Raw genomic sequence first — 57,296 nt, 5'->3', positions numbered from 1 at the left:
CCCCAATCCCCAATCCCGGCTACTAAGCCACCTCAAGCTGCGCATCGACCAATTGCCGGCCTGCGCGGAATCCCTGCGCTATGGCTTCCTGGTAGGTCTCCCATCCCTGTTCCCGGCCACCGATGCGTGGCTGGCGTTTGCCGCCCAGTGCATACACGTCGACCCACAGCGTCCACCTGGCGCCCGGGGACGCCTGCTCGGTGCGTACGCGAATCTCGTGCTCGCGGTATGTGGTGGTTTCAAAGCGGCTTTGCCTGCTCATACGACAGCCTCGTTCCATTCGTCATCAACTTAGAAGCCACGGCTAGAACGTCACGTGAGTCAGGCAGAAACATCGGCTTCATGTTGCGCCGCTGTCTGGCTTCGTCGCCGGGGCGTGAATGTCGCCTGCGCCATCCCCGGCGCGCCCGTGCTTCGGCGACATCCACCCGGGCAAGCATAGCTCGCGGCATGCCCCACAACGCAACAGCCCCGCACATGCGGGGCTGTTGTGTGATCACTGCACCGATACGGCTAGCGGATCAATCGATGTCCAGGAACGAACGCAGCTGTTCCGAACGGCTCGGGTGACGCAGCTTGCGCAACGCCTTGGCCTCTATCTGACGGATCCGCTCGCGGGTGACGTCGAACTGCTTGCCGACTTCTTCCAGCGTGTGATCGGTATTCATGTCGATACCGAAGCGCATCCGCAGCACCTTGGCCTCGCGCGGGGTCAGGCCAGCCAACACGTCCCGCACCGTCTCGGAGAGATTGATGTTGGTGGTGTTGTCGATCGGGGACTCCACATTGGTGTCCTCGATGAAGTCGCCCAGATGCGAATCCTCGTCGTCGCCGATCGGGGTTTCCATCGAGATCGGCTCCTTGGCGATCTTCATCACCTTGCGGATCTTGTCCTCGGGCATGTCCATTTCCTTGGCCAGCTCCTCCGGCGTGGCCTCGCGGCCGAACTGCTGGAGCATCTGGCGGGAAATGCGGTTCAACTTGTTGATCGTTTCGATCATGTGCACCGGGATACGGATGGTGCGCGCCTGATCGGCGATCGAACGGGTGATGGCCTGACGGATCCACCACGTTGCATACGTCGAGAACTTGTAACCGCGACGGTATTCGAACTTGTCCACGGCCTTCATCAGGCCGATGTTGCCTTCCTGGATCAGGTCGAGGAACTGCAGGCCGCGGTTGGTGTACTTCTTGGCGATGGAGATGACCAGGCGCAGGTTGGCCTCGACCATTTCCTTCTTGGCCTTGCGCGCCTTGGCTTCGCCATAGGCCATCGCACGGCTGATTTCCTTGATCTCGCCCAGGGTCAGATAGCTGGCCTTCTCCATCTCGATCGAGCCTTGCTGCTCGGAGACGATCTGGTCCTTGACGTCGCGCAGCGCCGACGACCACTTCTGCTTGCGCTTGAGTGCGTCTTCCACCCATTCCAGGTTGGTCTGGTTGCCTTCCCAGGAGCGGATGAAGTCCTTGCGCGGCATGCGCGCCACGGTGGTGGCCAGGTGCAGCACCTTGCGCTCGTGGTCCTTGATGCCGTTGACCACGCCACGCAGCTGGGTGACCAGCGCGTCGGTCAGCGGCAGCGGCAGCTTGAGCGTGGTGAAGATGGCGGCCATGTCCTCGCGCGCCTTGACCACCAGCTTGTGCTCGGCGCCGTTCTTGGCATAGATCTTCTTGAACTTGGCGTATTCGTTGGCCAGGTTTTCCATGCGCGTGGCCACTTCCACCGGGTCCGGACCGGTCGGGCCGGCCTCTTCTTCGGCAGCGTCGTCATCGCCGTCTTCGTCGTCGTCCTCATCGACCGCGTCTTCGTCCACGGCGACCGGGCCGGCGGCGGCCAGTGCGGCAGCGGCGGCGTCGGCTTCTTCGATCAGGTCGTTGAAGCCCACCACGATCTCGGCCAGACGCTTCTTGCCTTCCTTGTGCGCTTCATAATCGGCCAGCAGCATCTCGGTCGACAGCGGGAACACGCCCAGCGCTGCCTGGACCTGGCTCAGGCCTTCTTCGATGCGCTTGGCGATGGCGATTTCGCCTTCGCGGGTCAGCAGCTCGACCGTGCCCATTTCGCGCATGTACATGCGCACCGGGTCGGTGGTACGACCACCTTCGGTGTCGAGCGCGGTCAGCGCGGCGGCAGCTTCTTCGGCGGCGGTGTCGTCAACCTCGCGGTTGCCGGTGTTGCCATCGTTGAGCAACAGGGTTTCAGCATCGGGCGCAACTTCATGGACATCGATGCCCATGCCGTTGATCATGCTGATGATGTCTTCGATCTGCTCCGGGTCGACCAGGTCGTCGGGCAGATGGTCATTGACTTCGGCGTAGGTCAGATAGCCCTGTTCCAGGCCCTTGCTGATCAGTAGCTTGATGTCGGATTGCTGGGCAGGACGTTCGTTGGCCATGAGTGCTCGCGCCACCGGCTTTGAGATTGGAAAGAGAACCTAGCATTATACCAGCGTGAAGCCCGGTCTGCCGGAATCAAGACGGGACCGCTGGTGGACGTGGGTTTCTAGGGTCTGAGAAGGAAGGTCACCGGGCCGTCATTGACCAGGTCGACAACCATATGGGCACCGAATCGCCCGGTTTCCACCCCGCCGCGATGCTTTTGCCGGCAGATCGCCACCAATTGATTGAACGCCCGTTCAGCCTCCAGCGGCGGCGCGGCGGTACTGAAGCCCGGCCGGTTGCCGGAGCTGGTGTCGGCCGCGAGCGTGAACTGGCTGACCAGCAGCAGTCCGCCACCGGTATCGGTCAGCGAGCGATTCATCTTGCCGGCGTCGTCGCCGAACACCCGGTAGCTGAGCAGACGTTCGGCCAGGCGACGGATCTGCGCATCGCCATCGGCCGGCTCCACGCCAATCAGCGCCAGCAATCCCGGACCGATGTGCCCGACGCACTGGCCATCGACACTGACCGAGGCCCGGGTAACGCGTTGAATCAATGCAAGCATCGGCTTTCTCGGGCGGCAAACTGTGTCGCGCAGCATGCCCAGCGCTGTTGGTACTGTCACGCGCGGGCCTTCGCCGGCTGCGCTGTTTAGAATTGTGCGGATGAAACCCGATGTCCGCGCCAGACTGCTCTATGCCACCGCCGCCACCGTGGGCCGCCTGCCGTGGCCGCTCCTCAAGCGCATGGCCGATGCGCTGGCCTGGAGCTGGCGCAAGCTCAATGCGCGCGAAGCCCGCGTGGCACGCCGCAACCTGGAGCTGGCCTACCCGGAATTGCCGGCCGCCCGGCGCGCGCAACTGCATGCGCAGATCCTGCAATCGACCGCGCGCCAGACCCTGGAAGTGCTGCGTACCTGGACCCGCCCGCCGGCCGAGAATCTCGTGCGCCTGCAACGCAATGGGCAAGAGCTCTACGACGCGGCACTGGCGTCCGGGCGTGGGGTGATCGTGGCGGCGCCGCACTTCGGCAACTGGGAGCTGCTCAACCAGTGGCTGTCCGAGCGCGGGCCGATCGCCATCGTGTACCGGCCGCCCGAGTCGGAGGCGGTGGACGGCTTTCTGCAACTGGCGCGCGGCGGCGACAACGTGCGCCAGGTGCGTGCCGAAGGCCCTGCGGTGCGGCAGTTGTTCAAGGTGCTCAAGGACGGCGGCGCGGTCGGCATCCTGCCCGACCAGCAGCCGAAGATGGGCGATGGCGTGTTTGCGCCGTTCTTCGGCATCCCGGCCTTGACCATGACCCTGGTCAATCGGCTGGCCGAGCGCACCGGCGCCACCGTGCTGTACGGCTGGTGCGAGCGCGCCGGTGGCGACCTGCAGTTCGCGCTGCATGTGCAACCGGCCGACCCGGCGGTGGCCGACCCCGACCCGGTGCGCGCCGCCAGCGCGCTCAATGCCGGCATCGAACAGATCGCCCGGCGCGACCCGGCGCAGTACCAGTGGACCTACAAGCGCTACACGCTGCGCCCGCCCGGCAGCGGCGAGCCCAACCCGTACGCCACCGAGCGGCATCCGCATTGATCGCCGCGCCGCGCAAGCTGATCGAGCGCGGCGAACCGGTCGGGTGCATCAGTCGTCGTGCGGGTCTGCAGGCGTCGCCAGAATGCGTTGATAGAACGCCAGATCCAGCCAGCGCCCGAACTTGAACCCGGCCTCGCGCACGGTGCCGGCATGGGTGAAGCCGAACTGTTCGTGCAGCGCGATGCTGGCCTGGTTGCTGGCATCGATGCCGCCGACCAGCACGTGCACGCCGCGCTCCTGCGCGGCGGCGATCAGCGCCTGCAGCAATACGCGCCCCAGGCCTTTGCCGCGATGGTCCCGATGCACATAGATCGAATGCTCGACGCTGTACTTGAACGCCGGCCAGGCGCGAAAGGTGCCGTAACTGGCAAAGCCCATCAGCGTGCCGTCGGCATCCTCGACGCCGATCACCGGAAATCCGCCCGCGTGCTTGGTGGCGAACCAGCCGACCATGCTCTCCGGCAGACGCGGCCGGTAGTCGTACAACGCGGTCGAGTTGGCGATGGCCTCGTTGAAGATGTCCAGGATCGCGCTGGCGTGACGCGCTTGGCTGCAGTCGATAAGGCGCATGGGATCCGCTGAGCTGAGAGGTCGTCGGATTAGAAAGCATTGCCGGGCGCTGAACAACGCGAGCGACGCACAACCAATCGGCGCCTGTGCGGCCACTCAAACGCAGCCACTGGATGCAGCGTTCCACCTGCTGCCGGCAACCGGCAGTGGCGAACCACGCGACAATGGCAGCATGCGGCCGGCACTGGCGCGGTGGCGGCCGCCTTGAAGCGGCCGTGGCAATCCCCATCTGGAGTCGTGCATGAGCAGCCCCGTCCCCTCCCCCAGCGCACAGGCCTTCGGCGATCCGGCAGCCATCCGCTGCGAGCGTGCCGCGTCCGAGTTGCGCGCCGGCCGGCCGGTGTTGCTGACCGCCGCCGACGGGCAGGCACATGCGGTCTTGGCGTTGGACAGCAGCACCGCGCAGTCGTATGCCGCGTTCGCCCGTGCGGCGCAGGGCCGCCACTATCTGTTCGTCACCCCGACCCGCGCCCAGGTGTTGGGGCTGACCGCGCCGCAGGGCGCACGCGTAGCCCTGGCCGACTACAGCTACGACCAGCTCGCCGCACTGGCCTATCTGCGCGACACCCCGGTGCCGGCACAGTGGGCGGCTGGCGATGCGCTGGATGCCGGCGGGGTGGAGATCGCGCGGCTGGGATTGCTGCTGCCGGCACTGCTGGCCGTGGAGCTGCACGACGTGCACGCGCATGCCGCCTTCGCCGGATGCCAGTCGCTGAGCCTGGATGATCTGAGCAGTGGCTGCGCCAAATCGGCCGCGGCCGGCTTTGAGCTGGTCACCCGCACGCCGGTGCCGCTGCGTGGCCTGGGCATGAGCGAATTCGTGGTGTTCCGCGGCGGCGTCGCGCAGCGCGACCAGGTGGCGATCGTGGTGGGACAGCCCGACCTGTCGGCCGCGGTGCCGGTGCGCGTGCATTCGTCCTGCCTGACCGGCGACCTGTTCGGCTCGCTCAAGTGCGACTGCGGCGACCAGCTGCGGCACGGCCTGGCCAAGTTGAAGGAACTGGGCGGCGGCGTGCTGCTGTATCTGGATCAGGAAGGCCGCGGCACCGGCATCGCCGCCAAGATGCGCGCCTACGGGTATCAGCATGCAGGGCTGGATACCATCGATGCCGATGCGCAGCTGGGCTTCGGCCCGGACGAGCGCCGCTACGGCAGCGCGGTGGCGATGTTGCGCGGCCTGGGCATCGGCCGCATCCGCCTGCTGACCAACAACCCGGCCAAGGCCGAGCGCTTGCGCGCCGCCGGGATCGCGGTGGAAGACCGCATCCCGGTCACCGGCGATATCACCCCCGAAAACGAGCAGTATCTGCGCACCAAGGCCGCGCGCGCCGGGCATGCGCTGGATGTGGATGCGCTGATTCTGGCCGCGCAGTAAGCGCGGTCAGCGGGGCTGCCTGATCGGTGACGGGGGCACGCAGGCGCGGCGTGTGGCGTCGACACATCCGCTATCGATGCCTGGAGCCGACCACTGCTGGGGTCTGCCTGGTCAAGGTTTGGTGTCGATCGCCATCGCTGCACGCCATCGGCATGGGGTCGGCCTGGGTGTCACGGCGGGTGGCGCAACTGCGCGGTGATGACGACCGCGGTCGACCACACAACGTATCCGCCCAGGCACTGCGGCGGCTGTCAGCCGTGCAACCCGGCGCCTCGCGATCCAGGGCCATGGCGGATGCGTCCTGACCGGGCGCCCGGCTATGCTTGCGCACCGCTTCTGCTGGCCCGCCTCGTGCACGACGCTCCACCGCCGCACCCCGACATCCTGGTCCACGCTGCGCCTGTCCAGACACCACCCGTGGACCACGCGCACTGGCAGCAGTTGCCACGCCGGGGCGCCTACGTGGCGGCGGTCAACGGCGCACTTGGCGGTGGCAGTGCCGGCCTGATCGCGGCCGGCGTCACCGTCACCGTGCTGCATGCCTGGCACTACTGGCCGGCGGTGCTGGGGGTGACCGTGGCGATGGCGGTGCTGTGCGCATGGCTGGCAGTCAAACGGCACCGGCTCACGTTGTGGAAACTCGACCAGCACGGCCTGGCGCTGCAACGCGGGCACCTGTGGCTGAGCGACACCCGCGTGCCGATCTCGCGTGTGCAGCACGTGGATCTGCGCCGCGGCCCGATCGAACGCGCCACGCACCTGACCACGCTGGTGGTGCACACCGCCGGCAGCCGTCTCAACGCGGTAGCGCTGTCCGGGCTGGACCAGGCCGATGCCGAGCATCTGCGCGACCGCCTGGCCCGCCAGCTCGATCACCACGACGACGCGCTGTGAGCGCCATCGAACACCCCGGCCACGACGAGCAGCGCCTGCATCCGCTGTCGTGGGTGTTCGTGCTGCTGCAGCAGATTCGCCAGTTCCTGATCCCGTTGGTGGCCCTGGTCGTGTTCGGCAGCCGCGACGGCAGCCGCGATTTCGCCGACCACATCGCCACCGCTGCGGTGATCACTGTGCTGGTGGCGATTTCGGTGCTGCGTTACTTCACCTATCGCTATCGGATCGGGCAAGACAGCGTGGCCATCCGCAGCGGCCTGCTGGAGCGCAGCCGGCGCGACATTCCGTTCGCGCGCATCCACAACGTGGTGGTGCATCAGTCGCTGCTGCACCGGCTGGCCGGCGTGGCGGAAGTGCGGCTGGAGTCGGCCGGTGGGCACAAGCCCGAAGCAGAAATGCGCGTGCTGCGACTGGATCAGGCCCTGGCGCTGGAAGATCTGATCCGGCGCCGCGCCCACCACGTCGATGCGGCGGTGGTGCAGGACGACGACCGCACCACCTTGCTGCGTCTGCCGCTGGGCGAAGTGATCCGGCTGGGCCTGATTTCCAACCGCGGCATGGTGGTGGTCGCCGCCAGTTTCGGCGTGATCTATCAGATGATTCCGCGCCGCGTGGCATCCAGCTTTATCGAGACCAATGGCGAGCTCGCCTACCGCTACGTCAGCCAGGTCCATCCGGGCGCGGCGGTGACCACGATCCTGGTGGCGATCGCTGCCGTGGCGGTGCTGCTGGCCATGCGTGCGCTGTCGGTGGCCCTGGCCGTGGCGCAGTACCACGGCTTTCATCTCAGCGAATCGGAACGACGCCTCACCGTGGAGCGCGGTCTGCTGACGCGTATCCGCAGCAGCGTGGCGCTGCGGCGGATCCAGTCGTGGACGGTGTACGAAAGCCGCCTGCATCGCCTGTTCGGCCGCCGCCAGCTGCGCGTGGACACCGCCGTGGCCAGCGCCGGCGACAACCGCGACAGCGCGTTGAAGGAGCTGGCGCCGATCGCCGAGCCGCAGCGTTGCGATGCCTTGCTGCAGCGCCTGCTGCCCGGCATTGCCTGGCCGCCGGCGCAGTGGCAGGCGATCGCCACGCATTGCTGGTGGCGGCTGAGCCTGCCGACGCTGCTGATGTTGCTGCCGCTGGTGGCCGGGCTGGCGTGGCAGTTCGGCAGCCAGGCGGCGTGGTTGCTGCTGTGGCTGCCGTGGAGCGCCTTCAAGGCGCATCGCCAGGTGCAGCGCATGGGCTATGCAGTGGATGCGCGCTACGTGGCGGTGCGCGGCGGCTGGTGGAAGCGCTGGTGGCGGCTGGCCGAACTGGACAAGCTGCAGGCGCTGCAGCTGCAACGCTCGCCGCTCGATCGCCTGACCGGCACCGCCACGCTGTGGCTGGACACCGCCGGTGCCAGTACCACCGGCCCGGCCCTGCGCTTGCGCTTTGTGCCATTGGCGCAGGCGCAGGCACTGCAAACGCAACTGGGCGCCGCGCTGGCACGGCGCAAGCTGCGCTGGTGATCGGGAATCGGGATTCGGAATTGGGTGGACGTTGCTGATCGGCAGCGCTATCGCGTCAGCGATCGACCCGCCGCAATCATCGCTGTGCCGGGCCCCAGTATCCAAGCTCGCGGCGGATCTGAAGACCTCGCCACACTGCGCCCAGCGGCTTGCGTCGCAGCGTGCCGAGTTTGCCGGCAATGAACGCTTCGGTGGCAGCGATCACCCGTTCGGACGACTGCCCATCGCGATACGGATGGATCGCGTCGGCATAACGGGTCAACGCATCGCGTAGCTCGGCGTCCGGCGCCAGCGCGCGCGCCAGCTGCTGCGGCAACTGCGCCGGCTGCTGAAAGTCGAGCATATGCGGCTGCGGCACGCGGTTGCGGAAGGTCACCACCGGTTTGTGCTGCACCACGAACTCGGAGACGATCGACGAGGTATCGGAGACCAGCACATCGGCCGCACGCTGCGCCGCCACGACCTCTTCGGGCTCGACAAACCGGGCACTGGCACCGGCCAACGCGCGATAGCGGTCGAACAGCTCCGGCGCGCATTTGGGATGCAGGGTGAGCAGCCAGTAGTGCGCACCGCGCGCGATATCGGCAGCGATTTCCTCGTACAACGCAGGCGCCGCGCTCAGCCGCTCGGTAAAGGTGGAACCGAACAGGAGCACCGGCCGTCCGTTGGCGGGCGTACGCAGCGCGGCGCTGTGCCCGCCATCATCGCGGAACACCGGATCGAGCTTGGGCCAGCCGGTTTCGACCACGGCAAAATGGCCTTCGCGCGCCGCCAGTGCACGAAATGGCGCAGTGGTGGCCGGGCCTTGCGTGCAATACAGATCGAACAAGCCGCGCACACGAAAGTGGCCGCGATTGTCCTCGCGCTTTTGCACGTTGAAGCCGTGGAAGAGCTGCACCTTGGCGCCGGAGAGAAACGGCGGCACCCAGTTGGCTGCGCTGAATACCGCACGCGGACGCAGGGCCAGCGCCTCGCGCAACCCCACTTCGCGCACGCCCGGCAGCACCAACCCACGCGCGCCACCCTCGTACCAGGCCGCAACGATGTCGCCGCGGGCCTGTAATGCCTGCGCCAATGGCGCCAGAATAGGCAACGCGTAACGCTCCGTTGCGAACAGCAGGTAATCGGCCATCACATGTCCTCTTCGACCGTACCCGACGAACGGCCTCGCATCAGCGCCTGCATTATCGCGTTCAACGAGGCCGATCGCCTACGCGACTGCCTGACCTCGCTGGCGTTCTGCGATGAGATCGTAGTGGTGGACTCCGGTTCCACCGACGCCACTGCGGACATCGCCAGCGCGCACGGCGCGCGCGTGCTGCAACGCGCCTTCGATGGCTACCGCAGCCAGAAGGCGTATTGCGTGGCGCAGGCCAGCCACGACTGGGTGCTGTGCCTGGATGCGGACGAGCGCATCAGCGACGGCCTGCGTGCAGCGATCCTCGCCGCGCGCGATGCCGGCTTTGCCGACGCGGCCGGCTACCGTTTTGCGCGGCTCTCCGCGTATTTCGGCCGCTTCCTGCGCCATGGCAATGCGTACCCGGACCGCGTGCTGCGCCTGTTCGACCGCCGCCGCGGCGGCTGGCGCGGCAAGCGCGAGATCCATGAGGCGGCCAGTGTCGATGGTGCCGTGGTCACCTTGCGCGGCGACCTGATCCACTACCCCTACCGATCGTTGATGCAGCAGCTGGCCAAGACCCAGCGCTACGCGCAGATGATGGCCGAGCACGACTACGCCCGCGGCAAGCGCGCGACCTGGAGCAAGCTGGTGGTGGCGCCGGCCTGGCGCTTCTGGCGCGGCTATCTGCTGCGCGGCGGGTTTCGCGATGGCTGGCACGGGCTGATCTACGCCTATGTGCGCGCCAATTACGTGCGCCAGAAGACCATCATGCTGTGGCTGCTGCAGCACAACCAGCCGGTGCAGGACCCGCCACGCGCCGTGGATGGACGCAGCGACCGAGCTTAGCCGGCACGACAACTGGGTCACTGTCAGGCGGGGCGTCGGTGATGCCAACTGGCACGTCGCCGTCGTTCGCAGGCATCGCTTCGCATGGACGACCAGCCGCTCGACCGCTTGCCAGGGGCATGGGCCACTACCAGGCCACCAGGCTCGCAATCCGCGAAGCGTCCAACCCACCGCTCACGACGCGTTGCCGACCGCCTTCGGCACCGCCGGCTGCGCCTGGCGCGCTGCCAGCCCCACCAGGACACCCACCATCGCCGAATAGAAGCTCGCCGACACCTGGTGCGCGAACATCGACTGGGTCAACCCGCACAGCGCATAACTGATCACCAGCATCACCCCGGCCGCCGCCGGCCCGCGGAACTGCACTTGCCCGCTACGCCGATGCAAGCGCACGAACACCCACAGCGGCACGCCATAGACCGCAATCAGCAGCAACAGGCCCGGCACGCCCTGGGTTGCGGCCCACTCGGCCAGATCGTTGTGCGCGTGGCCCAGATGGCAGCGAAGCAGCGCGTTATCCGCAGCACACACCGGCAACTCATGCATCGCATCGTCGAAACGGCCCACGCCGACGCCGGTCAAAGGATGTGCAAGCACGGTATCCCAGGCCACATGCAGACGCTCGATACGGGCACCGGCGGACGAATCGCTGTCGCCGACTTCGTAGCGCTGCAGATCGCTCTGCAACTCGCCCAGGCGCATTTGATCGGTCAACGCAGGAACGCTGGCGACCACGCCCACCGCCAGCACCGCACCGCCGACGAACGTCAGCAGCCGCATGCGCGCGCTATGCCATGGCGCGCCCCAGGCCAGCACGCCCACGGTGGCCAGCAACGCCAGCCACACGCCACGACTGCCGCTGAGCACGATCACCAGCAGCGTGGCGAGCGCCGCACCCACCAACCAGCGCACACCGCCGGTTGGCCGGCTGAACGCCACCACCACCAGCAACATCATTGCGATATCGGCGAAGACAATCGCGTTGGTAAAGCCCTCCGCACGGTCGGCACCATTCATCACCTGCAGCAGTGCGATCAGCATTGCCGCAAACACACCGGTCAATGCACCTCGCCACAGCCAGACCTGGCGCGGCTGCAACGCATAGGCCCACAGCGCCGCCCAGGGCAGCACCAGAAAACGCGAGCGGTTTCCCACATCGCGCAGGCCGTGCTCGAACAAGGCGATCGACAGCAGCGACATCGCGATTACCGCCACCGCCAGCCATCCCACCGCGCGCAACGCGCCGCTGCGCGCCGCGATACCGGCCCGCAGGCTACGCCAGCCGACAAGCGAGCCAAGCAACAGGCACAGGCCGAACGGCAGCAACCCGCTGGGCATGCTCACCACCAGCGCGGTCAGCGTAAACACGCCCAGCTCGGCAATGCCCACGCCCGCGCGCGATGCGACGGGTACGGACTGCGGAAGCGACGCGGGCTGGGTGCGCAATGAATTCATCGAAAGATCGGTGGCGAAAGGGGGCAGGACAGGCACGGCGCGTCAGCGACGCCGGCCAAGCTAACGATGTCCCGCATGAATGACTGCTAGACAACAGCCGGCCACTGCATGGGAGTGATGCGGGCAGGACCGGGAATGCGCGCGTGAACGGCTCATTCGACGTCCAGGTTGCCCTGCTCCTTTTCTTCGATCGCCTTCTCCGTGGAGCTGGCCACGCAGTCGCCGCGCAGCGCATCGCCCGGCACCAGCCACCAGCGCCGCCGATTGGCCACACCGACCAGCTGGCTGCGGCTGCGGTCCACGCAACCCAGCAGTGCCGTCTCCTGCGCCAGCAGCCAACGCTGGCCCGGTTGCTCTGACTGCCAGGCCACGCCACGTCGCAACTGCTCCTCCCATGGCACCTTGAAGCCGAAGGTCTGCGCCGGGCGGTCGGCCATCAGCAGGTTCTGCTCCTTCCACGCCACCAGCCCGAGCTGGGCCTCCGGGCCGATACGGCGCCCGGCCTCGCGCATCACCGCGCCGGCCGAACTGGAATCGTTGAAGATCGGGTAGCAGACCAGCCCGAACGCCACCCACCACGCGCCCAGCAGCGACACCACCGCCAGCGCGGAGCGGCGCACGCGCAACAGCAGCAGGCTGGCCACGCCCCAGGTGCCCACCGCCAGCAGCAGCCAGCCCAGCGGGTCGGTGGCTTCGCTGCCGACGCCGCGGCTGTCCATGATCTTCTGCTCGAATCCCGGGTGCCCGATCAGCATTGCCGCTCCGCCTGCGGCAAACGCAACGGTCAACAGCAGCGCAAAGCCGAACAGTACCCGCTGCACCCCGACCCGGCGCAGCAGGCCCGCAGCCAGCGGCGCCAGCGCCAGGCAGAACATCGGTAGCGCCGGCAGGATGTAGACATCGCGCTTGCCGCTGGGGATGGTGAAGAACACCAGCACCAGCAGCCACCAGGCCAACGGCAGCAAATAGCGCGCATCGCGCCGGCGCAACCGCCGCCGCCACGCCGGAATCGCCCACGGCAACAGCGCGATGGTGGGCATCCACATTGTGGCCATGCTTTGCAGGTGGTACCAGACCGGCTGCGCGTGGTCCCAGGAACTGGCGTAGCGCTTGGCGGTCTGGCGCAGCAGGATGTCGTTGAGATACACGCGGTATTCGGGCTGGCCGGCGGTGAGCGCGGTGACCATCATCGGCACGAACCACAACGCGATCGCAACGAAGAAGAACAGCGGCCCGAGCCAGAAGCGGCGGTCGCGCACATGCACGCGCACACCCGGCCAACCGCGTGCGGCGGCAATGCCGGCCGGGATCAGCATCAACAGCGCGATGATGCCAACGCCCTTGGTGATCACGCCCAGCCCGGCGGCAAACCATCCCAACGTCCACCAGCGCCAGGCCGGGCCCATCAACAGATGCCGCAGCAACCCGTAATTGGCCAGGGTGATCCAGAACACCACCAGCGGATCGATTTGCGCCTTCTTGGCCTGGAAGGTGAAGTGCAGGGTGAACAGCAGCATCCACGCGGCATACGCCCCCACCCGCGGGGTCCACAGCCGCCGGCCCAGGTCGTAGACGCAGGCCAGCGTGCCCAGCGCAGCCAGCAACGACGGCAGCAGGAACGCGACACGCCAGTTGCCCAGCAGCGTATAGAACAGCGCCTGCAGCCACATCAGCATCGGCGGCTTGTCCGAATACAGCTCGTTGCCGCGATGCGGGAACAACCAGTCCCCGCTCAGCACCATCTGCTTGGCAACCAGCGCAAAGCGCGGCTCGTCCGACGGCCAGGGGTCGCGCAGGCCGAGCCCGGCGCCGATCACCAGCACCGCAGTGATGGCCAGCAACCAAACATCCTTCGAGGCACGGGTCTTGAGCATGGCGGGCAGCAATGGGACGCGGGAGGGGCGCGGCGGAGGCGACGCGCAGTCAGGAGGCTTTTAGCAAAAGCGCGTAGAAGAAACCGTCGCAGTGCTGCTCGCCGGGAAAACGCTGGCGTCCCGGGCCCGCCGCATGGCCGAAGTGCGCATCCAAGGGCTGCGCCTGCGCATCGGGCGTGCGCTGCAGGAAGGCCTGGACCTGCGCCTGGTTCTCGCGCGCCAGCAGCGAGCAGGTGGTGTAGAGCAGCTGGCCGCCCGGACGCAACGTGCGCCAGCTCGCGTCCAGCAGACGCGCCTGCAGCGCGCACAAGGCATCGATATCGTCGGCGCGGCGATGCAACAGCACATCCGGCTGACGCCGTACCACGCCGGTGGCCGAACATGGCGCATCCAGCAGCACTGCATCGAACGGCCGGTCGTCCCACCATGCCGCGGTGTCGGCGGCATCGGCCGCATGCAACGCGACCTGCGCCTTCGGCACGGTGCGCTGCAAGGTCTGCTGCACGCGCTCCAGGCGGCGTGCATCCACGTCCAGCGCGGTGAGCTGCAATCCGGGATGGCGCTCGAGCAGATGCGCTGCCTTGCCGCCGGGCGCGGCGCAGGCATCGAGCACGCGTGCCGAGGGCGCCAGCGTCAGCGCATCGGCGACCTGCTGCGCGGAGCCGTCCTGCACCGAGACATCGCCTTCGGCGAAGCCGGGCAACTGGCTGACCGGCACCGCCCCCTGCAACCGCACCGCATCGGGCAGCACCGTGTCGGTCTGTGCGGAAATGCCCGCCTCTGCCAGCCGCGCCACATAGGCGGCGGGATCGGTGCGCCCGCGATGCACGCGCAGCCACATCGGGGCCATCTGCGCGCTTGCGACGAAGATCGCTTCGGCCTGCTCGCCCCAATCGGCACGCAGCTGCTTGCGCAACCACGACGGCCAACCCGCATCGTCGGACACCGCCGGGAAGCCCTCGCGCTGCGCACGCCGCAGGATCGCGTTGACCATGCCGGCCTGACGCGGCCGGCCCAGCGCACGGCATGCCTCCACGGTGGCCGACAACGCCGCATGCGCGGGCAGTTGCAGCACGTCGAGCTGGGCGAAGCCGGCCATCAGCAGCGCTTTCAGTTCGGCATCGCGCGGCGGCAACGGGCGTTCCATCCATTGCCGCAATGCCACGTCATAGGCCGGACGGCGGCGCAGCACCGCAAAGCAGATCGCCTCCACCAGCGCGCGGTCGCGCGGATCGGCAACGCCGGGCAGCGCCGCGGCCAGCTCGGCCTTCAACGAACGCCCCTGGTCGAACACCGCCGTGAGGACGTTTGCTGCCACCAGCCGCGAGGCGACGCCGGCCGCCGCCGTGTCGGCGGCCATCAGCGCAACGCCGGCAGGTCGCGGCGCGCGTTGAGGTAATCGGCGGCGGTGATCGCCTTGCCGCCCTCACGCTGCAACACGCGCACCCGCAGCGCGCCCTGCCCGCAGGCGATGTCGATGCCCTGCTTGCTGGCCGCCAGCAAGGTGCCCGGCGGCTGTTGATGGGCAAGGTCGAGCGCAACGGCGCCATGCAGGCGCACCCGCTCGCCGGCCAGCGTGGCTTCGGCCACCGGCCACGGATTGAACGCACGCACGCGCCGCGCCAGCTCCTGCGCCGGCTGCGCCCAGTCCAGCCGCGCCTGTGCCTTGTCCAGCTTGTGCGCGTAGGTCACGCCCTCGTCAGGCTGCGGCTGCGCCACCGGACGAATGCCGGCGCGCAGCAGGCCCAGGCCATCGGACAGCACCTGCGCGCCCAGCGCGGCCAGGCGGTCGTGCAGTTGGCCGCCGGTTTCCTGCTCGCCGATCTCCAGGCGCTGGGACAGCAGCACCGGGCCGGTGTCCAGCCCGGCTTCCATCTGCATCAGGCACACGCCGGTCTCGGCATCGCCGGCCTCGATCGCGCGCTGGATCGGGGCCGCGCCACGCCAGCGCGGCAGCAACGAGGCATGCACGTTCCAGCAGCCGTGGGTCGGCGCGGCCAGCACCGCCTTGGGCAGGATCAGCCCATAGGCCACCACCACCATCAGATCGGCATTGAGCCCGCGCAGCGTGGCCAGGGCCTCGGGCGAGCGCAGCGTCTGCGGCTGGTACACGGGAATGCCGCGCGCAATCGCGTCCAGCTTCACCGGCGAGGGCGTCAGCCCGCGGCCACGGCCGGCTGGCCGATCCGGCTGGGTATAGACCGCCACCACTTCATGCCGCTGCGCAGCAGCGCGCAACGAGGCGACAGCGAAATCCGGCGTACCGGCGAAGACAATTCTCATAGGGCTGGGATTTGTGAGTCGGGATTGGGGATTGGCAACAGCGGGGGGGCTGGCCAGAGCGGAAACGGCATGGAGCTGCAACGTGAGAACGGGAGTGTGCGGGCGGATGCGGGTGGCGGCGCTATCGAACACCTGCCGAGCGTCGAGAATTGGCAACCGCAACCGGGAACTTGCTGCTCGCTACGGGCAACGGCTCATCCATTGCCACACCCGGGTTTTCAAGGCCATCGGCATGCCGACCGGATGAAACGCGATGCGTCGCCTCACGCAATACGACAGATCACATCAAGACGCGCACCGAATGATTGACCCAGCGGATTCACAGACCTGCAGACATCGGCTTTTGCCAATCCCCAATCCCGACTCCCCAATCCCCGCCCTCAAGCCACATGCTTGCGCATCTTGGCCAGCTTCTTGCGCACCATTTCGCGCTTGAGCGGGGACAGGTAATCCACGAACAGCTTGCCGTCCAGGTGGTCCATCTCGTGCTGGATGCACACCGCCAGCAGGCCTTCGGTGCTCAGTTCCTGCGCCTTGCCCTGGCGATCCAGGTAGCGCACGGTGATCGCATCGGCGCGGCTGACATCGGCAAAGATGCCCGGCACCGACAGGCAGCCTTCCTGATACACCTGCTCGCCCTGCCTGGTGACGATTTCCGGGTTGATGAACACCTGCGGGGCGTCTTTTTCCTCGCTGACGTCGATCACCATGAAGCGCTTGTGCACATCCACCTGGCTGGCAGCCAGGCCAATGCCAGGCGCCTCGTACATGGTCTGGAACATGTCGTCCAGCAGCGTCTGGAACGCCGGGCTGGTGACGTCGGCCGCATCGACCGGCACGGCCTTGGTGCGCAGCCGCGGATCGGGAAATTCGAGAATAGGGAGCAAAGCCATGGGGTTACCCGTCTGGGAACACCGGCGTGGCGCCGGCAAGACGGTGTCATTCTAGCGCAATGCTTGCGTGGCGCCCCGGTTTCTGGACTATAGTGCGCAGACCTGTTGGGGAATCAGGCAAGAAGGCACTCATGTTGAACCGACTTCGTACGGTCGTCGCTGCGGCGATGCTGACCGTCGCGACCTACGCTGCCGCGCAAGCGGTGGGCGAGCATCCAGACACCTATGTGGTCCGCAAGGGGGATACCCTTTGGGACATTGCTGGGCGTTTCCTGCAAAAACCATGGCTATGGCCGGAAATCTGGCAGGCCAATCCACAGATCCAGAATCCGCACCTGATCTATCCGGGTGACGTGATCAGCCTGGCCTACCTGGACCGCGTCGGCAAAGGCACGATCCAGCCCGGCCCGCGCCAGGAAGCGCCGATCAATGCGATTCCACTGGCCGATGTCGAGCCGTTCCTGAAGAACCTGCGCGTTGTGGAAGACTTCGATCAGCTGCCCTATGTGGTCGGCCTGGAAGGCGGTCGCGCGCGCGCCACCACCGGGCAGGTCGCCTATGTGGTCGGCCTGGAGGATGCGCAGCCAGGCCAACGCTTTGCGGTGGTGCGCCCGACCGTGAAGTTCAGCCTGCCCAAGCACAACGAAGACCTGGATATGGCGGGCAACATCACCGCCGGCTCCGGCAACATCTGGAAGAACTTCATCGCGCCGAGCACGCGCCGTGAGTTCCTCGGCTACGAGTTGGCGCAGGTCAACATCGGCACCATCACCCGCAGCGCGGCAGGCGGCAACTCCAAGGCGGCGACCTTGCTGCTGCAGGACAGCGGCCGCGAAGTGCGCGCAGGCGACCGGATCGTAGCCGTGGAAGCGCAGCCGTACGATCTGCAGTTCATCCCGCATCCGCCGTCCGAACAAGCCTTGCAGACCGAGCTGCGCGTGCTGGCCATTTCCGACGCCTTCACCGTTGGCGGCACCCGCGATGTGATCGCCATTTCCGGTGGCGCACGCGAGGGCATCAACAACGGCACGGTGTTCTCGATCTGGCGCAAGGGGCGCACCGTCAGCGACCGCGTGAAGCATTCGCGCTTCTCGCGCGCCGATGACGATTTCAGCGGCCCGTCAGGCTCCACTGTCGGCCTGCCCGACGAATATGCCTCGCATGCGATGGTGTTCCGCACTTTCGACAAGGTCAGCTATGCGCTGGTGATGGAAAGCGTCAAGCCGACCGGCCTGGGTTACTTCGTCAAGCATCCTGACGCCCAGTAATCGGAAATTCCGATGGTCTAACGCGACGGCGCCTGAGGGCGCCGTCGTCGTTTGCGGCCCAGGCTGTATGCATGGCTCTCACCTCCCCCGATCTGCGCGCATTGCTGACGTTGCTGCTGGCTGGCGGCCGCAGCCCGCCACGCCGCGCACTGATGAGCGCCTACGCCAGCCCGTCCGACATCCTGACTGCCGGGCCCGGCGTCTGGCGCGCAGCCGGCTGCGACGCGTTGCAATCGGAACGGCTGCAGTCGCCTGAGCCGCAAACGCTGGATGCCGCGCTACGCTGGTGCGAACAGCCCAGCCACCATCTGATCGGCTGGCAAGACCCGGACTACCCGGCGCTGCTGCGCCACATCGTCAATCCGCCGCTGGCGCTGTTCGTGGACGGCGACCCCAGCGCACTCTGGTATCCCGGCGTGGCGGTGGTCGGCAGTCGCTCCGCCACCGCTGGCGGACGCGATCACACCCGGGCCTTCGCATCGAGCCTGGCCGCTGCAGGGCTGGGCATCGTCAGCGGGATGGCGGCTGGCGTGGATGCGATCGCGCATGAAGCCGCACTTGCCCAGCCTGACGGCAGCACGGTGGCGGTGGTGGGCACCGGGGCCGACGTATCCTACCCCGCGCATCACCGGTCATTACGCGATCGCATCGCCGCGCGTGGCGCGGTGGTCAGCGAATACCTGCCCGGCACCGGGCCGGTGGCGGCGCACTTTCCCGCCCGCAACCGGGTCATCGCCGGGTTGGCGCTGGGTACCGTGGTGGTCGAGGCGGCGATGCGCTCGGGAGCGCTGATCACCGCGCGCCTGGCGGCCGAGGCCGGGCGCGAGGTGTTCGCCCTGCCCGGCTCGCTGCACAACCCGCTCGCGCGCGGCTGCCACCACCTGATCCGCCAGGGTGCGACGCTGGCGCAGGAGCCGGCCCAGATCATCGAAGGACTGCAACTGCTGTCGGGCGAATTGGCCACTGCCTTGCGCGAGCGACTGGCCGCCCCCACTCAGGTCCCCAGGACGACGCGCACCACTACTTCCACCCGCCCGGACCCCGACTACCAGCGCTTGTGGCAGGCGCTGGGCCACGACCCAACCCCTATGGATTCGCTGGTCGAACGCACCGGATTGACGGCCGCCGCGCTGTCCTCCATGCTGCTCATCATGGAACTGGAGGGAGACGTGGTCACCGAGCACGGTCGCTATACCCGCAATCCCTAGTTTCTTCACCTCCACAGCGTCGCGCGACGCAGGCCGAGGGGCAATGAAAGAGAGCATTCTCGATGTACTGCTGTACCTGTTTGAACATTATTTCAGCGAAGACGCGGACCTGGTCCGTGACCGTGACTCGCTTCAGAATGGCCTGATCCAGGCCGGCTTCAGTCCCGCAGAAATCAGCAAGGCGTTCGACTGGCTGGATGCGCTCTCCGAGCAGCGGCCGAGCGTCGCACGCCCGCATGTCGATGGCCCCGTGCGCATTTACCATGGCCCGGAGCTGGACAAGCTCGATGTCGATTGCCGTGGATTTCTGCTGTTCCTCGAGCAACACCGCATTCTCGATGCCGACCAGCGCGAGTTGGTGCTGGACCGCGCCATGGCGCTGGACCAGGACGAACTGGATTTGGACGACCTCAAATGGGTGGTGCTGATGGTGTTGTTCAACCAGCCCGGCGCAGAAGCGGCCTATGCCTGGATGGAAACCCAGATGTTCCTGGACGAGCCTGAACCCGTACACTGAGGCCTGAAGCAGCCACGGACGTGCGTGCGAGGGGACGGGGATGAGCAGTTGGTATTACGCCGAGGGCAACCGCCAGCGGCGTGGCCCGGTGACCGATGCGGCCCTGCTGGGCCTGTATCGCGATCGGCAGATCGCCCTGGACACGCTGGTCTGGCGCGAAGGCCTGGACCAGTGGCTGCCGTTGTCGGCCTGCGCCGACACGCTCGGTCCGCCAATTTCCACCGATCTGCACGCGGCGGCGGCCCCGCCGCCATTGCCGATGGCAGCAGGGACACCACCTGCATCGCACCTGCGCCAGCCGGCCAAGGGGCCGGCGTGGCCACTTCCGTTGGTGCTGGGCGCGGTAGTGGGCCTGTTCGTCGTCGTGGCCATGATCGGCATCCTTGCGGCGATCGCACTACCGGCCTACAAGGATTATCAGAACCGCGCCAAGGTCGCCGAGGCGGTTGCCGCGTTGGCGCCGCTGAAGCCGCAGATCGCCGAGTTTCTCGCGAGCGAAGGCCGCTGCCCGGAGAACGGGGATACCGGCTTCCAGACGCCTGAGCACTACGCGACCGGCATCCTGGCCAGCGTGCAGATCGGCCGTTTCGATACCAGCGCCTGCGGCGTCGAGGCGCTGCTGCATGCGCCGGGCTCGCCCAAGATCGATGGTAAGGCGCTGTGGCTGGATCTGGATGCGGATGCCGGCACCTGGCAGTGCAGTTCCGAGATCGACGACAACCAACTTCCGCAAAATTGCAGCGGCTGACCGGCCGCTGCACGCACAACGCATCACCCAAGGGGACATCATGACGCAGTGGTATTACGCCGACGCACAGCGGCAACGCCAGGGCCCGGTCGACACGGAAACGCTGGCCGCGCGCCTGTCGCAGGGCATCATCGACCGCACCAGCCTGGTCTGGCGCGAAGGCCTGCCGCAGTGGGTCACCCTGACCGAGGTCGCGTCCGAACTGGGTGTCGACGCGGCAGGCCCTGCCATCCCGGAGCCGCCCGCGTCTTCGCCGGTGGCTGCACCCGCCGACGCCGCGCAATGGGCCGCCGCTCCTGCCGCTCCGTCGCCCCAGGCGGCGACGCCGGCAACCGACACGCCGATTGGGACCACTGTGCTGTCGGCCGCAGCTGAGCCGGCCGACCCCGCACTGCGTGACCACCATACAACGGTCGACCATCACCCGGATCCCTCCGACGCGCCGGTCGCACCTACGGAAAGCACGTCCTGGTCCGGCTCGCCAACCGGCGTCGTGGACGCCTCCGCGCAACCCACCCCGACAACGCCGGCTCCGGCACCGACCGAGACGGTGCCGCCAGCCGCTGCCACGCCGTTGCCGAGCGCCTGGGAGACCCCGGTAGCCGCATCGCCGGCGGCGGCCATCGTCCATGACGCGCCGGTGGTGTACGCCGGGCTATGGCGGCGGGTGGCGGCCAGCATTCTCGATAGTCTGATCACCACCTTTGCGGTGTATCTGATCGTGATCCCGCTGGTGTTCGTGATCGTACTCGCGACCACCCACGGCGATTCGGGTTCGGCGCTGGACGACGGCAGCGCGCTGGGCATCGCCATCGTGGTGATGTCCTACGGCATCGGCCTGGCCATCCCGACACTGTATTTCGCCTGGATGCAGTCCAGCCGGCTTCAGGCCAGCCTGGGCAAGCTCGCCTGCGGCATCAAGGTGGTGCGGGCGGACAGCAACGGGGCGCGGGTCGGGTTCTGGCGCAATGTGCTGCGCTATCTGGCCTATATGCTGATCAGCGTACTCACGCTGGGCATCGGCGCAGTGGTGGCGGCGTTCATGGCCGGCATGTCGCAGCGCAAGCAGACGCCGCACGACAAGATCTGCGACACCCTGGTCGTGGACCGCTGGGCCTTCACCGACCGTCCGGAGCTGCAGTCGCGCGGCCTGGACACGGTGTCGATCGTGGTGCTGGCCATCTACGGGGTGATCCTGGTGCTGTCGATCGTGGTCGTGGCAATCATGCTGGCGACGATCGGAATGAGCCAGAGCTAGCAGTTCGCGGCGCCGCCCGCTTGACACAGCGGCGTCCGCCGTGATCTTTCTAATAAGACAACTGAACGCCCGGGAGCATTCCCGGGCGTTAACGTGTGGGAAACGGCCGATCTGCTTCCCTCGACCGGCCAATTAGGCCACGCTACCCGCCCCCCGGGCTCTGCCCCAAGAATTTGCCACCATGCCCAAGCACCTGCTCATCGTCGAATCGCCCGCCAAGGCCAAGACGATCAATAAATACCTCGGCAAGGACTTCACCGTCCTGGCCTCGTATGGGCACGTGCGCGATCTCGTCCCCAAGGAGGGCGCGGTCGACCCGGATAACGGCTTTGCGATGCGCTACGACCTGATCGAGAAAAACGAGAAGCATGTCGAAGCCATCGCCCGTGCCGCCAAGAGTGCCGACGACATCTATCTGGCGACCGACCCGGACCGCGAGGGTGAGGCGATCAGCTGGCACATCGCCGAGATCCTGAAAGAGCGCGGCCTGTTGAAGGACAAGACCATGCAGCGCGTGGTGTTCACCGAGATCACGCCGCGCGCGATCAAGGAAGCCATGCTCAAGCCGCGCGCGATTGCCGCCGATCTGGTCGATGCGCAGCAGGCCCGTCGCGCGCTGGACTATCTGGTGGGCTTCAACCTGTCGCCGGTGCTGTGGCGCAAGGTGCAGCGCGGCTTATCCGCCGGCCGTGTGCAGTCGCCGGCGCTGCGCATGATCGTCGAGCGCGAAGAAGAGATCGAAGCCTTCATCGCGCGCGAGTACTGGTCCATCGATGCGCATTGCCGGCATCCGTCGCAGCCGTTCAATGCGCGGCTGATCAAGCTGGACGGGCAGAAGTTCGAGCAGTTCACCGTCACCGATGGCGACACCGCCGAAGCGGCGCGGCTGCGCATCCAGCAGGCAGCGCAAGGCGTGCTGCATGTCACCGACGTGGCCAGCAAGGAGCGCAAGCGTCGCCCTGCCCCGCCGTTCACCACCTCTACGCTGCAGCAGGAAGCCTCGCGCAAGCTCGGCTTCACCACCCGCAAGACCATGCAGGTGGCGCAGAAGCTGTACGAAGGCGTGGCGCTGGGCGACGAAGGCTCGGTCGGTCTGATCAGCTATATGCGTACCGACTCGGTGAACCTGTCGCAGGACGCGCTGTCGGAAATCCGCGATGTGATCGCGCGCGATTTCGGCACCGCTTCGTTGCCGGACCAGCCCAACGCCTACACCACCAAATCCAAGAATGCGCAGGAAGCGCATGAAGCGGTGCGCCCGACCTCCGCGTTGCGCACGCCTGCGCAGGTGGCGCGCTTCTTGTCCGACGACGAGCGCCGCCTGTACGAATTGATCTGGCGCCGCGCCGTGGCCTGCCAGATGATTCCCGCCACGCTCAATACCGTCAGCGTCGATCTGTCGGCGGGCAGCGAGCACGTGTTCCGCGCCAGCGGTACCACCGTGGTGGTGCCGGGCTTTCTGGCGGTCTATGAGGAAGGCAAGGACACCAAGAGCAGCGAGGACGAGGACGAAGGCCGCAAGCTGCCGCTGATGAAGGCGGGCGACAACATCCCGCTGGACCGCATCGTCACCGACCAGCACTTCACCCAGCCGCCGCCGCGCTTCACCGAAGCGGCGCTGGTCAAGGCGCTGGAGGAATACGGCATCGGCCGTCCGTCCACCTATGCCTCGATCATCCAGACCCTGCAGTTCCGCAAGTACGTGGAAATGGAAGGCCGCAGCTTCCGTCCCACCGACGTGGGCCGTGCGGTGTCCAAGTTCCTGTCCGGGCATTTCACCCGCTACGTGGACTACGACTTCACCGCCAATCTGGAAGACGATCTGGATGCGGTCTCGCGCGGCGAAGCCGAGTGGATTCCGTTGATGGAGAAGTTCTGGGGCCCGTTCAAGGAATTGGTCGAGGACAAGAAGGATTCGCTGGACAAGACCGACGCCGGTAGCGTGCGCGTGCTTGGCGCCGACCCGGTCAGCGGCAAGGAAGTCAGCGCGCGCATCGGCCGTTTCGGTCCGATGGTGCAGATCGGCACCGTGGAAGACGAGGAAAAGCCGACTTTCGCCTCGCTGCGTCCGGGCCAGAGCATCTATTCGATCTCGATCGAGGATGCGCTGGAACTGTTCAAGATGCCGCGCGCGCTGGGCCAGGACAAGGACCAGGACGTCAGCGTCGGCATCGGCCGCTTCGGGCCGTTTGCGCGCCGTGGCAGCGTGTATGCGTCGCTGAAGAAAGAAGACGATCCGTACACCATCGATCTGGCGCGGGCGGTGTTCCTGATCGAGGAGAAGGAAGAGATCGCGCGCAACCGGGTGATCAAGGAATTCGACGGCAGCGACATCCAGGTGCTCAATGGCCGCTTCGGTCCGTACATCAGCGACGGCAAACTCAACGGCAAGATCCCCAAGGATCGCGAGCCGGCATCGTTGAGCTTCGAAGAAGTGCAGCAGCTGCTGGCCGACACCGGCAAGCCGGTGCGCAAGGGCTTCGGCGCCAAGAAGGCCACGCTCAAGAAGAATGCGGTGAAGGATTCGGCCAAGGAGGCAAAGGACGCCGCGGCCAAAGACGCGGCAGCCAAGAAGACCGCGGTGAAGAAAGCGGCCACCAAGACCGCCGCGAAGAAGGCGCCGGCCAAAAAGACTGCGGCCAAGAAAGCGGCCAAGCGGGTGGTCAAGAAAACCGTGAGCAAGGCGGCAGGCTGAGCTAGCGCATGGACCACACGCTGAGCCTGGACAGCGCCGTCGCCACCCTGCAAACGGGCGGCGTGATCGCTTACCCGACCGAAGCGGTCTGGGGGCTGGGCTGCGACCCGGCGCAGGAGGCAGCCGTGCTGCGCCTGCTGCAGATCAAGCGGCGCCCGGTCGACAAGGGGGTGATCGTGGTGGCGTCCGGCATCGAGGTGCTGCGCGACTGGGTCGACCTCGACGCGATGGAACCGGCACGCCGGGACGACGTGCTGGCCAGCTGGCCTGGCCCGCATACCTGGATCCTGCCGGTCACGCCCCGCGCGCCGCGCTGGGTCACCGGTACGCACGATGGGCTGGCAGTGCGCATTAGCGCGCACCCGGTCGTGGCAACGCTGTGCGCAGCCTGGGGGGCGCCGCTGGTGTCCACCAGCGCCAACCTGGCCGGCGAGCCACCGGCACGCCGCCGCGAGGCCCTGGACCCGGCACTGCTGGCGACCATCGACGGCGTGGTGGCCGGCGATGTCGGCGGGCTCGCGCAGCCCACCCCGATCCGCGACGCGCGCACCGGCCAGGTCCTACGCGACTGACGCCGAGCTGGATCCAGCAGGCGCCACAGACAAGGCGCGGCGTTGGGAAGACGATCAGCCGCGAGCCCGCGCTGCCCGCCTGTTCCAGGGCGGGCTAGGCGCATCGGCGCAACGCACGACCTCGACCCGCGCCGGTCCAGCCACGGCCACGGCTGGCGGCCCAGGCAGCCGACAGCTGCCCTGAGCGGCGCCGGCGCGTCATACGCGGCGGTGGCTTGGCAGCGCCAGGCTGCGCAGCGGCCGACCCTATAGCGGCCTGGCCACGCCCAAACCCCCGTCAGCCTCGTTCGGCGCAAGCCAGCGCTCCCGGCGATCCGGCCATGCCGCGGGCACCGCGTCTGCACCCGCGGCGACCATCCCCTTGGCGGCGCGGGCGCCAAACGCGCACACTCGGCACATGCGCACTCTTCCAACCTTGTTGTTGCTGGCCTGCGCGCTCCCTGCCCTGGCAGCGAGCACAGCCGCCAAATCGGACCCGAACGTGCGGGTCTACCGCTGCGTCAGCAGCACCGGTACGGTCGCCCTGCAGGATGCGCCATGCAGCAGCGGCCGCCAGCAGGTGCTGGACATGCAGCGCCCGCAGGACCCGCCGCCGCGACCGCAACGCGTGGAGCCGCCCGCCCCGCCTCCGGCCGCGCCATCGCGCGGGGTCCGCATCGTCACCGTGCAACCGCCGCAGCCGATGTACGAGTGCACCACCGAGGACGGCGAGCGCTATACCAGCGACAGCCCGGAAGGCAATCCGCGCTGGGTGCCGACCTGGGGGCCGGCCTATGTGGGCAATGCGGTTGGTCCGCCGATCGGCGGCGGCATTCAGCGTCCACCGATCTCGGTCAGCCCGCGTCCGGCGATTGCCGTGCAGGGCGGCGCCGGACGGGGAAGCATCCGCGGCAGTGCCAGCTTCGGCACGGGCAGCTACCAGGGGGGGTATCAGGACGGTTACAACGGCGGCTACGGCGGCTACGGCGGCACGGTGATCGTGCCCTACGGCAACGTGCAGATCCGCGACCAATGCCATGCCCTGCCCGAGCAGGAAGTCTGCGCGCGGCTGGCAGACCGCCGCTGGGAGCTGATCCGCCGCTACAACAGCGCGCTGCAAAGCGAGCGCCAGGAGCTCAGCCGCGAACAACGCGGCATCGAAGCGCGCCAGCAACGCGACTGCGGCGGCGCATGAGCCGCACCCTGCTGCTGGCGCTGCTGCTGGGCTGGGTGACGGACGCCAACGCCCAGGACGTGGCCATCTACCGCTGCACCGATCCCACCGGCGCGCTCACCGTGCAGAACATGCCGTGCGCGAAGGGCATGCAGCAGCACAAGAAAATGATGACCGCACCGGCGGCGGTGCCATTGGCACCAGGTGGCACGCCCGCGCCAGTGCGTCCTGCACATGCCGTGCAGCCAGCGCCCGTCGCGCCTGCGGCCGCGTCCCCTGCGCCGACAGCTGCATCGACGCCACCGCCGATGACCTCCACCTCCACCCTGCCTCCGCCGCCGTTGTTCGAATGCACCGCGCACGACAATGGCCGCTACTTCACCGAAGACCGCGAGCCGGCCACGCGCTGCCTGCCGATGCAGACCACCAACCTGGCCGGTGGACCGGCCACCGGCGGCGGCAGCGCCTGCGAAGTGGTCACCGACCGCTGCGCACCGGTGCCGGACCAGAGCCTGTGCGAGGCCTGGCGCAAGCGCGCCGAGCAGGCCGAGGCGACCTGGCGTTTCTCCGACGAGGCGCAATCGGCCGAACGCAAGCAGCGCTACGACCAGATGCGCCGGGTGCTGGACGAAAGCCGCTGCGCGAATCCCTCGGCCGCGCCCTGACTGACTCTGCAGGGCTGCGTGCAGGAAGGCGATCGATGGCAAGTGCGTCATGCCTGCGCGTCACCGATGCCCCCATCCGCCCTTCGGGCAGCTTCCCCCGCGATGCGGGGGAAGGGATGCATCCCGCGCCGCCCCGGGGATCCTCTGGTTGCGCGCGTTGCGGATTAAGCGCCCTTCTCTGTTGAAGCGTCTTTTCGTTTACACACCGTTGCCGCATCGGCCGCAGTCGTGTGCCGATGAGGCTAAGAGTGGCTAACAAAACGTAGCGAGCAGTCGTCAGGCGGGTGTGGACGGCGCGGAGGAACCGGAGTGTACGAGTGGTACATGAGGATTCCGAGCACCGGCCGCGCCCGCCTGGCGGCTGCGCAGTAGTTTTGTTAGCTGCTCTAAAACCCGTACCGCAGGAATCCGCCATCCACCGCGATGCATTCGCCGGTGATGTAGCTGGCTGCGGGCAGACACAGAAAACCCACGGCCGCGGCGACTTCTTCGGGCTCGCCAATGCGGCGCATCGGGGTGCGGTCGATCACCTGTTCGTAGTAATCCGGGTCCGACAACGGGCCGGAGGTGCGGCGCGTGCGGATGTACCACGGCGCGACCGCATTGACGCGGATGCCGTCTTCGGCCCATTCCACCGCCAGGTTGCGCGTCATCTGCTGCAGCGCGGCCTTGGTCATACCGTACGGCGCGCCGCTGCGCACATGGGTGATGCCCGAGACGCTGCCGACATTGACGATGGCCGAGGCGGCATGCCGGGTCAGCAGCGGATGCGCATACCGCGACAATTCGAACGCGGAAAACACATTGGTTTCGAAGATGCCGCGCCACTCGTCTTCGGTGTAATCGATGGCTGCCCGGCTGATGTTGCCGCCGGCGTTGTTGATCAGCAGATGCAGGCCGTCGGCGTGGTCTTCCACCCAGTCCAGGATCGCGCGACGCTCTTCATCGTCGGAGACATCGGCCGCCAGCCCATGCAGTTCGCGCTCGGGAAAGTCTTCGGCCAGTTCGTCGCGTGCCTGCGCCAACGCATCGGCATCGCGCGCCACCATCAGCAGATCCGCTCCGAAGCCGAGCAGTTCGCGTGCGATGGCCAACCCGATGCCGGCACTGGCGCCGGTGATGAGGGCGGTCTGTCCATCCAGCCGCCAACGGTGCGTTGTCACGTGGGTGATCCTCTTTACAAAAACGCGAGAAAACGGCCGCCGCAGCGCAGTTGACGCGCGGCAGCAGTGCCGGCGTTAGGATACCGCCACCGCTCGCGAGGTCACGACGATGAAACTTCACTGGATGCTTGCCGCCGTTCTGACGTTACCGCTGGCCGCGTGTCAGCGCCCGCAACCGGCGCCCACCGACCAGAAGCCCGACCCGCAGGCCACCGCGCTGCGCGATCACATCCAGCAGCCGTTGAACAAGGCGCACGCGGTTCAGGCCGCCACCGACCAGGCTGCGGAGGATCAGCGCAAGGCGATCGATGCCGCCACGCAATAACAGCGGCTAATACACTGCACGAGCAGTCGCATGGGCGGCGCGCAGGAACCGGTGTGTACGAGTGGCACCTGCCGCACCGAGCACAGGCCGCGCCCGCACGGCGGTGAGCACGGCCGTCGTGTCAGCTGCTGTAAGTGCGAGGCGGGGGAAGCGCGTTCAACAATTCAACTCCGCAGCGGGGCCGTCCGCAAGCGGCACGCCCGCAGCGTCATGCGGCACAGACGACAACGCCGGCACAAGGCCGGCGTCGTCGCTGTAGTCGAGGGCCTGGTTTGCCGCCTCAGAACCCGCAGAAGCAGTAGGCCAAGGCCTTGACCGGCGTGCCGCCGGCCTTGCTGTCGTGCACCGCGCTTTCGACAAAGCGCAGCTGCGTGTCCACTTCCGGCAGCGAGCGCGCCAGCATGGCGCGCGCCATGCCCGAGTCGCTCAGCATCCATGCACCCATGCGGCTGCCGGCAAATCCGCTCATGAACTGCGAGAACGGGGTGGCCGGCTTTTCCACGTAGCGCACGCGGAACTTGCCCTTGTTCAACTTGGCGCGATCGGCCGCGTCGGCCACCGCTTCCTGCATTCCGCCGAATGCATCCACCAGGCCATGCTGCCTGGCCTGCGCACCGCTCCACACGCGGCCGCGGGCGACCTTGTCGATGGCCTCCACCGACTGGTGACGCGCCTGCGCGACCTTGCCGGTGAAGTCGGCATAGCCCTTGTTGATCACCGCCTGGATGACCTGGCCGGCGGACGGGTCCAGCGGACGGGTGATGTCGAACGCACCGGCAAAGCGCGTGGTGCCCACGCCGTCGGTGTGCACGCCGATCTTGTCCAACGCACGGGTCAGATTGGGCACCATGCCGAAGATGCCGATCGAGCCGCTGATGGTCGACGGGTCGGCATAGATGCGATCGGCGTTCATGCTGATCCAGTAACCGCCCGAGGCGGCCAGATCGCCCATCGACACCACCACCGGCTTGCCGGCCTGCTTGAGCGCGACCACTTCGCGGCGGATCTGCTCGGAGGCGAACACTTCGCCGCCAGGCGAATCCACGCGCAGCACCACCGCCTTGACCTTGTCATCGTCGCGCGCCTGACGCAGCAACGCGGCAGTGGACTCGCCACCGACACGGCCGGCCGGCTGTTCGCCACCACTGATCTCGCCGGCCGCCACCACCACGGCCACCTGCGGACGGCTGTCCATCGGCGAGCGCTGCGCCTGCAACTGGCTCAGGTAATCGTTGAAGCCGATATTGCGGAAACCGCTGTCGGCATCGCTGTCGGCCACGCCGCGCTTGGTCAGCAGCGCATCGACGTCTTCACGGGTCTTGAGCCCGTCGACCAGCTTCTGCTGCAGCGCGAACTTGGCCAGATCGCCGCCTGCTGCCACCACGCCTTCGGGCAACGTGTCGATGCCGGCCGTCAGCTGCGCCGGGGTGAGCTTGCGCGCGGTGCCGACATCGGCCAGGTAGCGCTGCCACACGTCGTTCATCCAGAACAGATCCGCTTCCTTGGCATCGGCCGAGGCCGCGTCCAGGATGTAGGGCTCGGCCGCGGACTTGTACTCGCCCACGCGGAACAGGTGCACGTCCACGCCGAGTTTGTCCTGCAGGCCTTCGCGGAAGTACTGGCGATAACGGCCAAGGCCTTCCAGCAGCACGCTGCCCATCGGGTCCAGATACACCTCGTTGGCCTGCGCAGCGAGCAGGTATTGGCCCTGACTCATGCTCTCGCTGAAGGCCACGATCTGCTTGCCGGAAGCGCGCAGCTTTTGCAGCGCGGCAGCCACTTCGCGCTGCGAGGCGAAGCCGGACGGCTGCAGCTTGTCCAGATTCAACAGCACCCGCTCGATCTTGCGGTCCTTGCCGGCCGCCTCGATCACCTGCACCAGGTCACGCAACTGCACCTCTTCGGCGCTCTTGTCGCCCACCGCCTTGGCCAGCGAACGGCTCACCGGATCGGCGCTGAACTGCTCGACCAGCGTGCCTTCGGGGTTGATGACCAGCGTGGTGCGCTCGGCCAGCGGCTTGGTGCCGTCGCCGCGCGCCATCGCCACCACGACCAGCAGCAGCAACAGGAACAGGAAACCGAAAAACACCAGGTTGAAGATCAGGCGCCGGGTGAAATTCATCACGTCCCACAGGCCGACGAAGAAACTGGCGATGGGACTGCGACGCACGGGGTGGTTCATGGAAAACTCCGTCGAAAAGACGCTGCGTACGAAACGTACGAATCAATGGTGTCCAGCATACCGGCTGCGCCGGGCGCGCGGCATGCGCTGAAAGTCAGGGGGTCGCGTTGGCAGTCAGCCGCCGGCTGGTGTGCCGGAAGCGCAGGCCCATCAGGATCGAAGCGGTGGTCAGACCCAGAATCAGGCCGATCCACATGCCGCGCGGTCCCCAGCCCAGCCCCAGGCCGAGTCCGGCGCCGATCGGCATGCCGACGCCCCAGTACGAAAACATCGCCAGGAACATCGGCACGCGGGTGTCCTTGAGCCCCCGCAACGCACCGGCCGAGAGCACCTGGATGCCATCGGGAAACTGGAACGTGGCGGCAAACAGCAGCAACCCCGACGCCAGCGCGGCGACTGCCGCATCGTTGGTATACACACCGACGATGGCGTCGTGGCCAAGCAGCAGCGTGCCGGCCGACAGCGCCTGGGTGCCCAGCACGATGGCGTAACCGGCCCAGGCCGCACGCCGCACGGCCAGCGGATCGCCACGCCCCGCCGCATGGCCGACGCGCACGGTGGTGGCCTCGGCCACGCCCATCGGCACCATGAAACACAGCTGTCCCACGTTGATGGCGATCTGGTGCGCCGCAGCTTCGGTCGAGCCGAGCCGGCCGATCAGCAGCGCAGTGACGATGAACAGGCCACCTTCCATCAGCACGGTGATGCCGATCGGCAGGCCGGTGCGCAGCAGATCGCCGATGGCGCGCCAGCGCGGCCCTTCCAAATGGGTGAACAACTCCAGGTGCGCAAAACGCCGCGCGCGCCACAGGTACAGCGCGAACACGCTGGCTTGCACCCACATGGTGATGGCCGAGGCCATGCCCAGGCCTTCGGCGCCATGCTCGGCAAACCCGAACTTGCCGTAGGTCAACGCATAGCCCAGCGGCGCCAGCACCAGCAAGCCGCCAAATCCCAGCAGCATGGTCGGCAGCGTCCAGTGCATGCCTTCGCTGAGGTAGCGCATGCAGAAGTAGAGCGTCAGCGCCGGTACGCCCCAGCGCACCGCATGCAGAAAGTCGGTGGCACCGGGCACGATGTCCGGCGCAATCCCGAAGGTGGGTAGCAGCGGCGGCACCAGGCTCAGGAACGCGAACATCAACGCGCTCAGCCCCAACGACAGCCACAACGCCTGGCGAAACAGCGGGCCGATTTCATGCTCGCGCGCGGCGCCGCGCAATTGCGACACCGACGCGGTCAAGGAAATCAACGTACCGATCGGCACCAGCATCGGCAGCCACAGCAGCGAGGTGCCGATGGTCACTGCCGCCAACGTCGCAGTGCCATGGTGGCCGGCGATGACGTTGTCGACAAACCCGATCAAACCGGTAGAGACGTGACCGAGCACCAGCGGCAAGGCCAGCAGGCCGGTGGTGCGCACTTCCGATGCAAAGCCTGGCGTCGCAGACGTCGAGGCGGGAGAAACAGACATGACACACCGATTGCTGCGCGGACTACGGCCGTGCCGGGAGGCGCTGGCACCGGGTCGCGTGGGGCCGCTATCTTACGCGTACTTTCCGACTGCGGCCTGACGCGCGCTTGGGCAGCTCCCGCCGCGCTCGCTGCTGCGCGCGGCAACGAAAAGCGGCTGCCGATGTTTCCAGGCAACTGCATGAAGACGCTGTACCGTGTGCCAGGCGCGTGCCTTCGGGTGATCGCATCGGGCACGCGGCCCCTCCATCGCCGCCAACCGGACCTGGCTCATGTCCCTGCACCCGACCGCATTGCATCCATCGGACTGTGAAAACTGCTCCACCGCATTGCAAGGCGCGTTTTGCCACGCCTGCGGGCAGAGCGCGCATAGCCCGGTACGCAGCGTCGCGCATGCGGTGGAAGAGGTCTTCGAATCGTTCTGGCACCTGGACGGGCGGATCTTCCGCACCTTGCGCGACCTGCTGGTGCCGGGCCGCGCGGCGCTGCGATTTCTGGGCGGGCAGCGTGTGCGCTATGTCGCGCCGATGCGGCTGTTGCTGGTGGTGAGCCTGTTGACCTTCTTCATCGCACGCATCGCGGTGCATGCCTCTGACGAGGACGCCGATGTCGCCGCGCCCGGCGCGACGCAGAGCGCGGTGCCGAAGGACTTTGCGCATGCGCGCACGCCGGCGCAGGTGGAAGCGGTGCGAGCGCAGATCGTCGGCACGCTCACCCAGACCCGCAAGGTGGTGCCGGCCGGCATCGCGCGCGACGGTGTGGATACCGGCATCGCCCGCACCGAGAGCGAGGCGCGCAAGCGGCTGGCGCAACTGCACCAGGGCGCGCGGCTGGAAAGCGCCGCACCGGCGGTCGATGCCCCCGACAACGGCACGTTCTTCTCGCTGGAGGGCAAACCCTGGGACCCGGTGAGCAACCCGCTGACGGTCACGCCGTTGCCGCAGTGGGCCAACCGCTGGCTCAACCTGCAGCTCACGCATATCCGCAGCAACCTGCCGCGCCTGCGCAGCAATCCGCAACTGCTCTACAACGCGTTCTTCGCAGCGGTGCCGTCCACCTTGCTGGTGCTGGTGCCGTTGTTTGCGCTGCTGTTGCGCGTGTTCTACCTGCGCAGCGGGTGGGTGTATCTGGAGCATCTGGTGGTGGCGCTCTACAGCCACGCATTTCTCTGCCTGAACCTGCTGGCGATGCTGCTGCTGTCGTTGCTCAGAGAATCGGTGGTGCAGCTGGCTCCCCCGATCGCCTGGAGCCTGGGCCTGCTCCAGTTCGGGTTGGCACTGTGGATGCCGCTGTATCTGCTGGGGATGCAGCGCCACGTCTACCGCCAGTCGTGGTCGGTCACGGTGCTGAAGTATCTTGGCCTGGGCAGCGTGTATTTCGTAGTGGTCACGTTTGCTGCCGCCTTCCTGATGGTGGCGAGTCTGGCGCGTCTTTGACGCTGCACCCTGCGACTGCGGCGCTGCAGTCGCGCGCGCGCAGCAGCGCGCGATGCGCGACGGATGGCGGCGCCGATCGCACGCTGCACATCGCAGGCCACCTGCCAGGCTGACCTGCGGCGGCGATCAGCGTGCCAGTTGCCGCTTCAGCCAGGCGCTGCGGGTGGCCGGGGCTTCGGCCAGCAAGGCGTCGCGCAATCCATCGCGGTCCTGCGGCGGGGTGCGTTGAGCGAGCACCGCCAGCTGCTCCAGCTGGCCGGCATCCAGGCTGCGCAACACGGCGAGCAGGCGCTCGCGCTGGTCGACCGGCACATAGCCGATCAGCGGCTGCAGCTGCGGGTAGAACGCGCCCACTTGCGACCCCAGGCGCCAGCCATCGCGGTGCAGGCGATCCATTGCGGTGAACTGGGTGCGCAAGGCGCGTTGCTGGTCGTCGGGCAGGCTGTGCAGCCGTTCGCGCGCCTGCCGCAACACCACGCGGTCGGTGGCGGTCAGGTCCTTCCACGCGGCATAGCGAGCGCGCAGGTCGGCCTGCTGTACCGGCGTCAGCGCCGCCCAGCGCGCGCGTTGCTGTGCAGCGCTCGGCGCTGCCGACGCGGCAACAGCACTGACGGGTTCGTTACGATCGCTTTCGTCCAGCGCCGCCGGCAAGGCCTGCGCGCCGGCGATACCGGTAAGGGCGAGCATCAGCAGGCCAAACCACTTAATTGTCGTCATCGACCGTCTCCAGGGGGGCGGAGGGCAGCTCGGCCGCAGTGGCATGCGCGCCGGACTCGTCCGCCGGCACCGGGTGGCCGGCGGCGTACCATGCGTAAAAGTCCGCTGCGCGCGCCAGTTCCAGATCCGGGTCAGCCAGCATCGCCTGGTCGCGCGGATCCATGGCCGGGGCTGCCGGAGCCTTCTGCAGGTCGGATGCCGGCAGTTCTTCCACCAGCACTGGCGCCGCATCGGTGACGTGCAGGACGCCGGCCGGCGCTTGCGAGACCGGCTCGGGCGGCAAGGTGGGCCGTCGGTGCGTCCACCACCAGGCCAGGACCGTCAACAGCAAGGCCAGCGCGAGCACCGCCAGGGCAATGCCGGCGTGGCGGCGATCCAGCTGTGGCCAGTGCCACTGCCGCTTGGGGCGGGCGCGTACCGGGGGGGCACGGCGTGGCGCGGGCGGCACTTGTGCCGGGATCGCAGGCTGCAGCGCAACGCCGGCCAGCGACGCGTCACGTAACTGGCCAAGCCGGGTCAGCTGGGACGGGGTGAGATCGCGCAGCTCCGTTTGCGCCGCTTCGGCCAGTACCCGCCAGGCCTGTGCATCGGGATGGCCGACGGCATCGCGCGGACAGGCACGCGCAAGCGACTGCCGATAGTCCGCCACCGCGATGCCCTGCACTTCGCTGGCGACCTCTTCTTCCAGCCCGGCCACGATCCGCAGCAGCAGCGCCAGCCGGTCGGGGGTCTGCATCCGCCCCAACACGGTGAACGGCGGCAGCCAGGTGCCGGGCATCGGCTCGCGGCGCAGTGGCGGCGCGGCTGCCAGCAGGCTCCAGAAGCGCATTGGCCAGCCGGCCATCGGCCGTCCCGCAGCCTGGCTGCTGAAGGCGCGCAGCGCAGCGGCCAAGGCCCGCTCGGCGGCCGCCACATCGCCGCATTGCAACTGCGCCAACACCAGGCCCCGGCGTTCCACACCCCGCAGGAAGGCTGACAACGCGGCGGGGGTGACGGGGGCGTCGGGGACTACGGTCATGTGAACTCCAGCATCGGCCGGCATGATACCGACGCAGGTCCGCCGCGCCGACCGCTTGACAGATCGCACGACCCGCGCTTCGGTCACGAGCGCTGCCGACGGACGTTGTGCACAGCGGCAGACATACCGATACGCCAGCGTCTGTCAACTGTTGTTTTTTCTTTGTTGCAATCGTGTTTCACGCCTAAGTGATTGATCTAAATTGATTTTCAATGGATGGCGAAAAAATGTCCAAGAGGTTGCCAAGGCAAGTGAATCCGCCTTCACCGCGTGGAGCACGCGACTAATTCACAGGCTTATCCACAGGCAGTGTGGATAAACCCGTTTCCTCAGGCCTCACATAGGTTTACGTCGTATTTATCACTTGGGTCACAGAAAGGCCCCGCAACTGATCACACCGCCTTCACCACCGAAATTGCGCAGGTCGGGGTCACTGGACAGTGTCGGTAGACTGGGCGGATGCCTGCCACCGTCCCAACCTTGCGCGTCGCCTTGCCGGTGCCGCTGCCCCAACTGTTCGACTATCTGCCCCCTGCCGACGCCCCGCTGACCGAGCCGGCGCGGGTCGGCTGCCGCGTGCGGGTGCCGTTCGGCTCGCGTGAGCTGGTCGGGGTGGTGGTGGAGCTGGGCCAGCAGCCGTCGGCCGATGGACTACGCCCGGCACTGGCCTGGTGCGACGAGACGCCGCTGCTGGTGGATGAACTGGCGCGCTCGCTGCACTGGCTGGCCCGTTATACCCATGCCCCTCTGGGCGAGGCCCAGGCCAGCGCGCTGCCCGGGCCGCTGCGCCGCGGCGAACCGCTGGCCGACACCCACGCCTGGGCCTGGCAACTGACCGAGGCCGGGCGCACCGGCGCTGCCGGCCTGCGCGCAGGCAGCCGGCCCGCCTTGCTGGCGGCCCTGTTGCTGACCGGTGCGGTGGGCGAGGAACAGCTGGACCCGCTGCTGCCGCAGTGGCGCGACGCCGCACGCAGCCTGGCCAAGCGCGGCCACGCCGAGCGCGTGGCGGTGCCGGCCGATGCCATCGCGCCGCGCCCCGGCACCGGCCCGGCACTCAACGAAGAACAACGCGCTGCGGCCGCCGCGATCCGCGCGCACACCGGCTTTGCCACCTACCTGCTGGACGGCGTCACCGGCAGCGGCAAGACCGAGGTCTACCTGCAGGCGATCGCCGACTGCCTGGCCGCCGGCAAGCAGGCACTGGTGCTGGTGCCGGAAATCGGCCTCACTCCGCAGACGCTCGGCCGCTTCCGCGCACGCCTGGGGGTGCCGGTGCATGCGCTGCATTCGGGCCTGTCCGATGGCGAGCGCGCCCGCGTCTGGGCGGCCGCCTGGCGTGGCGAGGCCAAGCTGATCGTAGGCACGCGCTCGGCGGTGTTCACCCCGCTGCCCAACGCCGGGCTGATCGTGATCGACGAGGAACACGACGGCAGCTACAAGCAACAGGACGGCATCCGCTACCACGCCCGCGATTTCGCCCTGGTGCGCGGCAAGGCGCTGGATGTGCCGGTGATCCTGGGCAGCGCCACGCCGTCGCTGGAAAGCCTGCACAACGCCTACTCCGGCCGCTATCAGCACCTGCGGCTGTCGCAGCGCGCCGGCGAGGCGCGCCCGCCGCGGGTGCGCGTGCTGGACGTGCGCAAGCGCCCGCTCAAGGACGGCCTGTCGCCCGAGGTGCTGGCCGGCATCGGCGCCACCCTGGCGCGCGGCGAGCAGGTGCTGGTGTTCAAGAACCGCCGCGGCTATGCCCCGGTGCTGCTGTGCCACGACTGCGGCTGGACGGCCGCCTGCCAGCGTTGCAGCACGCCGCTGCACCAGACCCCGATGACCGTGCACGCCGGCGGCCGGCGCCTGCAGTGCCACCACTGCGGCGCGCGCCAGCAGGCGCCGCTGGCCTGCCCGGCCTGCGCCAGCCTGGCCTTGCAGCCGCAGGGCATCGGCACCGAGCGGCTGGAAGAACGACTGACCGAGGCGTTTCCCGACTTCCCGGTGGTGCGCATCGACCGCAGCACCACCCAACGCCGCGACGCCCTGGAAACCCAGCTGACCCGGCTGGGAACCGAGGCCGGCATCCTGGTCGGCACCCAGATCCTGGCCAAGGGCCACGACCTGCCGCGGCTGACCATGGTGGTGGTGGTCGGCATCGATGAAGGCCTGTTCTCTGCCGACTTCCGCGCCGCCGAAAAACTTTCCCAGCAGCTGATCCAGGTGGCAGGACGCGCCGGGCGCGCCGATCGGCCCGGCGAGGTCTGGCTGCAGACCCACCACCCCGAACATCCCCTGCTGCAGACCCTGGTCAACGGCGGCTACCACGCCTTTGCCGATGCCGAACTGCAGCAGCGCGAAGCGGCAGGATTTCCCCCGTTTGCGCATCTGGCGCTGTTCCGCGCCGAAGCCAAGGATGTCGCGGCGGCCAACCAGTTCCTGATGGCGGTGCGCGGCCTGGCCACCGCAGACACCAGCGCGCAATCGCCCGCGTTTGCGGACGTGGAGTGCTACGGCCCGATGCCCGCACCGATGCCGCGCCGCGCCGGTTTCCAGCGCACCCAGTTGTTGCTGTCTGCGCAGCAGCGCTCGGCGCTGCATCGTCTGCTCGATGCGCAGCTGCCGTCTGTCTATGCGCTACCGCAGGCGCGTCGCGTGCGCTGGTCGCTGGATGTGGACCCGATCGATCTGTATTAGTGCAGGGCGTATCGCACACGGAGCTGCAGCCAGACCCACCGTGTACCCAGCTTGCGTAGGAGCGCACCTGGGCGCGATGTGGCGTTACCGGGAATGCCCTCGCGCCCGGGTGCGCTCCTACAACACCGCGGGCTACTTGGCTGCGTGAGGTAAAAGGCCCATGTCCTTGCAGCAACGCGACGGGTCGACAGCGCGTGCGGTGGCTGCCATGAACCACGCTGGCCTGAGCGGAAACGCGACACTCAGGTCAGCGCGGTCATCACGCCACGCTGGTAGGCAGGCCGCGTGCGCAGACGCTGATACCACGCCTGCAGATGCGGCAGCTCGGGCCGCACGATCGGCATTTCGAACCAGGCGTAGATGAAGCTGCCCAGCGGAATATCCCCCATCGCGAAGCGCTCGCCGGACAGATACGGCTGCTGCGCCAACGCCGCATCGGCGCGTGCCAGCAGCTCGCCCGATTGCGCCAGTGCCGCGGCGATGCGTGCAGGATCGCGCTCGGCCTCGGGGGTGCGCAGCACGCCCCAGAACAGATCGCGAAACACCCTGGCAAAGGTCGAGGTGGTCCAGTCCATCCAGCGGTCGCCCAATGCGCGCTCGGCCGGCGACGATGGATACAACGCCGGCGCGTACTGCGCGGCGAGATAACGCACGATCGCATTGGATTCCCACACCACCAACGCACCATCCTGCAACGTCGGCACCACACCGTTGGGGTTCAGCGCGCGATAGGCGGGCGTGTCGTTGCCGCCGAAGGCACCGCCCACTTCGATCGACGTATACGCCACGCCGGCTTCTTCTGCGCACCACAGCACCTTGCGCACATTGCTGGAATTGCGACGCCCCCACACGGTGATCGTCGGCTGTGCGGGTGCCATCGCATCCTGGGTCATGGTCATTTTCCTGGCGCAGGCTTGGCTGTTGCGCGGGCTGCGCGCTTGGGGCTGGCTTGCGGTTCCGGGGCAACCGCAGGCGCCGTGGTTTTCGCACGGTTGCCGCTGCCCTTGGGCGTGTCGCGCACCCACAGCGCCTGTTCGTCGAGCTTGAGCTCGAACAGGCCGATTGCGCGCACCAGATCGCTGAGTTTTCGATAGCCGTAATTGCGCGGATCGAACGAGGCCTGGTTGGCCACCTGCTTGCCTACCGCGCTCAGCAACGCCCAGCCGTCGTCCTCGCATGCGCTGACGATGGCGTTGCGCAGCATCTGCACCAGGCGCGTATCGCTGCGCAACGCGGTGGCATCCTTGCGCCCGGCGGCGGTGTCGCGGGCTGCCGCGGCCTGCTCGCCCAGCGCTTCCACGTAGGTGAATTTGGAGCACGCATTGACGAACGGCGCCGGGGTTTTCTTCTCGCCAAAACCATAGACCTTCATGCCATCGGTGAGCAGGCGCATCACCAGCGGAGTGAAATCCGCATCGCTGGAGACGATCGCAAAGCCATCCAGGTTGCGCGCATACAACAGGTCCATCGCATCGATCACCATCGCCATGTCCGAGGCGTTCTTGCCGGAGCTGTAGGCGAATTGCTGGATCGGCCGAATCGCATAATCGTGCAACGCCGCTTCCCAGCCTTTCAGGTGCGGGCTCTTCCAGTTGCCGTAGGCGCGGCGCACGTTGGCCACGCCGTAGCGTGCCACTTCTGCCAGCACCACGTCGATCTTGCCAGCCGGCGCATTGTCGGCATCGATCAGCAAGGCAATGCGTTTGTCGGGATTGTCGGTCATGCGCGTTCCTCCAACGACGTGGCTGCGTCGGTTTCTGTTTCTGTTTCTAGTTCAGTCTCGCTCTCGAAGTCGCCAGCGTCCGCATCCGCAGCCGGCAGCGTGAAGTGCCGGCCATCGCGCAGGATGAGTTCTCCGTCGCTCAGAATCTCCTGCTCGGAGCCGGCACTGACCCAGGTGGCTTGCACGCGACCGGCGCCGCGATCGCCTTCCACATTGAACACAAACTCCTCGTCTCCCTGCGCCAGGCCGGTGCGATACAGATCGACCCGCATCGTGCGGATCTGGCCGATATGTTCCTGCACCACCGCATCCGCTTGCAGCGCAGTGCGCGCCTGATCGGCGAACAGCGACCAACCGGTGCTGATCAGCCACATGCTCGCTGCGAGCACCACCAGCCCGAACAGCGTTGCGCAGGCCAGCACGCCGATCAGCCCGATCGCCACACCGCTGAGCTTTTTCTTGGCCGCAGGCGCAGCCGGCGCTGCACCGGGCATGGCGGGGGACGACAACGGCGGCAAGGGAGGTGGCAATGAGGACATGCGATGGCCGTCAGGATTGAATGCGACATGATGCCGCAGCCATGCGCCGTCGACGCGTCATGTTCATTGGGGATTTGGCATTCTGTCGAGCCCGCGTTGCCTCCCATCGGACCCTACGATGCCCCCATCTCCCTCCCCCGCTCCCTTGCACCTGGTCGTGGTCGGCGGCGGTTTCGCCGGCTTGTGGGCGACCCGCGCGCTCGACGACCCCGGCATCCGCATCACCCTGATCGACCGGCAGAACCATCACCTGTTCCAGCCGTTGCTGTACCAGGTAGCCACCGCCGGGCTATCGGCACCGGATATCGCCGCACCGCTGCGCCACATCCTGCGCGAGCAGCGCAATGTCGAAGTGCTGCTTGGCGATGTGGCCGAAATCGTTCCAACCCGTCGTCAAGTGCTGCTCGCCGATGGCAAGACGCTCGGCTACGACATGCTGCTGCTGGCCACCGGCGCCACCCATGCCTACTTCGGCAACGACCAGTGGGCCGAACATGCGCCCGGCCTGAAAACCCTCTACGACGCGCTGGTCCTGCGCCGCAAGCTGCTGCTGGCCTTCGAGCGCGCCGAGGCCGAATCCGACCCGGCTGCGCGCGCGGCCTGGCTGAGCTTTGCGGTGGTCGGCGGCGGCCCCACCGGGGTCGAGCTCGCCGGCACCCTGGCCGAGATCGCCCGCCACACGCTCAAGAACGAATTCCGTCATATCGACCCGCGCCAGGCGCGCGTGCGCCTGGTCGAAGCCGGCCCGCGCGTGCTGCCGTCGTTCCCGGACGATCTCACCGACAAGGCGCGCAAGCAGCTGGAGCGGCTGGGCGTGGAAGTGCACACCGGCACGCCGGTGACGCATATCGACGCACTGGGCTACCAGCTTGGCGACACCTTCGTGCCGGCGCGCACCGTGGTATGGGCCGCAGGCGTGGCGGCCTCACCGCTGGCGCGCACGCTGGGCGTGCCGCTGGATCGCGCCGGCCGCGTGCTGGTGGAGCCGGACCTGAGCGTGCCCGGCCACCCGGAGATCTTCGTCGGCGGCGATCTGGCGTCGGTGCAGCAGGACGGTCGCCCGGTGCCTGGCGTGGCGCCGGCGGCCAAGCAGATGGGCAAGCACATCGCCAAGGCGATCCGCGCACGTCAGCGCGGTCAGGCTGCGGCCGCGTTCCGCTATCAGGACTTCGGCAACCTGGCGACCATCGGCCGCATGGCCGCCATCGTGCACGTGGGCAAGCTCAAGCTGTCCGGTATCGTGGCATGGTGGTTCTGGCTGGCCGCGCACGTCTACTTCCTGATCGGCTTCCGCAACCGCTTCGTGGTGCTGGTGAACTGGGCGATGGCGTACTGGAGCTACCAGCGCGCCGCACGCATCATCTTCGGCGGCGCAACCGACGACCCGCCGCCAACCAGCAAGGACGGATGACAGCGCCACCGGCCGTGCGCGATGCTGTGCGGCCCGATTCGACGGTCTATGCGTGGCAACTGTCCTGTTCCTGCTGGATCTGCTCGGCACCTTCGTGTTCGCCCTGAGCGGCGCGACCGTGGCGGTACGCAACCGCCTGGACCTGTTTGGCGTGCTGGTGCTGTCGTGCGCGGCCGCGGTCTCCGGCGGCATCGTGCGCGATGTGTTAATCGGGGCCACCCCGCCGGCAGCACTGGTCCACCCACAGTATCTGCTCACCGCCTGCCTGGCCGGCGTCGCCGGTTTCTACTGGCACTCCGCGGTGGAACGCCTGCGCAACCCGGTGCAGATCTTCGACGCGGCAGGCCTGGCATTGTTCGCGGTCTACGGCACCAGCAAGGCGCTGGACTACAACCTCAGCCCGCTGAGCGCCACCTTGCTGGGCATGCTCAGCGGCATCGGCGGCGGCATCGCGCGCGACCTGCTGGTCGCACGCACGCCGGTGGTGTTGCAGGCCGAGCTGTATGCGGTGGCCGCGCTTGCCGGCGGCGGCCTGGTGGCCATCGGCCATGTGCTCGGCCTGCCGCAAGCCTGGTCGCTGGCAACCGGCGCCGGTGTGTGTTTCGGCCTGCGTTTCATGGCGATCCGCTACGGCTGGCATCTGCCGGTGGCGCGTCTGCCCGAATAGCCGTCGTCGGCCAAGGCGACGATGCCGGCCGCATGCTCCGGACAGTTGGTCAGCGTCTTGAAGGACCTGAAACCTGCACACCTGCAACGCAAACGGCCCGGAGAACCGGGCCGTTTTTGCAACGTGTCACGCTTAGTGCAACCGATCAGGCGACGAACAGTGCCTTCATCTTCTTCAGCGCGTTCGCCTCGATCTGGCGGATACGCTCGGCCGACACGCCGTATTCGTCGGCCAGCTCCTGCAGCGTCACCTTGGACTCCGAATCCAGCCAACGCCGTTTGACGATGTCGCGCGAGCGCGCATCCAGACCGGCCATCCCTTCGCGCAGCAGCTGCAGCTGGTTGTCTTCGCTGTCGTGCCGCTCGTAGGCCTGCGACGGATCTTCCTCGTTGGCCACCAGGTAGCTGACCGGCGACGGCGGACCATGATCGTCGTCTTCGTCCGACGACGCGTCGAAGCCGATATCGCGACCGGACAGACGCGACTCCATCTCCATCACTTCACGCTCGGAGACGTTCAGGTCCTTGGCGACCGCGGTCACCTCGGACGCATTGAGCCAGCCCAGACGGGTCTTGGACTTGCGCAGGTTGAAGAACAGCTTGCGCTGCGCCTTGGTCGTGGCGACCTTGACGATGCGCCAGTTCTTCAGGATGAACTCGTGCATTTCGGCACGGATCCAGTGCACTGCGAAGCTGACCAGGCGCACACCCATTTCCGGGTCGAAGCGCTTGACCGCCTTCATCAGGCCGATATTGCCTTCCTGGATCAGGTCGCCCAGCGGCAGGCCGTAGCCGTTGTAGCCGCGGGCCACATGCACCACGAAGCGCAGGTGGGAATGGACCAATTCGCGCGCTGCGTCCAGGTCCAGCTCGTCGCGGAAGCGGCGGGCCAGATCCTGTTCCTCATCGACCGACAGCACCGGGATCTGGTGCACGGCACCGATGTAGGCGTCCAGCGAACCGAGCGCACTGGGAATCGGGAGATTGTTTGCCACAAGGGCAGTCGAGGTAGTCTGGTTCATAGGCACCATCTTAGCAGTCGAACTATTGGACTGCCGGGTACAGAAAAAGTTCCCAGCGTTCCATTTATAGGACGTTCGGGCTTCCAGCCTTGTCGGCGTTCCACCGTACAGCTCCCCGAATTCAGCCGCTACGTTAGCACCGCGCCCCCGCTCAGACCGTGACAAACCTGCGGCGAACTGCGCCTGTCCCCGCGCTTGTTCAGCCGGCGGCCGACGTTGTGTCCAATGCGTTGCGCGGCGGCAACGACCAATCGACCGGCTGGAGACCGCGGCGTTGCAGATGCTCGTTGGTCTTGGAGAAGTGCTTGCAGCCCAGAAAGCCGCGATGCGCCGACAACGGTGAAGGATGCGGCGCCTTGAACACGCGATGGCGGGCCTGGTCGATGACCTTGCCCTTGGACTGCGCGTAGCTGCCCCAGAGCAGGAACACCAGGCCCTCGCGCTCGCGGTTGAGCGTCTCGACCACGTGGTCGGTAAAGCCTTCCCAACCCTTGTTCTGGTGCGCGCCGGCACGCCCCTGCTCCACCGTCAGCACCGCATTGAGCAGCAGCACGCCCTGGCGCGCCCACGGCATCAGGTAGCCATGGTCAGGGCGCGGGATGCCCAGATCGTCCTGGATCTCTTTGTAGATGTTGAGCAGCGATGGCGGCACCGGCACGCCCGGCAGGACCGAAAAGCACAGCCCGTGCGCCTGACCTTCGCCGTGGTACGGGTCCTGGCCCAGGATCACCACCTTGACCTGCTCGAACGGCGTGGCGTCGAACGCGGCGAAGATCTGCGGACCGGGCGGGAACACCCGTGCGCCGGCCGCCTTGCGCTGGCGCAGGAAGGCAGACAGCTCCTGCATCTCCTGGCGCAGCAACCACTCGCCCACCTTTGCCTTCCACGACGGTTCCAGCTGGATACGCCCTTCCACTTCGGTCATAGGGTGATGGCCTGATCTTCCAGGCGTGCCAGACGCAACTGAAACAGCACCTTGGTCACCAGCAGGCGCTCTTCGATGGGTTTTTGCACCAGGTCGTTGGCGCCGGCGCGCAGCAGTTCGGACTGGTTGCGCGGATTGGTGTCGCCGGTCATCACCAGCACCGGCAGGCGGCGCTTGCCGTAGGCGAAATCGATGCGGATGCGCTCGACCACGTCGCGGCCGTTGAGCTCGCCTTTCAAGGTGACGTCGGTCAGCACCACGTCGATGCGACGCTCGGTGCGGCCCAGCGATTCGGCGGTGAGCAGCGCAAAGGCATCTTCGGCGGTGAGCACGTGCACCACCTTCAGGCTCTGGCGCTCGAGCATGCGCTTGGTCGCCTCGGCCACCACGCGGCTGTCTTCGATGTAGAGCACGGTCGCGCCCACCACCGGCTCGGGCTGCACATAGCCGCGGATGAAGGTCGCCAGGGCTTCGTGGCCCAGTGCCTTGTCGAAATAATCGGTGACGTACTCGGTGAAACGGCGCTCGACCAGATGCTGCTGCGCGTCGCCAGACACCACGATCACCGGCACATAGGCCTGGCCGGCCGCTTCGCGCACGCTGCGCGCCAGGGTCAGGCCATCGCCATCGGGCAGGGACAGCGAAGTGGTCACAAGATCCACCGCGCCGGCCTCCAGCGCTTCGCGCGCTTCGGCGATGCTGGCGCAGCCGATCACCTGCACATTGGGCAGGTCGCGCTTGAGCACGTCGGCAATGAGCTTGCGTACCAGCTTCGAACCATCGACGACCATCACGCGCGGTGCGTCGCTGATCAGGTGTTTGAGATCTGGTGGATGCATGGCAGGCCTCAGGTCTCGGTGGGACGGGTCTGACGGAGGAAATGGCCGGTCACCAGCCAGGCGCCCAGCCAACCCAGCACCAGGGTGCCGACCAGCACCATTGCAGAATGCAGCAGATCCAGCCCGTGCAGGGTAAAGGAACTGCCGTAGCTATCGGCCAATGTGGCCAAGGGCGCGCGCAATGCCAAGCCCGAGGCGGCGATCAGGGCGAGCGCCATGGCGCCGGCGCCCAGCCCGTACCACGCACCCAGATACAGGAACGGGCGACGGATGAAGCCGTCGCTGGCGCCGAGCAATTGCAGCACGCCGATCTCTTCCCGCCGCGACTGGATATCCAGCCGCACCGTGTTGCCGACCACCAGCACCGCACCGATGCCGAGCAGCGCCGAAAGCACCTGCACCAGGCGTTCGCCGAATTGCAGCCAGCCATCCAGGCGCTTGCGCCATAACGCATCGTGCTGCACCTGGTCGCTCTGCGGCAGGGCCTGCAATGCGCCGGCCAGTTGCGCGTCGTCGGCCGCATCGGTGGGGGTGACGATCAACAGGGTCGGCAGCGGGTTCTCGCCCAGGGCATCGGCGGCTTCATCGAGTTTTGCGCTTTCGCGCAGCGCAGCCAGCCCCTGCTCGGGCGTGCGCAGGGTTACCTGTGCCACGTCGGGGCGCGCACGCAACTGGCCGGCGAGCGCCTGCGCGGCGTCGGCGGCGACATCGACCTTGAGGAACAGATTGATTTCGCGCGACTGCTGCACGCTGCCGGCCAGCAGCTTGACGTTGTCCAGCGCGATCGACAGCCCCAGTGGCAGCGCCAGCGCCAGCGCCATCACCACGATGGTCAGCAGCGTTGCCCACGGCTTGCGCATCGCGCGGCCCAGGCTGAAGGCGATGCTGTGCAGGTGGTGGTCGACCCACACGCCAACGCGCGACGGCGCCACGGCTTCGGTATTGGCGAGCTTGCTCATTCGGCCAGATCCTGCGGCGAGATGTCGTCGACCAGGCGGCCGTGATCCAGGATCAGCACACGCTTGCGCATCTGCTTGAGCAAGGCGAGGTCGTGGCTGACCACCAGCACGCTGGTACCGCGCGCGGGCAGCTCGGCAAACAACTGCATGATTTCGGCGGCCAGTGCCGGGTCGAGATTGCCGGTGGGCTCATCAGCCACCAGCAGACGCGGCTCGCCGACGATGGCGCGCGCAATGCCGACGCGTTGCTGCTCGCCCGCCGACAGCTGTGACGGCAGGGCTTTTTCGCGGTGGGCCAGGCCGATCCGCTCCAGCGCCGAGCGCACGCGCTTGCCGATCTCGGCGCGACGGGTGCCGCGCAGGATCAACGGCAACGCCACGTTCTCGGCGATGCTGCGGTCGTTGAGCAAGCGATGGTCCTGATAGACCGCACCCACCTGGCGACGATGCAGCGGAATCTGCCGGCCACGCACCTTGAGCAGGTTGCGCTCGCCCAGCACCACAGCGCCCTGGCTGGGGCGTTCGCTGAGATGGATCAATTTGAGCAACGTACTTTTGCCGGCGCCGGAATGGCCGGTCACGAACAGCATCTCGCCATCGGCCACTTCGAAGCTGACATCGGTCAGCGCCTGGTGGCCCCCGGCGTAGTGCTTGCTGACGTTGTCGAAACGCAGAACGGTCATCCAGCGATTATGCCGGAGCGCCAGCGCTTGCGTCGCATCGCCGAAGACCGGCGATGCGATTGATGCCGCCAGCGGTCAGTTGCCCGAGACCAGCGAACGCAGACGGCGGCCGATCCGGCTCAGCAACGACGGGCTGCCGCCCGGCTTGGCGGCGGCACGCACCGGCTTGGCGACCACCTGGGTCGGCTTGCGCGGCGCGGCAGGTGCGGGCACCGGCGTGGACGCGACCGGCTCGGCGCCGTCGACCGGACGGCCGTTGCGACGGCGGCGGCGCTTGCGCGGTGTGCGCTCGCCATCGGCGACGCTCGTCGATGGCGCCTGTTCCGCTGCCGCCGCCACTGCGGGCACGGCAGCGGCGGCCGGCGCTGCGGCCGTCTCGCCTTCCACACGCGGCTTGCGACGCGGACGCGGCTTGCCGTCGGCACTGCCGCCGTCGCGACGACCGCCGCCACTGCCGCTGCGCGATGCGCCGCCCGGACCGCTGCGACCACCACCACGGCGCTGCTCTTCGGCCGCACGCTGCTCGCGCGCTTCGCGGAAGATCGTGCCCACGCTGTCGCCAGCGTCGTCGTCGGCCTCTTCGCCTTCCACGAGCGTCCGCGGCGTGCGCGGCAGCGGGGTCAGCAGTTCGGTGGTCACCGGCTCGACCGGGATCTTCTGCTCGATGTAGGCCTCGATGTCCGGCAGGCTCATCGCGTAGCGCTCGCAGGCGAAGCTGATCGCATCGCCCTCTTCGCCCAGGCGCGCGGTGCGGCCGATGCGGTGCACGTAATCTTCGGCGTCGAACGGCAGGTCGTAGTTGTAGACGTACTTGACCCCGTCGATATGCAGGCCGCGCGCGGCCACATCGGTGGCGACCAGGATTTCGAGCTGGCCCTTCTGGAAGCGGTTGAGCAGCGACTCGCGCTTTTTCTGCGGCACGTCGCCGGACAGCACACCGACCCGGTAACCGTGGCGCTCCAGGGTGCGCGCCACGCGCTCGACGAACGCCTTGGTGTTGACGAACACCATGGTGCGCGCGCCTTCGCTGCGCGACAGCAGGCCCAGCAGCAGCGTCTGCTTCTCTTCATCGGACGGGAAGTAGATGCGCTGGCGCACGCGCGCGGCGGTGATGGTCTCGGTTTCGACCACCAGCTTTTCCGGCTCGTTCATATGCTCGTAGGCGAGCTCCAGCACGCGGTGGCTCAGCGTGGCCGAGAACAGCAGCGTCTGGCGGGTGCCGCGCTCGGGCATGCGCCGCAGCAGGAAGCGGATGTCCTTGATGAAGCCCAGGTCGAACATGCGATCGGCTTCGTCCAGCACGCAGATCTCGCAGGCATGCAGCGAGACCACCTTGTGCTGCTTGACGTAGTCGATCAGCCGCCCGGGGGTGGCAATGATCACGTCCACGCCCTGCTGCAGCAGCTCGCGCTGCTTGTCGTAGTCCACCCCGCCATAGACCAGCGCAAAGCGCAGGCCCAGGTCGGCGCCGAACTTGACCGCGTCCTTGTGGATCTGGATCGCCAGCTCGCGGGTGGGCGCCAGGATCAGCGCGCGCGGATCCTCCGGCTTGCGGTCGGCCAGGGCCGGGCGGATCAGCAGGCGGTTCATCACCGCCACCAGGAACGCCAGCGTCTTGCCGGTGCCGGTCTGGGCCTGGCCGGCGACATCGCCGCCCGGCAACGCGACCGGCAGGGTCAGCGCCTGGATCGGGGTACAGCGGGTAAACCCGGCGCTCTCCAGCCCGGCAACCAACGCCGGATGCAGGTCGAACGAGGAAAAAGTCAAATCGGTCAGCGGTTTGTCGCTCATTATTCCGTCTTCGTGAGGCGCCCTGGGCAGCCCGGGCGCGGCTTGCATCGATGCCGACAGCGTCGCAAACTGCGGCTCTTGTGGCGGACAGCGCGGCTTCAGGACTGACACTTGATTCAGTCGCGCAATGCCCCAGTTTAACGCAATGTGGCGGCCTGCCCGATCGGGTGGGCCGTTTGGTTTCCAGGAGACCCAACGTGAGCGACAAGGTTCAACATGTCGGCGATGCCGACTTCGATACCGCAGTACTGCAATCCGGCGAACCGGTTCTGGTGGATTTCTGGGCAGAGTGGTGTGGCCCGTGCAAGATGATCGCACCGGTGCTGGACGATCTGGCCGATACATACCAGGGCAGGCTCAAGGTTGCCAAGGTCAATGTGGACCAGAACCGCGCCCTGGCCATCAAGTACCACGTGCGCTCGATCCCGATGCTGTTGCTGTTCAAGGACGGGCAGGTGCAGGCGAGCCAGATCGGGGCGGTCGGCAAGGGCCAGCTGACCCAGATGATCGACAAGACCCTGGGCGGCGCCGCTGCCTGAGTGAATGGGCGTCCAGCGATGGGCGCCCGGCGGTTCGCCGGCAGTTAAACCCTGCCATGGCCGACGCTTGCGCGGTTGCGCGCTGCGGTGATAGTGTCAGTTGGTCCGGCACACGTTCGTGCGCCGCCGTACCCCTCTAGAAACCTCTTCTAGACTCCCATCTACCAATAGTTCGCCCCCCAGCCGGGCGCTCGCACCTTAGCGAGGAATCACGCACTTGTCCGATCATCCTTCCTCCGATACCGGGAGCAGCGTCGACGCTCCCGTCGAGAAGCGCGCGCGCAAGCCGCGCGTGAGCAAGACCGCCGTCGCCCATGACGATGCCGGCGCCCAGCAGCCCAACCTGCCCTTGCCCGCCAGCCCCGCACCCGACGCTCCACGCGCCCCGCAGGCACCGTCGCACGCTGCCGACTCGGCACCGGCGCAGACGTCCGGCGATGGCCCAGGCGCAGGCAACGCCTCTGGCTCCAGCCAGGGCGGCGACAGTCACGGCGAGCCCCGCGAAGGCGGCCAGTCGCAGCAGCAGCGCTTCAATCAGGCGCAGCAACAGCAGAACCAGAATCAGGCGCAAAGCCAAAGCCAGGGCCAGGGACAAAACCAGGGCCAGGGCCAGCAGCAGGGCCAGGGCCAGAACGCCGGCCAGAACCAGCAAGGCCAGGGGCAGAACCAGCAGGGCAATCGCCGCGACCGGTTCCGCAACCGCCGCGACCGCGGTCCGCGCGATCGGTTCGGTAACGAAGGCGGCGGCATGCCGTCCTCCGATGGCAGCAACGAGCCGTTTATCGCGCGTCCGCATCCGGCCGTGCCGGAAGGCTTCCCGGTCTACTCGCTGAGCGATCTCAAGCGGATGCCCGCGCAGAAGCTGCTGGACATCGCCGATCAGCTCAACATCCAGGAAGGCGTGGCGCGCGCACGCAAGCAGGACGTGATCTTCGCCCTGCTCAAGGTGCTGACCCGTCACGGCGAAGGCGTTGCCGCCGACGGCGTGCTGGAAATCCTGCCCGACGGCTTCGGTTTCCTGCGTGCGGCCGAAGCCAGCTACCTGGCCGGCCCGGACGATACCTATATCTCGCCCAGCCAGATCCGCCGCTTCAACCTGCGCACCGGCGACCATTTGTCCGGCCGCATCCGCTTCCCCAAGGACGGCGAACGCTATTTCGCGCTGTCGATCGTGGACACCATCAACGGTGAGCCGCTGGAAGCCAGCAAGAACAAGGTGCTGTTCGAGAACCTGACCCCGCTGTTCCCGCGGCGCCGGTTCCGTCTGGAACGTGGCGATGGGTCCACCGAGGACATCACCGGCCGCATCCTGGATCTGATGGCGCCGCAGGGCAAGGGTCAGCGCGCGCTGATCGTCTCCCCGCCCAAGGCCGGTAAGACGATGATGATGCAGCAGGTGGCCACGGCCATCACCACCAATCATCCCGAAGTGCACATGATCGTGCTGCTGATCGACGAGCGCCCGGAAGAAGTGACCGAAATGCAGCGCACCGTGCGCGGCGAGGTCATCTCCTCCACCTTCGACGAGCCGGCCGCGCGCCACGTGCAGGTCGCCGAGATGGTGATCGAACGGGCCAAGCGCCTGGTCGAGCACAAGAAGGACGTGGTGATCCTGCTCGACTCGATCACCCGCCTGGCACGCGCCTACAACAACGTGGTGCCCAGCTCCGGCAAGGTGCTCACCGGTGGTGTGGACGCCAACGCCCTGCACCGTCCGAAGCGCTTCTTCGGCGCGGCGCGTAACGTGGAGGAAGGCGGCTCGCTGACCATCATCGCCACCGCGCTGGTCGAGACCGGCAGCAAGATGGACGAGGTGATCTACGAAGAGTTCAAGGGCACCGGCAACAGCGAAGTGCACTTGAACCGTCGCATCACCGAAAAGCGCGTTTATCCTGCGATCGACATCAACCGCTCGGGCACGCGTCGCGAAGATCTGTTGATCGAGCCGGAGCTGCTGCAGAAGATCTGGATCCTGCGCAAGCTGCTGCACCCGATGGACGAAATCGCAGCGATGGAATTCCTGCTGGACAAGATGAAGACCACCAAGTCCAACGACGAGTTCTTCAGTTCGATGAAGCGCTGAGGTCGGTTTACGTCAGCACCACAAAAAAGCCCCGCATTGCGGGGCTCTTTTGTGGGCCGCATGTGCGTCGGGCCAAGCGCCTGGTTCTTCGTGCGTGATCGCGCTGGTGTGATCGTTACGATCGACGGCCCTGTGGCTGCTCCTCGTGCAGGTGGCCGTCGAATGGTTCACATCCCGGCAAAACGGATCCGCGACACCGGCTACAGCGATCCGACTTCGCCAGGAGAACTCACGACGGACCCTCAGCCTTCCTGCAGCGGCGTGATCAGGCGCACGCCTTCGCCGCGTACGGAAAACAATCCCGAGCCTGGCAGTGCGTCCGGGCTGTCGGTCGCTGCAGTCGTCTCGTCCTGCGCTCGCCACGACGCGCCCTGGCGCGGACCCGGTAGATACGACTGCCATTTTTTCTGCTTGGCATCCAGGTCCTTCTCGGACGCGGCGATGTCGAATGTCACCGGCACGCGCATCTCCCAGAACGGCGCATTGCGCTCGGGCCCGGCCATGGGCGGGATAAACGTCCAGCTGCGCGCCTTGGCCATCGAGGCATCGGCAAATTCCTTGCGCCAGCGTGCACGCTTGGACTCGGGAACCAGTGCGGTGAGGTTGACCTGTTCGGCAACCACATCCTCCACCTTGCCGTCGCGTCCGATCTTGAGCAACAGGTAGACCACGCCGGTCGCCCCGCCCCTGAAGGCATTGACCGGATAGGGCGGCGGCGCCATGTCCTTGGCCTGTGCGCCATCCCCTTGCTCGGCCTGACCGCCGAAATGCGCGCTACGGATCGATACCTGGTACCGATTGTCGTCGGCGGGCTTGGCGACCAGCAGCAAGCTCATCGGCAGCTGCGCGGGCAAGGCATTGCCGTCGTCCTTGACCGGATCGAACCGCCACGCCGCCACCGAATGCTTGATCCGCTCGCGAACAGCGACAGGCAAACGCTCCTCGTCGGCAAGCGCCACCGCTGTCACGGTGCCGTCTGGCGTCAGCGTCAACGCGCCGGTGACATTCATGCTCGCCTCGATCTGCAGACGCGCAGCGTCCGGCTTGGCGTGCGCAACGCCCATCGCTGCCAGCGAGAAGAGGATGCCCAGAGCTCCACGTTGCTTCCACTGCATTGCCGTACTCCATCGGTTGTCGCACGTTTTACCAGCCTGCCGCTGCAAACGGAACGGTCTAGGCAAGCCGGCGCGATTCTGCGTAGGGCGGCGTGTCCGGATAATCGTCCTCGCGCAGCCTTGCCTGCAGGTCGCGCCACCACTGCGGGTCGAACAGTTCCGGATGGATGTGCTTGACCGCTTCCAGTTGCGAGGACGGCAGGCCCATGAACAGTGCGAAGCGCTCGGGGAAGACGTCGCGTGGGCCGACATGGAACCAGGGTTCGGCGGCCATCTGTTCTTCGTAGGTGGTGGGCGTGGGCCAGTCGCGAAAGGTGCATTCGGTGATCAGGCACAACTCGTCGTAGTCGTAGAACACCGCACGCTGATGCCGGGTGATCCCGAAGTTCTTCAGCAGCATGTCGCCGGGAAAGATGTTGTTGCGCGCCATGTCCTTGATCGCCTGGCCATAGTCCAGCGCGGCCGCATGCGCGGCCTCGGGCAGTTGTTCGCGCAGGTACAAGTTGAGCGGACGCAGGCGCCGTTGCACGTAGCACAGCGCGATCAAGACATCCTCGCCATCCTCGCTCAGGCTCATCGCGCAGCTGGTCTGCAGTTCCTGCAGCAGCGCCGGCGAAAAGCGCGATTTGGAAAAGCGCAGGAAACGATACGGCTGCGCGTCGAGCAACCGGCCGATGCGATCCAGCTGGAACACCAGTTCGTATTTGCCCTCCACCTGCGCGCGGCTCATGGTCTTGGGGTAGGCGAAACGGTCGCGAATGAGCTTGAACACCAGCGGATAGCTGGGCAGCGTAAACACCACCATGACCATGCCTGGCGTGCCATCGGCATGCACCAGCTGCTCGGACGGCTGCGCCTGGAAATGGCTGAAAAACGTGCGATAGCGTTCGGTCTTGCCCTGCTTGGCGCGGCCGAGCATGGTGTACAGCTCATCGACTGGCTTGTGGGTCAGCAGGCTGCGCAGGAATACCACCGCATCGCCCACCGTCGACAGGTCGGCTTGAAAATAACTGCGCGAATTGCTGAACAGTTGCGCGACATCGCTGCGCTTGGTCAACACCGCTTCGGCGCGCAAGCCGGTATCGTCGTTGATCAATGCGATGACGCACGGCGAAAACCGGTGCTCGCCGAACACGCGCCCGACCAGATAGGCGCGACGTTCGCGATAGAACACCGTCTCCAGCAATTCGACGCTGCGCACCGGGTGCTCGCCCCAATGCGCCAGGTCGTCGAGCAGACGTACCGCAATGGCCGCCGCGCAGCGGGTGCGGTGCGCATACGGCACCGCGAATGCGTAATCGCCCAGCACGCGCACCAGCATGTCGGTCAGCCGACCTGGCGACACGGCGTAGGTATGCCGCGCCACCGGCACGGTGATGGCGTCGGTGGGTTCGATATCCAGCGCGATGAACTCGATATCGGCATCCACGCCGTGGGTGCCGAAGTAACGCCGCGTCAGCGTGTTGTAGAAGGTCTTGTACAACTCCTGATCGATCAACCCGGCCAGCAACGCGGCGTAATGACTGCGTGCGCGCATCCACAGCGCGCGATCGTGCGCCTGCCCCAGCAGCACGGCACGCAGGCGCAGCATGCATTCGCTGATGTACTGATCGTAGAGCGCGATACGTGCGACGGCATCGTCGCGCGCGCCGCTCCAGTCGCGCATTTCGAAGCGTTGCTTGGCGCGCGCGGTGATCTCGGAAAACCGCGCGTGGTAATCCTCGAACGCTTCGTACACGGCTTGGGCGATCGCCAGCGCGCGGCGTTCGGATTGGGGCGGTAACGGCAGCTGGTTCATGGCGACAGTGTCCTTGCGCGCTTGCGGCGATACGTGGCGGGCGGCAGCACGGCAGACGGTGCGGCCATCGCCTGCCGGGCGTGCTCGGCATGTTCGCGCGCCTGTGCCTTGAGCCATTGGCGAAACGCAAGAAAACCGGTGTGCGTGGCCGAACGCTGCGGGTAGACCAGGTAATGCGACCAGGTGGTCTTGAGCCGTTGCGCCGACAGCGCCACCAGCTGGCCGGATGCCAGCAACAGGCGCGCGCGGGTCACCCGCCCCATCGCAACCCCGACGCCATCCAGCGCGGCACGGTGATGGGATTCGGATTCGTCGAGCACCGCGGCATACCGTCGCGGCGGCTCGCCCCCGAAGGTCGCGAACCAGCGCGGCCAGTCGCCATCCGGGTCACCCAGCAGCGGCCATCGCTGCAGCGGCTGCGCATCGATGCCGCCCATGCGTGCGATCAGCGCCGGGCTCGCCATCGGCACCAGCCATTCGTCGAACAACGGTTCGGCGATCACGCCCGGCCACTGTCCGGCACCGATGCGCATGGCCGCATCCACCTGCGGCTGGCGCTCGAAGTCCACCAATCGCTCGCTGGAAAACAGATTGATCTCGATGGTGGGATGGGCTGCCAGAAAATCGCTCAGGCGCGGCACCAGCCACGCCGAGGCCATCGACGGCGTAATGCTCAGGGTAAGCATGTCCTCGCGGCGTGCAGCGAACGGCTGGAATGCGTCTGCGATCGCATCCAGATGCGGGGCGATGCGCTCGAGCAATTGCTGCCCCCGCGGCGTGGCGCTGACGCCGCGCGCGTGCCGCTGCAGCAACCGATAGCCCAGGCGTTGTTCGAGTGCACGTACCTGGTGACTGAGTGCACTGACGGTCAGATGCATCGACGCGGCAGCGCGCGAAAGATTGCCCAGACGCACCGCACTGACGAAGCCCTGCAATGCGTGAAGCGGCGGACGCGACATGGCTCACCCTTGAATGGAATTCAACACAGACTTGCAAAAGCCTCGCTTTTGCATGGCCAAGCCTGCGCCTACTGTGGCTTCCACTCAAGTGGGAGCAGGATCATGCGCATCTTTACCGAGCTGCTGTTCCAGCACGGACACATTGCCGATGTGGCGCTTGCAAGGCAGTTGGCAGAACCCGAGATGGCGGCGGATGTGGCGACGGACGCCACACCCGAGCCGGCCGAAACTGCGCAAAGCGGGACGGAAGCGAGCAAGGCTGCACCTCGACGGCGCGCCGAGAAACGCATGGCGCGGCGTGCGCGCCACTTGGTGCAGGCGATGACCGCACTGTCGCCCTTTCGCTGAAACGACAAGGCCCGCCTGTTGGCGAGGCGGGCCCTGACGATCGTACCGACTGGACGCACCGGCACGCGGTGCGCGGGATCAGGCCTTCAGCGTGGCCAGCACGTCATTGAAGGTCTTGCTCGGGCGCATCGCCTCGCTGACCTTGGCCAGGTCCGGGTGGTAGTAGCCACCGATCTCCACCGGCTTGCCCTGCGCACCGTTGAGCTCGGCCACGATGGTGGCTTCGTTCTCGGTCAGCGCCTTGGCCAGCGGTGCGAACTTGGCCTGCAGGGCGGTGTCCTCGGTCTGCGCGGCCAGGGCCTGCGCCCAGTACATCGCCAGATAGAAATGGCTGCCGCGGTTGTCGAGTTCACCGACCTTGCGCGCCGGCGACTTGTTGTTGTCCAGGAACTGGCCATTGGCCACGTCCAGCGCCTTGGCCAGCACCGTGGCCGACGGGTTGTTGTAGCGGTTGCCCAGATGCTCCAGCGACGCGGCCAGTGCCAGGAATTCGCCGAGCGAATCCCAGCGCAGGCAGTTCTCTTCGACGAACTGCTGCACGTGCTTGGGCGCCGAGCCGCCGGCACCGGTTTCGAACAGGCCGCCGCCGGCCATCAGCGGCACGATGGAAAGCATCTTGGCGCTGGTGCCCAGCTCCATGATCGGGAACAGGTCGGTGAGGTAGTCGCGCAGTACGTTGCCGGTGACCGAGATGGTGTCCTGGCCCTTGCGGATGCGCTCCAGCGAGAAGGTGGTGGCCTCCACCGGCGGCAGGATGCGGATATCCAGACCGCCGGTGTCGTGATCCTTCAGGTATTTCTCGACCTTGGCGATCACCTGCGCGTCATGCGCGCGTGCCTTGTCCAGCCAGAACACGGCAGGGGTATCGCTCAGACGCGCGCGCTCGACCGCCAGCTTGACCCAGTCCTGGATCGGCGCGTCCTTGACCTGGCACATGCGCCACAGGTCGCCGGCTTCCACCGCGTGCTCGAACACCGTCTTGCCGTTGGCATCGGTGACCTTGACGGTACCGGCCGCCGACAGCTGGAAGGTCTTGTCGTGCGAGCCGTATTCTTCGGCCTTCTGCGCCATCAGGCCGACGTTGGGCACCGAGCCCATGGTGGCCGGGTCGAAGGCGCCATGCGTGCGGCAGTCGTCGATCACCGCTTGATAGACGCCGGCATAGCAACGGTCCGGAATCACTGCCTTGGTGTCCTGCAGCTTGCCGTCGGCATTCCACATCTGGCCGGAGTCGCGGATCATCGCCGGCATCGAGGCGTCGACGATCACGTCGCTGGGCACATGCAGGCTGGTGATGCCCTTGTCCGAATTGACCATCGCCAGGCCCGGACGCTGCGCGTACTCGGCCTGGATATCGGCCTTGATCTGCGCCTGCTGCGCTTCCGGCAACGAGCCGATGCGGGCGTAAAGGTCGCCGATCCCGTTATTCGGGTCAAAGCCCACCGACTTCAATGCCTCGGCGTGCTTGCTCAGCGTGTCCTTGTAGAACTCCCCGACCACCACACCGAACAGCACCGGGTCGGAGACCTTCATCATGGTGGCTTTCAGGTGCACCGAAAACAGCACGCCGTTGGCCTTGGCATCGGCGATTTGCGCGTCGATGAAGCTGGCCAGTGCGCGCTTGCTCAGCACGGCAGCGTCGACGATCTCGCCGGCCTTCACCGCGACCTTGTCCTTGAGCACGTTGCTACTGCCATCGGCACCGACGAATTCGATCTTCAGCGTACCGGCGTCGGCCAGCGTGGTGGACTGCTCGCTACCGAAGAAATCGCCGGCGTCCATGTGCGCCACGTGCGACTTGGAATCGCTGCTCCACTTGCCCATGCGATGCGGATGCTTGCGCGCGTAATTCTTCACCGACAGCGGCGCACGGCGATCGGAGTTGCCTTCGCGCAGCACCGGGTTGACCGCGCTGCCCTTGACCTTGTCGTAGCGCGCCTTGATGTCTTTTTCGGCGGCATCCTTGGGCTCGTCCGGATACGCCGGCAATGCATAGCCCTGTCCCTGCAGCTCCTTGATCGCGGCCTTGAGCTGCGGTACCGAGGCGCTGA

The 57,296-nt window shown here is 67.1% G+C and carries 49 protein-coding genes, 1 other RNA gene and 1 pseudogene (1 of these 51 cut by a window edge); 22 read left to right on the top strand and 29 right to left on the bottom strand.

Annotation, left to right across the window (positions count from 1 at the left end; translation table 11 throughout):
• Positions 1–22: 22 nt before the first annotated feature.
• The 3 genes and pseudogenes from Y887_RS10760 to dtd all read right to left on the bottom strand — a co-directional run bounded on the left by Y887_RS10760 (position 23) and on the right by dtd (position 2,944).
• Positions 23–335 (bottom strand): annotated as a pseudogene (locus tag Y887_RS10760) (hypothetical protein).
• 186 nt (positions 336–521) lie between these two features.
• Positions 522–2,396: an RNA polymerase sigma factor RpoD gene (rpoD, locus tag Y887_RS10755; protein ID WP_046964326.1), complete on the bottom strand. Its 1,875-nt coding sequence runs from the start codon at positions 2,394–2,396 to the stop codon at positions 522–524.
• Positions 2,397–2,503: 107 nt separating this feature from the next.
• Complete coding sequence (dtd, locus tag Y887_RS10750; protein WP_046964325.1) at positions 2,504–2,944, bottom strand: D-aminoacyl-tRNA deacylase; 441 nt, start codon at positions 2,942–2,944, stop codon at positions 2,504–2,506.
• Between dtd and Y887_RS10745 the strand changes: the two genes are divergently transcribed.
• On the top strand, positions 2,943–3,959 hold the full coding sequence (locus Y887_RS10745) for a lauroyl acyltransferase (protein ID WP_181113105.1): 1,017 nt from the start codon (positions 2,943–2,945) through the stop codon (positions 3,957–3,959). The genes dtd and Y887_RS10745 overlap by 2 nt on opposite strands.
• A 48-nt stretch (positions 3,960–4,007) precedes the next feature.
• Here the strand turns inward: Y887_RS10745 and Y887_RS10740 are convergent, their stop codons facing one another.
• A complete protein-coding gene (locus Y887_RS10740) occupies positions 4,008–4,529 on the bottom strand; it encodes a GNAT family N-acetyltransferase (RefSeq protein ID WP_046964323.1) in 522 nt (173 codons plus the stop codon).
• Positions 4,530–4,770: 241 nt separating this feature from the next.
• Here Y887_RS10740 and ribA point away from each other — a divergent pair, with 241 nt between their 5' ends.
• The 3 genes from ribA to Y887_RS10725 all read left to right on the top strand — a co-directional run bounded on the left by ribA (position 4,771) and on the right by Y887_RS10725 (position 8,297).
• A complete protein-coding gene (gene ribA, locus Y887_RS10735; RefSeq protein WP_046964322.1) occupies positions 4,771–5,904 on the top strand; it encodes a GTP cyclohydrolase II RibA in 1,134 nt (377 codons plus the stop codon).
• Positions 5,905–6,198: 294 nt separating this feature from the next.
• Entirely contained in the window at positions 6,199–6,798 is a 600-nt protein-coding gene (locus Y887_RS10730; RefSeq protein WP_084726005.1) for a PH domain-containing protein, read from the top strand.
• Positions 6,795–8,297, top strand: a complete 1,503-nt coding sequence (locus Y887_RS10725) for a PH domain-containing protein (RefSeq protein ID WP_046964320.1) — start codon at positions 6,795–6,797, stop codon at positions 8,295–8,297. Before Y887_RS10730 ends, Y887_RS10725 begins: the two co-directional genes overlap by 4 nt.
• Before the next feature lie 76 nt (positions 8,298–8,373).
• On the opposite strand, the gene Y887_RS10720 is transcribed toward Y887_RS10725, so the two are convergent.
• Entirely contained in the window at positions 8,374–9,432 is a 1,059-nt protein-coding gene (locus Y887_RS10720; protein ID WP_104611995.1) for a CDP-glycerol glycerophosphotransferase family protein, read from the bottom strand.
• Between Y887_RS10720 and Y887_RS10715 the strand changes: the two genes are divergently transcribed.
• Entirely contained in the window at positions 9,433–10,263 is an 831-nt protein-coding gene (locus Y887_RS10715; protein WP_046964318.1) for a glycosyltransferase family 2 protein, read from the top strand. It begins immediately after the preceding gene.
• 174 nt (positions 10,264–10,437) lie between these two features.
• On the opposite strand, the gene Y887_RS10710 is transcribed toward Y887_RS10715, so the two are convergent.
• The 5 genes from Y887_RS10710 to def form a co-directional block, all read right to left on the bottom strand.
• Positions 10,438–11,718 (bottom strand): O-antigen ligase family protein, encoded by a 1,281-nt coding sequence (locus Y887_RS10710; protein WP_084726004.1) that lies wholly within the window; start codon positions 11,716–11,718, stop codon positions 10,438–10,440.
• A gap of 152 nt (positions 11,719–11,870) precedes the next feature.
• On the bottom strand, positions 11,871–13,592 hold the full coding sequence (locus tag Y887_RS10705; protein WP_046964316.1) for an ArnT family glycosyltransferase: 1,722 nt from the start codon (positions 13,590–13,592) through the stop codon (positions 11,871–11,873).
• A 49-nt stretch (positions 13,593–13,641) separates the two neighbouring features.
• Positions 13,642–14,952: a 16S rRNA (cytosine(967)-C(5))-methyltransferase RsmB gene (gene rsmB, locus Y887_RS10700; protein WP_046964315.1), complete on the bottom strand. Its 1,311-nt coding sequence runs from the start codon at positions 14,950–14,952 to the stop codon at positions 13,642–13,644.
• Positions 14,952–15,875, bottom strand: a complete 924-nt coding sequence (gene fmt / locus Y887_RS10695; RefSeq protein WP_046964314.1) for a methionyl-tRNA formyltransferase — start codon at positions 15,873–15,875, stop codon at positions 14,952–14,954. The genes rsmB and fmt overlap by 1 nt, the downstream gene beginning before the upstream one ends.
• Before the next feature lie 380 nt (positions 15,876–16,255).
• On the bottom strand, positions 16,256–16,768 hold the full coding sequence (gene def, locus Y887_RS10690) for a peptide deformylase (RefSeq protein WP_046964313.1): 513 nt from the start codon (positions 16,766–16,768) through the stop codon (positions 16,256–16,258).
• A gap of 131 nt (positions 16,769–16,899) precedes the next feature.
• On the opposite strand from def, the gene Y887_RS10685 reads away from it, so the two are divergent.
• The 9 genes from Y887_RS10685 to Y887_RS10645 all read left to right on the top strand — a co-directional run bounded on the left by Y887_RS10685 (position 16,900) and on the right by Y887_RS10645 (position 26,852).
• A complete protein-coding gene (locus Y887_RS10685; protein ID WP_046964312.1) occupies positions 16,900–18,036 on the top strand; it encodes a LysM peptidoglycan-binding domain-containing protein in 1,137 nt (378 codons plus the stop codon).
• 71 nt (positions 18,037–18,107) lie between these two features.
• Positions 18,108–19,244, top strand: coding sequence for a DNA-processing protein DprA (gene dprA, locus Y887_RS10680; protein ID WP_046964311.1), 1,137 nt, complete (start codon positions 18,108–18,110; stop codon positions 19,242–19,244).
• A gap of 43 nt (positions 19,245–19,287) precedes the next feature.
• Positions 19,288–19,761, top strand: coding sequence for a DUF494 family protein (locus Y887_RS10675; protein WP_003484452.1), 474 nt, complete (start codon positions 19,288–19,290; stop codon positions 19,759–19,761).
• A 40-nt stretch (positions 19,762–19,801) separates the two neighbouring features.
• Positions 19,802–20,509, top strand: coding sequence for a pilin (locus tag Y887_RS10670; protein ID WP_046964310.1), 708 nt, complete (start codon positions 19,802–19,804; stop codon positions 20,507–20,509).
• A 40-nt stretch (positions 20,510–20,549) separates the two neighbouring features.
• Positions 20,550–21,767, top strand: coding sequence for an RDD family protein (locus Y887_RS10665; RefSeq protein WP_046964309.1), 1,218 nt, complete (start codon positions 20,550–20,552; stop codon positions 21,765–21,767).
• Positions 21,768–21,948: 181 nt separating this feature from the next.
• A complete protein-coding gene (locus tag Y887_RS10660; protein ID WP_046964308.1) occupies positions 21,949–24,462 on the top strand; it encodes a DNA topoisomerase I in 2,514 nt (837 codons plus the stop codon).
• 8 nt (positions 24,463–24,470) lie between these two features.
• A complete protein-coding gene (tsaC, locus tag Y887_RS10655; RefSeq protein ID WP_046964307.1) occupies positions 24,471–25,034 on the top strand; it encodes an L-threonylcarbamoyladenylate synthase type 1 TsaC in 564 nt (187 codons plus the stop codon).
• 397 nt (positions 25,035–25,431) lie between these two features.
• Positions 25,432–26,208 (top strand): hypothetical protein, encoded by a 777-nt coding sequence (locus Y887_RS10650; RefSeq protein ID WP_046964306.1) that lies wholly within the window; start codon positions 25,432–25,434, stop codon positions 26,206–26,208.
• Entirely contained in the window at positions 26,205–26,852 is a 648-nt protein-coding gene (locus Y887_RS10645) for a hypothetical protein (RefSeq protein WP_046964305.1), read from the top strand. Before Y887_RS10650 ends, Y887_RS10645 begins: the two co-directional genes overlap by 4 nt.
• 250 nt (positions 26,853–27,102) lie before the next feature.
• Here the strand turns inward: Y887_RS10645 and Y887_RS18285 are convergent.
• Positions 27,103–27,178, bottom strand: a non-coding RNA gene (locus Y887_RS18285) — sX9 sRNA.
• A gap of 60 nt (positions 27,179–27,238) precedes the next feature.
• Entirely contained in the window at positions 27,239–28,015 is a 777-nt protein-coding gene (locus Y887_RS10640) for an SDR family oxidoreductase (RefSeq protein ID WP_046964304.1), read from the bottom strand.
• A gap of 109 nt (positions 28,016–28,124) precedes the next feature.
• Between Y887_RS10640 and Y887_RS10635 the strand changes: the two genes are divergently transcribed.
• Complete coding sequence (locus Y887_RS10635; RefSeq protein WP_046964303.1) at positions 28,125–28,340, top strand: hypothetical protein; 216 nt, start codon at positions 28,125–28,127, stop codon at positions 28,338–28,340.
• A gap of 280 nt (positions 28,341–28,620) precedes the next feature.
• Here Y887_RS10635 and sppA read toward each other — a convergent pair whose 3' ends face one another.
• Both sppA and Y887_RS10625 read right to left on the bottom strand, forming a co-directional pair.
• Entirely contained in the window at positions 28,621–30,522 is a 1,902-nt protein-coding gene (gene sppA, locus Y887_RS10630; protein WP_046964302.1) for a signal peptide peptidase SppA, read from the bottom strand.
• Between the two features lie 94 nt (positions 30,523–30,616).
• The gene (locus Y887_RS10625; RefSeq protein ID WP_046964301.1) at positions 30,617–31,993 is read right to left on the bottom strand and encodes an MATE family efflux transporter; all 1,377 of its coding nucleotides are present in this window, start codon (positions 31,991–31,993) and stop codon (positions 30,617–30,619) included.
• Between the two features lie 247 nt (positions 31,994–32,240).
• Here Y887_RS10625 and Y887_RS10620 point away from each other — a divergent pair, with 247 nt between their 5' ends.
• Positions 32,241–33,428 (top strand): DUF3667 domain-containing protein, encoded by a 1,188-nt coding sequence (locus tag Y887_RS10620; protein ID WP_046964300.1) that lies wholly within the window; start codon positions 32,241–32,243, stop codon positions 33,426–33,428.
• A 126-nt stretch (positions 33,429–33,554) separates the two neighbouring features.
• Here the strand turns inward: Y887_RS10620 and Y887_RS10615 are convergent, their stop codons facing one another.
• A complete protein-coding gene (locus Y887_RS10615) occupies positions 33,555–34,145 on the bottom strand; it encodes a DUF3106 domain-containing protein (protein WP_046964299.1) in 591 nt (196 codons plus the stop codon).
• A complete protein-coding gene (locus Y887_RS10610; protein WP_046964298.1) occupies positions 34,132–35,163 on the bottom strand; it encodes a hypothetical protein in 1,032 nt (343 codons plus the stop codon). Before Y887_RS10610 ends, Y887_RS10615 begins: the two co-directional genes overlap by 14 nt.
• A 459-nt stretch (positions 35,164–35,622) precedes the next feature.
• Between Y887_RS10610 and Y887_RS10605 the strand changes: the two genes are divergently transcribed.
• The gene (locus Y887_RS10605) at positions 35,623–37,845 is read left to right on the top strand and encodes a primosomal protein N' (protein WP_046964297.1); all 2,223 of its coding nucleotides are present in this window, start codon (positions 35,623–35,625) and stop codon (positions 37,843–37,845) included.
• A gap of 242 nt (positions 37,846–38,087) precedes the next feature.
• On the opposite strand, the gene Y887_RS10600 is transcribed toward Y887_RS10605, so the two are convergent.
• The 3 genes from Y887_RS10600 to Y887_RS10590 are packed head-to-tail and all read right to left on the bottom strand — an operon-like array spanning position 38,088 to position 40,107.
• Positions 38,088–38,738 carry a glutathione S-transferase family protein gene (locus Y887_RS10600; RefSeq protein ID WP_046964332.1) on the bottom strand — a complete coding sequence of 217 codons (651 nt, stop codon included), beginning with the start codon at positions 38,736–38,738 and terminating at the stop codon, positions 38,088–38,090.
• A 2-nt stretch (positions 38,739–38,740) separates the two neighbouring features.
• Positions 38,741–39,568, bottom strand: a complete 828-nt coding sequence (locus Y887_RS10595; protein ID WP_046964296.1) for an NYN domain-containing protein — start codon at positions 39,566–39,568, stop codon at positions 38,741–38,743.
• Positions 39,565–40,107, bottom strand: coding sequence for a hypothetical protein (locus Y887_RS10590; RefSeq protein ID WP_046964295.1), 543 nt, complete (start codon positions 40,105–40,107; stop codon positions 39,565–39,567). Before Y887_RS10590 ends, Y887_RS10595 begins: the two co-directional genes overlap by 4 nt.
• Before the next feature lie 118 nt (positions 40,108–40,225).
• Here Y887_RS10590 and Y887_RS10585 point away from each other — a divergent pair, with 118 nt between their 5' ends.
• Both Y887_RS10585 and Y887_RS10580 read left to right on the top strand, forming a co-directional pair.
• A complete protein-coding gene (locus Y887_RS10585; protein ID WP_046964294.1) occupies positions 40,226–41,518 on the top strand; it encodes an NAD(P)/FAD-dependent oxidoreductase in 1,293 nt (430 codons plus the stop codon).
• 52 nt (positions 41,519–41,570) lie between these two features.
• On the top strand, positions 41,571–42,185 hold the full coding sequence (locus Y887_RS10580; protein WP_046964293.1) for a trimeric intracellular cation channel family protein: 615 nt from the start codon (positions 41,571–41,573) through the stop codon (positions 42,183–42,185).
• Positions 42,186–42,330: 145 nt separating this feature from the next.
• Here Y887_RS10580 and rpoH read toward each other — a convergent pair whose 3' ends face one another.
• The 6 genes from rpoH to rhlB form a co-directional block, all read right to left on the bottom strand.
• On the bottom strand, positions 42,331–43,206 hold the full coding sequence (rpoH, locus tag Y887_RS10575) for an RNA polymerase sigma factor RpoH (protein ID WP_046964292.1): 876 nt from the start codon (positions 43,204–43,206) through the stop codon (positions 42,331–42,333).
• Positions 43,207–43,405: 199 nt separating this feature from the next.
• Positions 43,406–44,131: a uracil-DNA glycosylase gene (gene ung / locus Y887_RS10570; RefSeq protein WP_046964291.1), complete on the bottom strand. Its 726-nt coding sequence runs from the start codon at positions 44,129–44,131 to the stop codon at positions 43,406–43,408.
• On the bottom strand, positions 44,128–44,970 hold the full coding sequence (locus Y887_RS10565) for a response regulator (RefSeq protein ID WP_046964290.1): 843 nt from the start codon (positions 44,968–44,970) through the stop codon (positions 44,128–44,130). Before Y887_RS10565 ends, ung begins: the two co-directional genes overlap by 4 nt.
• Before the next feature lie 8 nt (positions 44,971–44,978).
• Positions 44,979–45,929 carry a permease-like cell division protein FtsX gene (ftsX, locus tag Y887_RS10560; protein WP_046964289.1) on the bottom strand — a complete coding sequence of 317 codons (951 nt, stop codon included), beginning with the start codon at positions 45,927–45,929 and terminating at the stop codon, positions 44,979–44,981.
• Positions 45,926–46,612 carry a cell division ATP-binding protein FtsE gene (gene ftsE / locus Y887_RS10555; RefSeq protein WP_046964288.1) on the bottom strand — a complete coding sequence of 229 codons (687 nt, stop codon included), beginning with the start codon at positions 46,610–46,612 and terminating at the stop codon, positions 45,926–45,928. Before ftsE ends, ftsX begins: the two co-directional genes overlap by 4 nt.
• Positions 46,613–46,687: 75 nt before the next feature.
• Complete coding sequence (gene rhlB / locus Y887_RS10550; RefSeq protein ID WP_046964287.1) at positions 46,688–48,403, bottom strand: ATP-dependent RNA helicase RhlB; 1,716 nt, start codon at positions 48,401–48,403, stop codon at positions 46,688–46,690.
• 197 nt (positions 48,404–48,600) lie between these two features.
• On the opposite strand from rhlB, the gene trxA reads away from it, so the two are divergent.
• Both trxA and rho read left to right on the top strand, forming a co-directional pair.
• Positions 48,601–48,942 carry a thioredoxin TrxA gene (trxA, locus tag Y887_RS10545; protein ID WP_046964286.1) on the top strand — a complete coding sequence of 114 codons (342 nt, stop codon included), beginning with the start codon at positions 48,601–48,603 and terminating at the stop codon, positions 48,940–48,942.
• A gap of 217 nt (positions 48,943–49,159) precedes the next feature.
• Positions 49,160–51,025: a transcription termination factor Rho gene (gene rho, locus Y887_RS10540; protein ID WP_046964285.1), complete on the top strand. Its 1,866-nt coding sequence runs from the start codon at positions 49,160–49,162 to the stop codon at positions 51,023–51,025.
• A 242-nt stretch (positions 51,026–51,267) separates the two neighbouring features.
• Here rho and Y887_RS10535 read toward each other — a convergent pair whose 3' ends face one another.
• From Y887_RS10535 to Y887_RS10525, 3 genes are read right to left on the bottom strand one after another with little or no spacing between them, the layout of a single operon-like run.
• The gene (locus Y887_RS10535) at positions 51,268–52,140 is read right to left on the bottom strand and encodes an energy transducer TonB (RefSeq protein ID WP_046964284.1); all 873 of its coding nucleotides are present in this window, start codon (positions 52,138–52,140) and stop codon (positions 51,268–51,270) included.
• Between the two features lie 58 nt (positions 52,141–52,198).
• Complete coding sequence (gene aceK, locus Y887_RS10530; protein WP_046964283.1) at positions 52,199–53,938, bottom strand: bifunctional isocitrate dehydrogenase kinase/phosphatase; 1,740 nt, start codon at positions 53,936–53,938, stop codon at positions 52,199–52,201.
• A complete protein-coding gene (locus Y887_RS10525) occupies positions 53,935–54,897 on the bottom strand; it encodes a LysR substrate-binding domain-containing protein (RefSeq protein ID WP_046964282.1) in 963 nt (320 codons plus the stop codon). Before Y887_RS10525 ends, aceK begins: the two co-directional genes overlap by 4 nt.
• Positions 54,898–54,999: 102 nt before the next feature.
• On the opposite strand from Y887_RS10525, the gene Y887_RS10520 reads away from it, so the two are divergent.
• The gene (locus Y887_RS10520) at positions 55,000–55,245 is read left to right on the top strand and encodes a hypothetical protein (RefSeq protein WP_046964281.1); all 246 of its coding nucleotides are present in this window, start codon (positions 55,000–55,002) and stop codon (positions 55,243–55,245) included.
• A gap of 78 nt (positions 55,246–55,323) precedes the next feature.
• Here Y887_RS10520 and Y887_RS10515 read toward each other — a convergent pair whose 3' ends face one another.
• Positions 55,324–57,296, bottom strand: partial view of an NADP-dependent isocitrate dehydrogenase gene (locus tag Y887_RS10515; protein WP_046964280.1) — the 3' portion only. 259 nt of this gene lie beyond the right edge of the window; 1,973 of the gene's 2,232 nt are visible here — the last part of the coding sequence; its start codon lies off the right edge, out of view; the stop codon is at positions 55,324–55,326.

Origin of the sequence: Xanthomonas pisi DSM 18956 (assembly GCF_001010415.1) — a bacterium.
GTDB classification, from domain to species: domain Bacteria; phylum Pseudomonadota; class Gammaproteobacteria; order Xanthomonadales; family Xanthomonadaceae; genus Xanthomonas; species Xanthomonas pisi.
The sequence above is the reverse complement of the archived record's forward strand: the minus strand, read 5'-3'. Positions and strand labels throughout refer to the sequence as shown.

Excerpts from the sequence above, each read along its gene's own strand:
- rpoD (WP_046964326.1), bottom strand. The coding sequence starts at position 2,396 with ATGGCCAACGAACGTCCTGCCCAGCAATCCGACATCAAGCTACTGATC.
- dtd (WP_046964325.1), bottom strand. The coding sequence starts at position 2,944 with ATGCTTGCATTGATTCAACGCGTTACCCGGGCCTCGGTCAGTGTCGAT.
- Y887_RS10740 (WP_046964323.1), bottom strand. The coding sequence starts at position 4,529 with ATGCGCCTTATCGACTGCAGCCAAGCGCGTCACGCCAGCGCGATCCTG.
- ribA (WP_046964322.1), top strand. The coding sequence starts at position 4,771 with ATGAGCAGCCCCGTCCCCTCCCCCAGCGCACAGGCCTTCGGCGATCCG.
- Y887_RS10730 (WP_084726005.1), top strand. The coding sequence starts at position 6,199 with ATGCGTCCTGACCGGGCGCCCGGCTATGCTTGCGCACCGCTTCTGCTG.
- Y887_RS10715 (WP_046964318.1), top strand. The coding sequence starts at position 9,433 with ATGTCCTCTTCGACCGTACCCGACGAACGGCCTCGCATCAGCGCCTGC.
- Y887_RS10710 (WP_084726004.1), bottom strand. The coding sequence starts at position 11,718 with ATGAATTCATTGCGCACCCAGCCCGCGTCGCTTCCGCAGTCCGTACCC.
- Y887_RS10705 (WP_046964316.1), bottom strand. The coding sequence starts at position 13,592 with ATGCTCAAGACCCGTGCCTCGAAGGATGTTTGGTTGCTGGCCATCACT.
- rsmB (WP_046964315.1), bottom strand. The coding sequence starts at position 14,952 with ATGGCCGCCGACACGGCGGCGGCCGGCGTCGCCTCGCGGCTGGTGGCA.
- fmt (WP_046964314.1), bottom strand. The coding sequence starts at position 15,875 with ATGAGAATTGTCTTCGCCGGTACGCCGGATTTCGCTGTCGCCTCGTTG.
- def (WP_046964313.1), bottom strand. The coding sequence starts at position 16,768 with ATGGCTTTGCTCCCTATTCTCGAATTTCCCGATCCGCGGCTGCGCACC.
- Y887_RS10685 (WP_046964312.1), top strand. The coding sequence starts at position 16,900 with ATGTTGAACCGACTTCGTACGGTCGTCGCTGCGGCGATGCTGACCGTC.
- dprA (WP_046964311.1), top strand. The coding sequence starts at position 18,108 with ATGGCTCTCACCTCCCCCGATCTGCGCGCATTGCTGACGTTGCTGCTG.
- Y887_RS10675 (WP_003484452.1), top strand. The coding sequence starts at position 19,288 with ATGAAAGAGAGCATTCTCGATGTACTGCTGTACCTGTTTGAACATTAT.
- Y887_RS10670 (WP_046964310.1), top strand. The coding sequence starts at position 19,802 with ATGAGCAGTTGGTATTACGCCGAGGGCAACCGCCAGCGGCGTGGCCCG.
- Y887_RS10665 (WP_046964309.1), top strand. The coding sequence starts at position 20,550 with ATGACGCAGTGGTATTACGCCGACGCACAGCGGCAACGCCAGGGCCCG.
- Y887_RS10660 (WP_046964308.1), top strand. The coding sequence starts at position 21,949 with ATGCCCAAGCACCTGCTCATCGTCGAATCGCCCGCCAAGGCCAAGACG.
- tsaC (WP_046964307.1), top strand. The coding sequence starts at position 24,471 with ATGGACCACACGCTGAGCCTGGACAGCGCCGTCGCCACCCTGCAAACG.
- Y887_RS10650 (WP_046964306.1), top strand. The coding sequence starts at position 25,432 with ATGCGCACTCTTCCAACCTTGTTGTTGCTGGCCTGCGCGCTCCCTGCC.
- Y887_RS10645 (WP_046964305.1), top strand. The coding sequence starts at position 26,205 with ATGAGCCGCACCCTGCTGCTGGCGCTGCTGCTGGGCTGGGTGACGGAC.
- Y887_RS10635 (WP_046964303.1), top strand. The coding sequence starts at position 28,125 with ATGAAACTTCACTGGATGCTTGCCGCCGTTCTGACGTTACCGCTGGCC.
- sppA (WP_046964302.1), bottom strand. The coding sequence starts at position 30,522 with ATGAACCACCCCGTGCGTCGCAGTCCCATCGCCAGTTTCTTCGTCGGC.
- Y887_RS10625 (WP_046964301.1), bottom strand. The coding sequence starts at position 31,993 with ATGTCTGTTTCTCCCGCCTCGACGTCTGCGACGCCAGGCTTTGCATCG.
- Y887_RS10615 (WP_046964299.1), bottom strand. The coding sequence starts at position 34,145 with ATGACGACAATTAAGTGGTTTGGCCTGCTGATGCTCGCCCTTACCGGT.
- Y887_RS10610 (WP_046964298.1), bottom strand. The coding sequence starts at position 35,163 with ATGACCGTAGTCCCCGACGCCCCCGTCACCCCCGCCGCGTTGTCAGCC.
- Y887_RS10605 (WP_046964297.1), top strand. The coding sequence starts at position 35,623 with ATGCCTGCCACCGTCCCAACCTTGCGCGTCGCCTTGCCGGTGCCGCTG.
- Y887_RS10600 (WP_046964332.1), bottom strand. The coding sequence starts at position 38,738 with ATGACCCAGGATGCGATGGCACCCGCACAGCCGACGATCACCGTGTGG.
- Y887_RS10595 (WP_046964296.1), bottom strand. The coding sequence starts at position 39,568 with ATGACCGACAATCCCGACAAACGCATTGCCTTGCTGATCGATGCCGAC.
- Y887_RS10590 (WP_046964295.1), bottom strand. The coding sequence starts at position 40,107 with ATGTCCTCATTGCCACCTCCCTTGCCGCCGTTGTCGTCCCCCGCCATG.
- Y887_RS10585 (WP_046964294.1), top strand. The coding sequence starts at position 40,226 with ATGCCCCCATCTCCCTCCCCCGCTCCCTTGCACCTGGTCGTGGTCGGC.
- rpoH (WP_046964292.1), bottom strand. The coding sequence starts at position 43,206 with ATGAACCAGACTACCTCGACTGCCCTTGTGGCAAACAATCTCCCGATT.
- ung (WP_046964291.1), bottom strand. The coding sequence starts at position 44,131 with ATGACCGAAGTGGAAGGGCGTATCCAGCTGGAACCGTCGTGGAAGGCA.
- Y887_RS10565 (WP_046964290.1), bottom strand. The coding sequence starts at position 44,970 with ATGCATCCACCAGATCTCAAACACCTGATCAGCGACGCACCGCGCGTG.
- ftsX (WP_046964289.1), bottom strand. The coding sequence starts at position 45,929 with ATGAGCAAGCTCGCCAATACCGAAGCCGTGGCGCCGTCGCGCGTTGGC.
- ftsE (WP_046964288.1), bottom strand. The coding sequence starts at position 46,612 with ATGACCGTTCTGCGTTTCGACAACGTCAGCAAGCACTACGCCGGGGGC.
- rhlB (WP_046964287.1), bottom strand. The coding sequence starts at position 48,403 with ATGAGCGACAAACCGCTGACCGATTTGACTTTTTCCTCGTTCGACCTG.
- Y887_RS10535 (WP_046964284.1), bottom strand. The coding sequence starts at position 52,140 with ATGCAGTGGAAGCAACGTGGAGCTCTGGGCATCCTCTTCTCGCTGGCA.
- aceK (WP_046964283.1), bottom strand. The coding sequence starts at position 53,938 with ATGAACCAGCTGCCGTTACCGCCCCAATCCGAACGCCGCGCGCTGGCG.
- Y887_RS10525 (WP_046964282.1), bottom strand. The coding sequence starts at position 54,897 with ATGTCGCGTCCGCCGCTTCACGCATTGCAGGGCTTCGTCAGTGCGGTG.
- Y887_RS10520 (WP_046964281.1), top strand. The coding sequence starts at position 55,000 with ATGCGCATCTTTACCGAGCTGCTGTTCCAGCACGGACACATTGCCGAT.